48 protein-coding genes, 1 tRNA gene, 1 rRNA gene and 2 pseudogenes (1 of these 52 cut by a window edge) are annotated in these 53,717 nt (G+C 39.8%); 45 read left to right on the top strand and 7 right to left on the bottom strand.

The window, feature by feature from the left end; genetic code table 11:
- Positions 1 to 196, top strand: a 23S ribosomal RNA gene (locus QR40_RS24150); the annotation flags it as partial.
- A gap of 191 nt (positions 197 to 387) precedes the next feature.
- The gene (locus QR40_RS24145; RefSeq protein WP_044297121.1) at positions 388 to 978 is read left to right on the top strand and encodes a sugar O-acetyltransferase; all 591 of its coding nucleotides are present in this window, start codon (positions 388 to 390) and stop codon (positions 976 to 978) included.
- A 216-nt stretch (positions 979 to 1,194) separates the two neighbouring features.
- On the opposite strand, the gene QR40_RS24140 is transcribed toward QR40_RS24145, so the two are convergent.
- On the bottom strand, positions 1,195 to 1,731 hold the full coding sequence (locus tag QR40_RS24140; protein ID WP_027294793.1) for a PadR family transcriptional regulator: 537 nt from the start codon (positions 1,729 to 1,731) through the stop codon (positions 1,195 to 1,197).
- Between the two features lie 449 nt (positions 1,732 to 2,180).
- Here QR40_RS24140 and QR40_RS24135 point away from each other — a divergent pair, with 449 nt between their 5' ends.
- From QR40_RS24135 to QR40_RS24110, 6 genes are all read left to right on the top strand, one after another.
- Positions 2,181 to 4,178, top strand: a complete 1,998-nt coding sequence (locus QR40_RS24135) for an FAD-dependent oxidoreductase (RefSeq protein ID WP_044297120.1) — start codon at positions 2,181 to 2,183, stop codon at positions 4,176 to 4,178.
- A 151-nt stretch (positions 4,179 to 4,329) separates the two neighbouring features.
- Positions 4,330 to 4,854 carry a hypothetical protein gene (locus QR40_RS24130; protein WP_044297104.1) on the top strand — a complete coding sequence of 175 codons (525 nt, stop codon included), beginning with the start codon at positions 4,330 to 4,332 and terminating at the stop codon, positions 4,852 to 4,854.
- A 247-nt stretch (positions 4,855 to 5,101) separates the two neighbouring features.
- Complete coding sequence (locus QR40_RS24125; RefSeq protein ID WP_027294790.1) at positions 5,102 to 5,740, top strand: type I phosphoribosyltransferase; 639 nt, start codon at positions 5,102 to 5,104, stop codon at positions 5,738 to 5,740.
- A gap of 244 nt (positions 5,741 to 5,984) precedes the next feature.
- Positions 5,985 to 6,590: an imidazole glycerol phosphate synthase subunit HisH gene (gene hisH / locus QR40_RS24120; protein ID WP_027294789.1), complete on the top strand. Its 606-nt coding sequence runs from the start codon at positions 5,985 to 5,987 to the stop codon at positions 6,588 to 6,590.
- Between the two features lie 13 nt (positions 6,591 to 6,603).
- On the top strand, positions 6,604 to 7,365 hold the full coding sequence (hisF, locus tag QR40_RS24115) for an imidazole glycerol phosphate synthase subunit HisF (protein WP_044297103.1): 762 nt from the start codon (positions 6,604 to 6,606) through the stop codon (positions 7,363 to 7,365).
- Positions 7,366 to 7,377: 12 nt separating this feature from the next.
- Positions 7,378 to 8,052, top strand: a complete 675-nt coding sequence (locus tag QR40_RS24110) for a uracil-DNA glycosylase (RefSeq protein ID WP_027294787.1) — start codon at positions 7,378 to 7,380, stop codon at positions 8,050 to 8,052.
- Positions 8,053 to 8,211: 159 nt separating this feature from the next.
- Here the strand turns inward: QR40_RS24110 and QR40_RS24105 are convergent, their stop codons facing one another.
- A complete protein-coding gene (locus QR40_RS24105) occupies positions 8,212 to 12,468 on the bottom strand; it encodes a 2-hydroxyacyl-CoA dehydratase (RefSeq protein ID WP_242858582.1) in 4,257 nt (1,418 codons plus the stop codon).
- A 286-nt stretch (positions 12,469 to 12,754) separates the two neighbouring features.
- On the opposite strand from QR40_RS24105, the gene tgt reads away from it, so the two are divergent.
- From tgt to QR40_RS24085, 4 genes are all read left to right on the top strand, one after another.
- Positions 12,755 to 13,897 carry a tRNA guanosine(34) transglycosylase Tgt gene (gene tgt, locus QR40_RS24100; RefSeq protein ID WP_044297102.1) on the top strand — a complete coding sequence of 381 codons (1,143 nt, stop codon included), beginning with the start codon at positions 12,755 to 12,757 and terminating at the stop codon, positions 13,895 to 13,897.
- Between the two features lie 82 nt (positions 13,898 to 13,979).
- Positions 13,980 to 14,288, top strand: a complete 309-nt coding sequence (yajC, locus tag QR40_RS24095) for a preprotein translocase subunit YajC (protein WP_044289468.1) — start codon at positions 13,980 to 13,982, stop codon at positions 14,286 to 14,288.
- A 181-nt stretch (positions 14,289 to 14,469) separates the two neighbouring features.
- On the top strand, positions 14,470 to 15,903 hold the full coding sequence (locus tag QR40_RS24090; protein ID WP_027294783.1) for an extracellular solute-binding protein: 1,434 nt from the start codon (positions 14,470 to 14,472) through the stop codon (positions 15,901 to 15,903).
- Between the two features lie 12 nt (positions 15,904 to 15,915).
- Positions 15,916 to 18,897: an EAL domain-containing protein gene (locus QR40_RS24085; RefSeq protein ID WP_044297100.1), complete on the top strand. Its 2,982-nt coding sequence runs from the start codon at positions 15,916 to 15,918 to the stop codon at positions 18,895 to 18,897.
- 37 nt (positions 18,898 to 18,934) lie between these two features.
- Here the strand turns inward: QR40_RS24085 and QR40_RS33345 are convergent.
- Positions 18,935 to 19,102 (bottom strand): annotated as a pseudogene (locus QR40_RS33345) (DUF6783 domain-containing protein).
- Here QR40_RS33345 and leuB point away from each other — a divergent pair.
- The 14 genes and pseudogenes from leuB to QR40_RS24020 form a co-directional block, all read left to right on the top strand.
- Positions 19,025 to 20,233 (top strand): annotated as a pseudogene (leuB, locus tag QR40_RS24080) (3-isopropylmalate dehydrogenase); the annotation flags it as partial. The pseudogenes QR40_RS33345 and leuB sit on opposite strands and share 78 nt — an antisense overlap.
- 67 nt (positions 20,234 to 20,300) lie before the next feature.
- Positions 20,301 to 21,971 carry a dihydroxy-acid dehydratase gene (ilvD, locus tag QR40_RS24075; RefSeq protein WP_044297098.1) on the top strand — a complete coding sequence of 557 codons (1,671 nt, stop codon included), beginning with the start codon at positions 20,301 to 20,303 and terminating at the stop codon, positions 21,969 to 21,971.
- Positions 21,972 to 21,986: 15 nt separating this feature from the next.
- Positions 21,987 to 23,660 (top strand): biosynthetic-type acetolactate synthase large subunit, encoded by a 1,674-nt coding sequence (gene ilvB / locus QR40_RS24070; RefSeq protein WP_044297096.1) that lies wholly within the window; start codon positions 21,987 to 21,989, stop codon positions 23,658 to 23,660.
- A gap of 99 nt (positions 23,661 to 23,759) precedes the next feature.
- On the top strand, positions 23,760 to 24,842 hold the full coding sequence (gene serC / locus QR40_RS24065; protein WP_027294778.1) for a 3-phosphoserine/phosphohydroxythreonine transaminase: 1,083 nt from the start codon (positions 23,760 to 23,762) through the stop codon (positions 24,840 to 24,842).
- Between the two features lies 1 nt (position 24,843).
- Entirely contained in the window at positions 24,844 to 26,007 is a 1,164-nt protein-coding gene (locus QR40_RS24060) for a phosphoglycerate dehydrogenase (protein WP_027294777.1), read from the top strand.
- A gap of 88 nt (positions 26,008 to 26,095) precedes the next feature.
- The gene (locus tag QR40_RS31945; RefSeq protein ID WP_156042936.1) at positions 26,096 to 26,257 is read left to right on the top strand and encodes a hypothetical protein; all 162 of its coding nucleotides are present in this window, start codon (positions 26,096 to 26,098) and stop codon (positions 26,255 to 26,257) included.
- A complete protein-coding gene (locus tag QR40_RS24055) occupies positions 26,245 to 27,480 on the top strand; it encodes a DUF1015 domain-containing protein (RefSeq protein ID WP_027294776.1) in 1,236 nt (411 codons plus the stop codon). The genes QR40_RS31945 and QR40_RS24055 overlap by 13 nt, the downstream gene beginning before the upstream one ends.
- 82 nt (positions 27,481 to 27,562) lie before the next feature.
- The gene (glgB, locus tag QR40_RS24050; RefSeq protein ID WP_081999033.1) at positions 27,563 to 30,091 is read left to right on the top strand and encodes a 1,4-alpha-glucan branching protein GlgB; all 2,529 of its coding nucleotides are present in this window, start codon (positions 27,563 to 27,565) and stop codon (positions 30,089 to 30,091) included.
- Between the two features lie 36 nt (positions 30,092 to 30,127).
- Complete coding sequence (locus QR40_RS24045; RefSeq protein WP_242849116.1) at positions 30,128 to 31,009, top strand: mechanosensitive ion channel family protein; 882 nt, start codon at positions 30,128 to 30,130, stop codon at positions 31,007 to 31,009.
- Between the two features lie 110 nt (positions 31,010 to 31,119).
- A complete protein-coding gene (locus tag QR40_RS24040) occupies positions 31,120 to 31,437 on the top strand; it encodes a metal-sensing transcriptional repressor (protein WP_242849185.1) in 318 nt (105 codons plus the stop codon).
- Positions 31,438 to 31,482: 45 nt separating this feature from the next.
- Positions 31,483 to 32,226, top strand: a complete 744-nt coding sequence (locus QR40_RS24035; protein ID WP_044297095.1) for an SIR2 family NAD-dependent protein deacylase — start codon at positions 31,483 to 31,485, stop codon at positions 32,224 to 32,226.
- Positions 32,227 to 32,266: 40 nt separating this feature from the next.
- Positions 32,267 to 33,520 (top strand): LCP family protein, encoded by a 1,254-nt coding sequence (locus tag QR40_RS24030; RefSeq protein WP_044297094.1) that lies wholly within the window; start codon positions 32,267 to 32,269, stop codon positions 33,518 to 33,520.
- 225 nt (positions 33,521 to 33,745) lie between these two features.
- A complete protein-coding gene (locus QR40_RS24025; protein WP_044297093.1) occupies positions 33,746 to 35,023 on the top strand; it encodes a hypothetical protein in 1,278 nt (425 codons plus the stop codon).
- A 72-nt stretch (positions 35,024 to 35,095) separates the two neighbouring features.
- Positions 35,096 to 35,168 (top strand) — tRNA-Thr (locus tag QR40_RS24020).
- A 55-nt stretch (positions 35,169 to 35,223) separates the two neighbouring features.
- Here QR40_RS24020 and QR40_RS24015 read toward each other — a convergent pair.
- On the bottom strand, positions 35,224 to 35,625 hold the full coding sequence (locus QR40_RS24015; protein WP_044297092.1) for a hypothetical protein: 402 nt from the start codon (positions 35,623 to 35,625) through the stop codon (positions 35,224 to 35,226).
- Positions 35,626 to 36,078: 453 nt separating this feature from the next.
- On the opposite strand from QR40_RS24015, the gene QR40_RS24010 reads away from it, so the two are divergent.
- Both QR40_RS24010 and QR40_RS24005 read left to right on the top strand, forming a co-directional pair.
- Positions 36,079 to 36,687, top strand: a complete 609-nt coding sequence (locus QR40_RS24010; protein WP_044297091.1) for a hypothetical protein — start codon at positions 36,079 to 36,081, stop codon at positions 36,685 to 36,687.
- Positions 36,688 to 37,308: 621 nt separating this feature from the next.
- A complete protein-coding gene (locus tag QR40_RS24005) occupies positions 37,309 to 37,683 on the top strand; it encodes a hypothetical protein (RefSeq protein WP_044297089.1) in 375 nt (124 codons plus the stop codon).
- 590 nt (positions 37,684 to 38,273) lie between these two features.
- Here the strand turns inward: QR40_RS24005 and QR40_RS23995 are convergent.
- Positions 38,274 to 38,633, bottom strand: a complete 360-nt coding sequence (locus QR40_RS23995; protein WP_027294770.1) for a hypothetical protein — start codon at positions 38,631 to 38,633, stop codon at positions 38,274 to 38,276.
- A gap of 78 nt (positions 38,634 to 38,711) precedes the next feature.
- On the bottom strand, positions 38,712 to 39,206 hold the full coding sequence (locus QR40_RS23990) for an MGMT family protein (protein ID WP_044297088.1): 495 nt from the start codon (positions 39,204 to 39,206) through the stop codon (positions 38,712 to 38,714).
- 173 nt (positions 39,207 to 39,379) lie between these two features.
- Between QR40_RS23990 and QR40_RS23985 the strand changes: the two genes are divergently transcribed.
- The 7 genes from QR40_RS23985 to QR40_RS23955 all read left to right on the top strand — a co-directional run bounded on the left by QR40_RS23985 (position 39,380) and on the right by QR40_RS23955 (position 44,327).
- Positions 39,380 to 39,670, top strand: a complete 291-nt coding sequence (locus QR40_RS23985) for a phage holin family protein (RefSeq protein ID WP_027294768.1) — start codon at positions 39,380 to 39,382, stop codon at positions 39,668 to 39,670.
- 332 nt (positions 39,671 to 40,002) lie between these two features.
- On the top strand, positions 40,003 to 40,398 hold the full coding sequence (locus QR40_RS23980; RefSeq protein ID WP_200889768.1) for a hypothetical protein: 396 nt from the start codon (positions 40,003 to 40,005) through the stop codon (positions 40,396 to 40,398).
- A 22-nt stretch (positions 40,399 to 40,420) separates the two neighbouring features.
- Complete coding sequence (locus QR40_RS23975; protein WP_044297087.1) at positions 40,421 to 41,269, top strand: DUF5685 family protein; 849 nt, start codon at positions 40,421 to 40,423, stop codon at positions 41,267 to 41,269.
- Positions 41,253 to 41,906 (top strand): DnaJ domain-containing protein, encoded by a 654-nt coding sequence (locus tag QR40_RS23970; RefSeq protein ID WP_044297116.1) that lies wholly within the window; start codon positions 41,253 to 41,255, stop codon positions 41,904 to 41,906. Before QR40_RS23975 ends, QR40_RS23970 begins: the two co-directional genes overlap by 17 nt.
- A 182-nt stretch (positions 41,907 to 42,088) precedes the next feature.
- Positions 42,089 to 42,760 carry a response regulator transcription factor gene (locus QR40_RS23965; protein ID WP_044297086.1) on the top strand — a complete coding sequence of 224 codons (672 nt, stop codon included), beginning with the start codon at positions 42,089 to 42,091 and terminating at the stop codon, positions 42,758 to 42,760.
- Positions 42,761 to 43,774, top strand: a complete 1,014-nt coding sequence (locus QR40_RS23960) for a sensor histidine kinase (protein WP_044297085.1) — start codon at positions 42,761 to 42,763, stop codon at positions 43,772 to 43,774. It begins immediately after the preceding gene.
- A gap of 196 nt (positions 43,775 to 43,970) precedes the next feature.
- On the top strand, positions 43,971 to 44,327 hold the full coding sequence (locus QR40_RS23955) for a response regulator (protein WP_160295869.1): 357 nt from the start codon (positions 43,971 to 43,973) through the stop codon (positions 44,325 to 44,327).
- 13 nt (positions 44,328 to 44,340) lie between these two features.
- Here QR40_RS23955 and QR40_RS32705 read toward each other — a convergent pair whose 3' ends face one another.
- A complete protein-coding gene (locus QR40_RS32705; RefSeq protein WP_276325461.1) occupies positions 44,341 to 44,466 on the bottom strand; it encodes a hypothetical protein in 126 nt (41 codons plus the stop codon).
- A gap of 329 nt (positions 44,467 to 44,795) precedes the next feature.
- Here QR40_RS32705 and QR40_RS33850 point away from each other — a divergent pair, with 329 nt between their 5' ends.
- The 10 genes from QR40_RS33850 to QR40_RS23915 all read left to right on the top strand — a co-directional run.
- A complete protein-coding gene (locus tag QR40_RS33850; protein ID WP_081999034.1) occupies positions 44,796 to 45,056 on the top strand; it encodes an Ig-like domain-containing protein in 261 nt (86 codons plus the stop codon).
- A gap of 251 nt (positions 45,057 to 45,307) precedes the next feature.
- Positions 45,308 to 46,246, top strand: a complete 939-nt coding sequence (locus QR40_RS23950) for a leucine-rich repeat domain-containing protein (protein WP_044297083.1) — start codon at positions 45,308 to 45,310, stop codon at positions 46,244 to 46,246.
- Between the two features lie 515 nt (positions 46,247 to 46,761).
- Complete coding sequence (locus QR40_RS31940) at positions 46,762 to 46,899, top strand: hypothetical protein (RefSeq protein WP_160295868.1); 138 nt, start codon at positions 46,762 to 46,764, stop codon at positions 46,897 to 46,899.
- Positions 46,900 to 47,057: 158 nt separating this feature from the next.
- Positions 47,058 to 47,729: a helix-turn-helix domain-containing protein gene (locus QR40_RS30280; RefSeq protein ID WP_052431034.1), complete on the top strand. Its 672-nt coding sequence runs from the start codon at positions 47,058 to 47,060 to the stop codon at positions 47,727 to 47,729.
- A 510-nt stretch (positions 47,730 to 48,239) separates the two neighbouring features.
- Complete coding sequence (locus tag QR40_RS23940) at positions 48,240 to 49,007, top strand: ABC transporter ATP-binding protein (RefSeq protein WP_027294760.1); 768 nt, start codon at positions 48,240 to 48,242, stop codon at positions 49,005 to 49,007.
- A complete protein-coding gene (locus tag QR40_RS23935; protein WP_044297081.1) occupies positions 49,000 to 50,985 on the top strand; it encodes an ABC transporter permease in 1,986 nt (661 codons plus the stop codon). Before QR40_RS23940 ends, QR40_RS23935 begins: the two co-directional genes overlap by 8 nt.
- A 175-nt stretch (positions 50,986 to 51,160) precedes the next feature.
- Positions 51,161 to 51,754 carry a recombinase family protein gene (locus tag QR40_RS23930; protein ID WP_027294758.1) on the top strand — a complete coding sequence of 198 codons (594 nt, stop codon included), beginning with the start codon at positions 51,161 to 51,163 and terminating at the stop codon, positions 51,752 to 51,754.
- 176 nt (positions 51,755 to 51,930) lie between these two features.
- Positions 51,931 to 52,179: a hypothetical protein gene (locus QR40_RS23925; protein WP_027294757.1), complete on the top strand. Its 249-nt coding sequence runs from the start codon at positions 51,931 to 51,933 to the stop codon at positions 52,177 to 52,179.
- Positions 52,180 to 52,548: 369 nt separating this feature from the next.
- The gene (locus tag QR40_RS23920; protein WP_027294756.1) at positions 52,549 to 52,938 is read left to right on the top strand and encodes a GntR family transcriptional regulator; all 390 of its coding nucleotides are present in this window, start codon (positions 52,549 to 52,551) and stop codon (positions 52,936 to 52,938) included.
- Positions 52,916 to 53,717: the 5' portion of an ABC transporter ATP-binding protein gene (locus QR40_RS23915; RefSeq protein ID WP_027294755.1), read on the top strand. 101 nt of this gene lie beyond the right edge of the window; 802 of the gene's 903 nt are visible here — the first part of the coding sequence; it begins with the start codon at positions 52,916 to 52,918; its stop codon lies off the right edge, out of view. The genes QR40_RS23920 and QR40_RS23915 overlap by 23 nt, the downstream gene beginning before the upstream one ends.

The raw sequence follows: 53,717 nt of genomic DNA, 5'->3' as shown, positions 1-53,717 counted from the left end.
ACCAAGAGCATGGCCGGGTAGCCAAGTCGGGAAGGGATAAACGCTGAAGGCATCTAAGCGTGAAGCCCCCCTCAAGATGAGATATCCCCCGCATAAGCGGTAAGACCCCTTGAAGACGACGAGGTAGATAGGTTAGAGGTGGAAGTGCAGTAATGTATGGAGCTGACTAATACTAATAGGTCGAAGGCTTATCCATAAGGTTTAGGATAATGTCAATAAAGTTGATATGATCAACGAAGTTGGTAATGCAAGAACGGATGATAATTTGATGAATTTCTGTGTGTGATTTTGAAGGTATATGCATGTGAGGCAGCTAAAGATAGCTGCTTTTTTTGTATAAAATTTAATTATAAAGATGATGCAAAATCCAATATCAGGGAGAGTCCTATGACAGAACGAGAAAAAATGCTGGCAGGAATGCTTTATGATTGTGGAGATGAAGAATTAATTACACAATGGCATAAAGCAAAAAATTTAATTAGAGATTATAATCAACTTAATTCACAAGACATTATTGAAAAAGACAAGATTTTAAATGAATTATTAGGAGGCAGAGGTCGAAATCTATGGATTACGGCTCCATTTTATGTTGATTATGGCAATAATATTTATTTTGGAAACAATTGTGAAGTGAATATGAATTGTACTTTTCTGGATGATAATCGGATTATGATTGGAGATAATGCATTAATAGCTCCAAATGTACAGATTTATACCGCTTTTCACCCTATAAATGCAAAAGATCGGTTTGGAGATATAAAAGAAGAAGGATTTGAATTTTGCAAGACCATGACGGCTCCCGTAATTATTGGAAACAATGTCTGGATTGGAGGGGGCGCTATTATTCTTCCGGGAGTGGAAATTGGTGACAATGTAGTAATAGGAGCAGGCAGTGTGGTAACCAAATCCATCCGGGAAAATTCCGTGGCACTTGGAAGTCCCTGCAGAGTAGTTAGGGAAAATAAGAATCAAGAGTAATATAAAAGTTTTGGAATGAAATATATTTTTAAATATGATGTTTTACGTTCGGTGTAGAGTAAGCTATGGTTACAATTGTTACCTTAACTTACTTTACGCCTTTTTGTTTTTCAGCAGTGGCGGTACCACATATGCAATGCTCTTATATACTCTTCTTCCGCCATGCCTGTGTTCGCCCGTGGGCAGGGCACCACATGTGTAATGTTCTTCTATACTCTATACTTCTAATAATTCCAGTGATTCTGTTATCCAGTCCAATGTCATGTTTTCCCGCATAATTGCACTTCGCAAAATCAGATAATCTCCAAAAGCAGATGTTCCTGGTTTTGGAAGTTCCTGAAATTCAGCCATATTTTTTTCCAGGTTTTTTAGTTTTTCGAAATGTTTTGACTGTTCACTGAGAAACATGTCTTTCATTTCCGCTGTTGTGTAATTTTCACAGAAATAAATGCGAAGCCGGAATTTATCTTTTGGGGTAGGATCTAAGGGCTCATCTTTAGAGAGCCAGTTCATCAGATCGGCTTTTCCGGCTTCTGTTATGGTATAGCGCTTTTTTTCCTGAATTGTGCCGGTTATTTCCACTTCACATGAAATCAATCCTTCGTTACATAATTTGTTTAGTTCAGGATAAATCTGGCTGTGTTTTGCATACCAGAAGTTATTAAGAGTTTGATTAAAATATTTCATAATGTCATAGCCGGTGGATGGGGAGCGATTAATTATTCCCAGTAAAGCATATTTTAGTGTTCTCATTTAGAAAGACTCCTTATGAAGTTATATAGTAATTTTAATTATTAATATCATTTCAGGTATCAGATCAATACCATCATACCTTCTTGCTTATTTTATCATAGTTTTCTTTAAAAATATAGACATATGAAAAAAATATATAAATATAAACATGTAAATATTGACATAGTTTAAAAGGAGTTTTATAATGAAGCTAATTTAAATGAAAGGAGTGGAGCAAGATGTATGTTAAGGATAGTATTTTAAAGGTGGTAGAAACTATTCGAAGTGAGGTTAAAAGGGAGGGGAAATGCTGACAGCATTTGCTGCCAGATATTTAGCATAACCTAGGAAGAACACAAAGTATGTTATAAGATATTAAGCAAAACCCAGGAAGAACACAATGTATGTTATAAGATATTTAGCATAACCCAGGAAGAATACAAAGTATGTTTAAGAAATGGAGAATAAATATGAATCAGAAATATAAGAATTTATTTACACCGGTGAAAATCGGGAATGTACAGCTGAAAAACAGGTTTGCCATGGCGCCTATGGGACCGCTGGGATTGGGAGATTTTCAGGGAGGATTTAATCAGCGAGGTATTGATTATTATGTAGAACGTGCCAAAGGAGGAACGGGCCTGATCATTACCGGCGTAACCTTTGTGGATGAAGAGATTGAGCAGCATGGTGTTGGCAATACACCGTCGCCCACGTTTAATCCGATTCAGTTTATCCGTACTGCAAAAGAAATGACGGAGCGTATTCATGCTTACCAGGCAAAAGTGTTTTTACAGATGTCCGGTGGTTTTGGACGTGTTACGATACCTACAAATCTTGGAGAATTTCCTCCGGTTGCACCGTCTCCGATCCAGCATCGCTGGCTGGATAAGACTTGCAGGGAGATTACTGTCCAGGAAATACATACCTTAGTGAAGCAAATGGGAAAAGGTGCGTACAATGCAAAGCGTGCAGGATTTGACGGCGTTCAGATTCATGCGGTACATGAAGGGTATTTAATTGATCAGTTTGCCATCGCACTTTTTAATCATAGAGAAGATGAATATGGCGGCTCCCTGGAAAACAGGCTTCGATTTGCAAAGGAAATTGTGGAAGAGATCAAACGGACCTGTGGAGCGGATTTTCCGGTTACACTGCGCTATTCACCGAAAAGTTTTATAAAAGATTATCGGAATGGTGCATTGCCGGGAGAAGTATTTGAGGAAAAGGGACGTGATCTGGAAGAGGGAATAAAGGCGGCAAAAATGCTGGAAGGATACGGTTACGATGCCCTGGATGTAGATGTTGGTTCTTACGATTCCTGGTATTGGAGCCATCCGCCGATGTATCAGGAAAAAGGACTTTACAGACCATATGCAAAGCTTATGAAAGATACCGTACAGATCCCCATTATCTGTGCAGGAAGAATGGATAACCCGGATATGGCATCGGAAGCAGTTGAAGACGGAACCTGCGATATGGTATCTCTTGGCAGACCGCTGCTGGCAGACCCGGACTATGTACAGAAGCTGCGAAGTGGAATGGAGAAGAGAATCCGTCCCTGTATTTCCTGTCAGGAGGGATGTATGGGAAGAATCCAGCAATATTCTGCATTAAACTGTGCGGTGAATCCCCAGGCAGCGCGGGAACGTGTAAATGCTTTTACACCGGTATTTCGTCCGAAAAAAATCCTGATAGCCGGAGGCGGGGCAGCTGGCTGTGAAGCGGCCAGAGTATTGGCAATCCGCGGACATCAGGTGGCGCTGTATGAAAAAGGAAAAGCGTTAGGCGGCAATCTGCTGGCAGGTGGAGCACCTGATTTTAAAGAAGATGATATTGCATTGGCGAAATGGTATGCGGGAGAGCTTCAGGAATTAAACGTAGAGGTACATTTAGAGACGGAACTAACAAGAGATATGGTATTAGAAAAGAATGCGGACTGTGTTATTGTGGCAACCGGATCAAAGCCGAAGGTATTTTCACTTGGGGATGATGACCATACCTATACAGCATCTGAGGTACTACTGCAGGAAAAAGAAGTTGTGAATACCTGTGCAGTAATCGGAGGAGGCCTGGTTGGCTGCGAGACAGCCCTTCATCTTGCGAAACAGGGAAAGAAAGTGACTATACTGGAAGCCCTTGATAAGATCATGGAACTCAATGGTCCGATCTGTTCGGCAAATAAGGAGATGCTGGAAAAACTGCTGCCGTTTTACAATGTTGAAATTTGTACCGGGGCCAGGGCAAGCTCTTTTGCGGATGGAATTTTAACATATGAAACAAAAGAGGGTACAAAAACATTGACCTGTGACAGTGTGATTTTATCAGTAGGTTATCAGGAAGAAAATTCCTTATATAAAGAGTTAGAAGAACTTCTGCCTGAAATATACCTGCTTGGAGATGCGAAAAAAGTAAGTAATATTATGTATGCGGTTTGGGATGCATTTGAGGTTGCTAACCACATATAAGAAGTGTATAGGCCGGATAAATAAGGAATCCACAATTAACAGCTTCTGCATTAACAGCTATCTGCGGTTGTCTTTCTCGTAAAGATACGCTATAATTACAAACGTAGCAAATACGGGAGTAAAGATGATATAAATAGAAAGGATTTTTGGCATGTTAAAGACAATTTTAGATAAAGTAGAGGAAGCTGACCATATTTTAATAGGAATAGGAACTGATTTTAAGGGAGCTCATAAAAAAGAGGATGTAAAAAGGGCATATGATAAATTAAAAGAGCTGGTTGGAGGTAAGTCATATTTTGTAGTGACCTTGAATACGGATGATTTCATTTATGAATCTGATCTGGAGAAGGAGCGGATTGTGGCACCCTGCGGGAGTGATGCGGCAAATAATGTGGTCACCAATGAGAATTATGATGAATCGATCTATCTTCCCCAGTGGGAGGTGTATACAAAATGGCTTCAGAATACGCTGAACAGAAAGCTTTGCATTCTGGAATTAGGTGTAGGATTCCAGTATCCTTCTGTTATCCGCTGGCCCTTTGAAAAAACGGCATATTTTAACCAGAAATCCAGTTTCATACGGGTTCATGACAAATTAGCGCAGCTGACACCGGAGATCCGGGAGAGAAGTATTTCTGTCAGTCAGAATCCGGTTAGTTTATTGATTGAAGAATAAGATTATGTAAAATTTAGAATTCATATCTAATAAAAGGAAAACTGCACATTGTTGTGAAAATATATGTGATAAACATGAAATTATCTTTCTAATTAAGGATAAATATGGTAAAATATTTCTGGAACCTGTTTAGATAAGCATGGAAAAGTACTCATCAATCTGAAAGTCTTGATCAAAGCAATGATTAATTTCTAAACAGCTTTTTGTTGATGAACCGGATCATGTATTGAAATAAGGAGGATTGCGTATGGAAACACGTGCAGTAAAAATTAAGTCAAAAGCAAATTCAATGGTAGCGATTAAGGTCATCCAGGGACATTTTGCAACAAATCATTCTCATATCAATTATTATATTGACATGACCACTTTAAAGGCAAGACAGAGTGAAGCGGCTGCTGCGGCAGAACTTCTGGCGAGAAAGTATGAGATGACGACTTTTGTGGATACGATTGTCTGTATGGATGGCTGTGAAGTAATCGGGTCATACCTTGCCCAGCAGCTTAGCCAGGCAGGCATTATGTCTATGAACCAGCATAAGACCATTTATATCGTTACACCGGAACTGCATACAGGCGGTCAGTTGATTTTCCGGGATAACATGCAGATGATGATCCGCGGAAAGCATGTGGTTCTCTTACTATCCTCCATTACAACCGGTAAGAGCATTAGCAGAAGCCTGGAGTGCATCCGGTATTACGGCGGAGAGATTGCGGGAATTTCTGCAGTTTTCAGCGCGTACCATCCAAAAGATGTGGAGATTAACTCTATTTTTACGGAGAAGGACATTCCGGATTATCAGACCTATGATTTTTCTGCCTGTCCGATGTGTGCCAGAAAAGTTCCTGTGGATGCGATTGTAAACAGTTATGGATACTCGAAGATATAAAGGTGTATGGACTTGAGCCTGTCCCTTGCCAAAGGTGACTTTAACTGGGCAGGCGGAGTTACTGTATATAGGCTTGCCTGTGAACAGTAATTATTTTACCGCGATACAGTGCGAAATTCGTCGATTTGGAATTGTATCTTGAAAATAAATATGATAAACTGTAAAGGAATGCTGCAAAATAGAGGCGGCATTCCTTTTTCAATGGATTTTAGAATAATGATAACCCGGATAAGGAAGTGACAACATGATAGCGATTATTGATTATGATGCAGGTAATTTGAAAAGTGTAGAAAAGGCTTTGATGCACCTTGGAGAAAATCCGGTAGTATCAAGGGACAGAGAGGTAATTCTAAAGGCGGATAAGGTTATTCTGCCCGGTGTTGGCTCCTTTAAGGAGGCAATGGAGAGATTAAAGGAATATAAATTAGTTGACGTGATTCATGAAGTGGCAGATATGCAGAAACCTTTTCTTGGAATCTGCCTTGGTTTGCAGCTACTGTTTGAGAGCAGTGAAGAGAGCCCGGGCGTAGATGGTCTTGGCATATTGAAAGGCAGGATTGTGCGGATTCCGGATAATCATGATTTGAAAATTCCCCATATTGGCTGGAATTCTTTGAAATATCCCAATGAGGGAAAGCTTTTTGCGGGACTTGAAGAGGATGCGTATGTTTACTTTGTACACTCTTATTATCTGCAGGCAGAGGAACCGGAAACAGTGGCTGCTACTACCTGGTATGGAACGGATATCCATGCAGCTGTGGAAAAGGGAAATGTGTTTGCCTGTCAGTTCCATCCGGAGAAAAGCAGTGATACAGGACTTCAGATACTGAAAAATTTTGCAGGGTTATAGGAGGATATTTAAGATGTTTACAAAAAGAATTATTCCCTGTCTGGATGTACATAATGGACGTGTGGTAAAAGGTGTTAATTTTGTCAACCTGAAGGATGCAGGGGATCCGGTTCAGATTGCGGCGGCATATGATAAGGCCGGTGCTGACGAGGTCGTATTTCTGGATATAACGGCTTCTTCCGATGCAAGGGAGACTGTTGTGGACATGGTTCGGAAAGTGGCTGAAAATGTCTTTATTCCCTTCACAGTGGGTGGTGGAATCCGTTCGGTAGATGATTTTAAGGCTCTTCTTCGGGAAGGTGCCGATAAAATTTCAATCAACTCCTCTGCAATTGACAATCCCAGTCTGATCAGTGAAGCGGCAGACAAATTTGGCAGCCAGTGCGTTGTGGTGGCAATTGATGCCAGAAAGCGGGAAGATGGCTCAGGCTGGAATATTTATAAAAACGGCGGCAGAATTGATGTGGGAATGGATGCTGTTGAGTGGGCAATGAAAGCAGATAAAATGGGGGCGGGTGAAATCCTGCTGACCAGTATGGACTGTGACGGGACAAAAGCGGGATATGATTTAGAGCTTACCAGAACCATTGCAGAAAATGTTTCCATTCCGGTTATCGCATCGGGTGGAGCCGGAACCATGGAGCATTTTTACGATGCATTAACAGAAGGAAAGGCAGATGCAGTTCTGGCGGCATCGCTGTTTCACTATAAAGAACTCGAGATAAAAGAACTAAAGAAATACCTGGCAGGAAAAAATGTGCCGGTAAGATTGTAAGGAGGAGTGAGTATGCCACCAATCAGTAACGACTGGTTAGTACCTTTAAAACCGGAATTTAAGAAACCATATTATGCAAATCTTTATAAGAAAGTAATGGAAGAGTATCAGACAAGACTGATCTTCCCGGCAGCAGATGATATCTTCAATGCATTTGCATTTACGCCTTTAGAACAGGTGAAGGTCGTGATTTTAGGACAGGATCCCTACCATGGGGACGGTCAGGCACATGGGCTTTGTTTTTCCGTAAAGCCTGATGTGGAGATTCCGCCGTCGCTTGTGAATATCTATCAGGAACTGAGGGATGATGTGGGCTGTTATGTTCCAAATAACGGACATCTGACCAAATGGGCAAAGCAGGGTGTTCTGCTTTTGAATACGGTTTTAACCGTAAGAGCGCATCAGGCAAATTCTCACAGAGGAATCGGCTGGGAAGAGTTTACTGATGCGGCAATCCGCATATTAAATCAGCAGGACAGACCAATTGTATATATCCTTTGGGGACGTCCTGCCCAAATGAAAAAGGCTATGCTTAATAATCCGAAACATCTGATTCTGGAAGCGCCGCATCCAAGTCCGCTGTCTTCCTACAGAGGTTTTTTTGGCAGTAAGCCTTTTAGTAAGACCAATGCATTTCTTAAAAGTAATGGGATGGAAACAATTGACTGGCAGATTGAGAATATCTGATGGTTTGCTGTATCCAGGGATCGAAGCTTAAAACAAGAAATCCTTGATTTGGATTATAAAATTGCATTATGAAATTAGAAAAGAGAAAGAAATCCCACGACTAGCGGATTTCTTTCTCTTTTAACTTCTATTACATTTACTATAAATGGATTCCGAAACTTATGCATCCATTTCTTTTTTTAGATTTTTCTGAGCCGTGGAAAGCATCAGTTTAATACGGTTCAGCTGGTTAACCTCACTTGCTCCCGGATCATAATCAATTGCCACGATATTAGAAAGCGGGTATCTGTGCCGCAGTTCTTTGATAACGCCTTTCCCTACGACATGGTTTGGCAGGCATCCAAATGGCTGGGTACATACAATATTATTGGTACCGCTGTGTATCAGTTCCAGCATTTCTCCGGTCAGGAACCAACCTTCTCCGGTCTGGTTTCCAATAGAGACAATTGGATTAGCAAATTCAGCCAGATCCTCAATTTTTGCCGGTGCATGGAAGTGAACGCTTTTTTCAAGTTCTTTGGAAGCGGCACTTCTTATAAATTCAAGTGCCTTGATACCTGCGTTTGCAAACTGGGCGGAGGATTTCTTCATCCCTAAGTTTTCTGCTTTGAAATTGGTGTTATAGAAACAGTAGAGCAGGAAGTCCATCAGATCCGGCACAACTGCTTCCGCACCTTCCGCCTCTAAAAGTTCAACCAGATGGTTGTTGGCAGCGGGCAGGAATTTAACCAGAATCTCACCTACGACGCCGACTTTCGGCTTTCTGATATCCAGGATAGGCAGTGCATCAAAGTCTCTGATTAACTGGCGGCATAACTTTTTAAATTCCAGGAAAGACGGATGGCGCTGGGAGATAAACCGCATGCAGCGTTCTTCCCATTTCTGGTGCAGCGCATTGGCACTTCCTCTTACTTTTTCATAAGGACGCATACGGTAGAGGCATCGCATGAATAGGTCACCGAATACTACGGCATACAGTCCTTTGGTTATCAGGGAATAGTTGATTTTAAATCCAGGGTTTTTCTCAAGTCCGCTTAAGTTAATGGAAATAACCGGGATATTCGGGTAACCTGCTTTTTCAAGGGCACGGCGGATAAAACCAATGTAATTACTTGCCCTGCAGCCGCCGCCAGTCTGGGAAATCAGGACTGCTGTTTTATCCAGGTTGTATTTTCCGGAGTGTACGGCATCCATAATCTGTCCCACTACGATCAGTGATGGGAAGCAGGCATCGTTATTCACGTATTTCAGACCCATGTCAATTGAGGCCTTATCATCTGTATTTAATACCTCTAACCGATAGCCGGAAGTGTTGAAAGCGGCTTCCAGAAGACCAAAGTGAATCGGTGACATCTGGGGACAGAGGATCGTGTAATCTTTCTTCATCTGCTCGGTAAAAACAACGCGTTTCATATTAGCCGGCTGAATACAGCGGCATATTTTACGTTCTTCTCTTACGCGGATAGCAGAGAGAAGTGAGCGGACACGGATTCTGGCAGCTCCCAGATTGTTTACTTCATCGATTTTCAGGCAGGTGTAAATTTTACCTGAGTTGGCGAGAATGTCATTCACCGAATCGGTGGTAACGGCATCCAGCCCGCAGCCGAAGGAGTTTAACTGGATAAGATCCAGATTTTCCGTAGTCTTAACATAGTTCGCAGCAGCATAGAGCCTGCTGTGGTACATCCACTGATCCATAACAATTAAGGGACGTTCCGGCTGATTTAAGTGGGAAACACTGTCTTCGGTCAGAACGGCTACTCCATAGGAGTTGATCAGTTCGGGAATACCGTGATTAATTTCAGAATCGATGTGGTATGGCCGGCCGGCAAGGACAATTCCGTGTCTTCCGGTTTCCTTTAAATAGGCAATGGTTTCTTCCCCTTTGCGGTACATTTCAAGCCTTGTACGCTCCAATTCATCCCATCCTGCCTGTACAGCTGATTTGATCTCCGCTGCCGGAATACGCGGAAAGGTTTTGTATAACTGTGAGCAGATGGTTTCTACACTGGTAAATGCCAGGAACGGGTTGGAGAAGTTAATCTTTTCAGTCTTAATTTCTTCAATATTATTTTTGATATTCTCTGCATAAGAGGTTACAATCGGACAGTTGTAATGGTTGTTAGCTTCCGGGAATTCGTTCCGTTCATAAGGAATACATGGGTAAAAGATGAAGTTAATTCCCTGACGAATCAGCCAGGTCACATGACCATGAGCTAATTTTGCCGGATAACATTCCGATTCACTTGGTATGGATTCAATGCCAAGTTCATAAATCTTATGGGTGGAAGGAGGGGAGAGCACAACTTTGTATTTCAACTGGTTAAAAAATGTAAACCAGAACGGGTAATTATCATACATGTTCAGAACCCTTGGAATACCTACGGTGCCGCGGACTGCTTCGTCCTCTTCCAGCGGTGTATAGGAAAACATCAGTTTATTTTTAAAGTCAAACAGGTTTGGAATATTGTCTTTATTTTTCTCTTTTCCAAGACCGCGTTCACAGCGGTTGCCGCTTACAAACTGGCGTCCGCCGGTAAAACGGTTTACCGTCAGGCGGCAGTGGTTGGTACAGCCTTTGCATTTCGCCATAGTAGTAGTGAACTGCAGCTTATTGATCTTGTCGATAGAAAGCATGGTAGTTTCTTTATTTTCGTCATAACGTTCTCTGGCGATCAGAGCGGCACCAAATGCCCCCATGATACCGGCAATATCCGGTCGGATTGCTTCACAGTCTGCGATCTTTTCAAAGCTTCGCAGAACAGCATCGTTGTAGAAAGTACCACCCTGAACCACAATATGACGTCCCAGTTCTGAAGCATCTGAGACCTTAATAACTTTATATAATGCATTTTTAATAACAGAATAAGCAAGGCCGGCAGAGATATCGGAGACATCTGCACCTTCCTTTTGTGCCTGCTTTACCTTGGAGTTCATGAATACGGTACATCTGGTACCAAGGTCAATGGGATGCTTCGCAAAAAGAGCGGCTTTTGCAAAATCCTGTACGCTGTAATTCAGGGATTTGGCAAAGGTTTCTATAAAGGAGCCGCATCCGGAGGAGCAGGCTTCATTTAACTGCACGCTGTCAACGGTATGGTTCTTGATTTTAATACACTTCATATCCTGGCCGCCAATGTCCAGGATACAGTCAACTTCCGGGTCAAAGAAAGCTGCAGCATAATAGTGGGAAACCGTTTCCACCTCGCCTTCATCCAGCATGAGAGCGGCTTTTATCAGAGCTTCCCCATATCCCGTAGAACAGGAGTAGGCGATAACTGCAGAATCCGGCATCAGGGAATAGATTTCTTTGATTGCGGAAATCGTAGTGTTCAATGGACTACCGTTGTTGCTGCTGTAAAATGAATATAATAGAGAACCGTCTTCGCCTACGAGAGCAGCCTTTGTTGTTGTTGAGCCGGCATCGATGCCCAGGAAGCAGAGCCCTTCATAAGAACTCAGGTCATCTGTTACCACGTTATAGTTACTCTGTCTTACGTTAAACTTCGCATAATCTTCTTCCGATTCAAACAGTGGTTCCATTCGTGCCACTTCAAACTCCATCTTAATGGCAGAGGAGAGCTTCCCGGTCAATGCTTCCAATGAAGTTAAAACCTTTGGATCATGATTCAGTGCCGAACCAATCGCTGCAAACAAATGGGAATTGTTTGGCGTAATCGCATGTTCGTCATCCAGGTTTAAAGTACGGATAAATGCCTGCTTTAACTCGGAAAGGAAGTGAAGCGGTCCTCCCAGAAATGCTACGTGGCCGCGAATCGGTTTTCCGCAGGCGAGACCACTGATGGTCTGGTTTACAACAGCCTGGAAAATAGATGCGGATAAATCTTCTTTTGTTGCCCCTTCATTGATCAGAGGCTGGATATCTGATTTCGCAAAAACTCCGCAGCGGGCAGCAATCGTATAAAGAGAGCTGTAGTTTTTCGCGTACTCATTCAGTCCCGTAGCATCTGTCTGAAGGAGGGATGCCATCTGATCAATAAAAGAACCGGTACCTCCGGCACAAATACCGTTCATACGCTGTTCCACGCTGCCGCCTTCAAAGTATATAATCTTAGCGTCTTCGCCGCCAAGTTCAATGGCAACATCGGTCTGCGGTGCATAATCCTGAAGCGCTGTAGACACAGCGATTACTTCCTGGACAAATGGAACACCCAGGTGTTTGGCGAGGGTAAGTCCCCCGGAACCGGTAATCATAGGAGCCAGGGAAAGTTCCCCCAGCTGGTTAAAAGCTTTTTTTAATAAAGAAGACAAGGTCTCCTGAATATTGGCATAATGTCTTTCATAGTCTGAAAACAACAGATTCCGGTTGTGATCCAGAATTGCAATCTTAACAGTGGTAGAACCAATGTCAATTCCCAGACTATGTAAGGCAGTTTCATTTATATCGTTTTGCATTTATGTGCCTCCAATCTATGTGAGAGTTGCTGTGCAGCAGGCCAGAACAGCATGAATAGCCAAAGAGGCCGGCTGGTATACTACATCTTGTATGGCATTGAATACCACGCTACATTATACGACAAATCAAATTAAAATACAATCCTAAATTGCGGAAATGATTTCCTATTAAAAGATGATTAAAAGATGTCGGATTGCAAAACTTGTACTTTAAGGAAAGATATGTTAAAATACTCTGGAATGTTTTTTAACATAAACTAAAATAAACATAAAGCAGGTAATATCAATGTACAAACTTATAAAACAAGACGGTAAAGCAAAAAGAGGCGAGCTGCACACGGTACATGGAGTTATTCAGACTCCGGTATTCATGAATGTGGGGACTGCAGCGGCGATTAAGGGAGCTGTGGCAACAACGGACCTCCAGGAGATCGGTACGCAGGTAGAACTTTCCAATACCTATCATCTGCATGTACGTCCAGGCGACGATGTAGTCAGGAAAATGGGCGGACTGCATAAATTCATGGTATGGGACAAACCTATTTTGACCGATTCCGGCGGATTCCAGGTGTTCTCCCTGGCCGGACTTCGTAAGATAAAAGAAGAAGGCGTATATTTCAGTTCCCATATTGACGGCAGAAAGATATTTATGGGACCGGAAGAGAGCATGCAGATACAGTCGAATCTGGCATCTACCATTGCCATGGCATTTGATGAATGTCCATCCAGTGTGGCAAGCAGAGAATATGTACAGAATTCTGTTGACCGTACCACAAGATGGCTGGCAAGATGTAAGGAAGAGATGGCACGACTGAACAGCCTGGAAGATACCATTAATAAAGACCAATTATTATTTGCGATAAATCAGGGGGCGATTTACGAAGATATCCGTATTGAACATGCGAAAACGATTGCACAGATGGATCTGGACGGATATGCAATCGGCGGCCTGGCAGTAGGAGAAACACATGAGGAAATGTACCGGATACTGGACGCGGTGGTACCGCACCTTCCTTTGGAAAAGCCAACCTATCTCATGGGAGTGGGAACACCGGCAAATATTTTAGAAGCAGTAGACCGGGGGGTGGATTTCTTTGACTGTGTATACCCCAGCAGGAATGGACGCCATGGGCATGTCTATACCAATCAGGGCAAGCTGAATCTGTTTAATGCAAAATTCGAACTGGATGACAAGCCAATAGAAGAAGGCTGCCAGTGTCCGGCGTGCCGGCATTACAGCAGAGCATATATCCGCCATTTGTTAAAGGCGAAGGAAATGCTGGGAATGCGGCTGTGCGTACTTCATAATCTGTATTTCTACAATCACATGATGGAAGAAATCCGGGAAGCGATAGAACAGGGACGGTACGCAGAGTACAAAAAAGCCAAATTAGAGGGTTTTGAACAGGGAAACATTAAAATTCGCTAAATTATTAAAAAATACTTGATGATTTGGCAGAATTTGTGTATTATGTAATTTATGAGTGAAAAAGAAATGGAGGAAGTCACACATGAGTAATGTTTTGAGTGCCGGCGGAGCTGCAGGTGGAATGGGTCTTTTAATTCTCTACGTAGTAGTAATTGGTGCAGCAATGTACTTTTTTGCTATCAGACCGCAGAAGAAGGAGCAGAAGAGATTAAATGCAATGCTGTCTGATCTTGCTGTAGGAGATAGTATCGTAACTACCGGAGGATTTTACGGTGTTATAATTGATATTACAGATGAAGACGTGATTGTAGAATTTGGAAGCAATAAGAATTGCAGAATTCCAATGAGAAAAGCTGCAATTGCAGAAGTTGAAAAGCCAGAAGCTGAATAAGGTTTATTGAAGATACCGGGATGCCGGTATCTTTTTTGTTGTGAATTTTCTGGAATTGGGAGCAATAATATTATCCTTTCATCCAAATATAATGGTATCTCAGTTGGTAAAAATATGATATAATAGCCTCTATATGCATCCTTAAATAAAAAGAGATTATAATACGGAAAGAGTGAAAATTATGAAAAAGAAATTGTTGGCTTTTGGGATTGCAGCAGGGTTATTTGCAGTTGCATTAGGTGGGTGTAGTTCAAAAGGAAAAGTAAAGTTAGATCCAAAGAATCCGGTGAATATTGACATCTGGCATTATTACAGCGGAAACCAGCAGAATGCGCTGGACAATATGATTAAAGAATTTAACAGCACGGTTGGACTGGAAGAAGGAATTGTTGTAAGTGCTTTAAACTGCGGGAGCATACCGGAGTTATCGGAAAAAGTGCTGGATACTGCTAACAAGAAAGTCGGAACTTCCGATATGCCCAGTATTTTTCTGGGTTATACCAATACGGTGTATGAAATAGATAAAAAGGGTCTGGTTGCAAATTTAGATGATTATCTGAGTAAAGAAGAACTGGAACAGTATGACCCGGCTTATATTGAAGAAGGACGAATGGGAGAAAAGAATGAATTGAAAATTTTCCCAACGGCGAAGTCAACAGAGATGATGATGCTCAATAAGACAGACTGGGACAAGTTCGCTGCGGAAACAGGGGCAGATATAAATGAACTAGGGACATTAGAAGGATTGATTGACGTTTCGGAACAATATTATGACTGGTCCGGCGGAAAGGCATTCTTTGGCAGGGATGCAATGGCGAATTATCTACTCATTGGAGCAAAACAGCTTGGGACAGAAATTTTTAAAGTGGAAAATGGAAAAGTGGAGTTTCAGCTAGACAAAGAAGTGATGAAAAAGATCTGGGACGGCTACTATGTTCCTTACATAAAAGGTTATTTCGGAGCCTATGGCAAGTTCCGTTCCGATGATGCAAAAGTAGGGGATCTTCTGGCTTTTGTTGGCTCTACCACATCCGCTACTTATTTTCCGAAAGAAGTCTTTATCGATGACAGCAACAGCTATCCGGTTGAAGCAATGGCATTAAAAGCTCCGGTTTTTGAAGGCGGAGAAAACTATGCGGTACAGCAGGGAGCGGGCATGGCAGTTACCAAATCCACGCCGGAAAAAGAGTATGCTTCCGTAGAATTTATGAAATGGTTCACAGATACTGAGCAGAATATGGCTTTCTCCATTGAATCTGGATATCTTCCGGTTAAAAAAGAAGCAAAGACAAGTGAAAAGTTGAAATCAACCCTGGCAAATTATGAGGATGGGAAAATTGATTCCGTTATGAAAGAAACTCTGAATATTGCATTTGAGATGTCCGATACTTACAAATTTTATACAGCCAAAGCTTTTGAAGGAAGTGAAACAGCCAGGGATATTCTGGAATACAGTTTGTCGGATAAGGCAAAGGAAGACAAGCAGGCTATTGATGCATTGATAAAAAATGGTACGGGCAGGGATGAAGCAATTGCCAAATATAATACACAGGAAAATTTTGAAGCATGGCTGAGCCAGTTAACAGAGAAGTTGGAGACAACGCAGGCCAATTAATGGGGAAGTAAGATGAAAAGATCAAAAACATCATTATTGAAGAAAATTTTAATTCCAATTTTGATCGTCATGCTATTTCAGGCAGGATTGTTTTACTGCGTTGTTTTTGAAAGCGGAACGATGGACAAGCTGAAGAATAATTCTTTTCATATCTTTAGTGAAAAAGTGAATAACCGTAGAAATTCTCTCCAAAACGATATGATATCAAGGTGGGGGAATGTCAAAGGTACTTCGGAGGATATTACATCAGCGGTTCAGACAATTTTAAGCAAACAGGGGAAGACACCTCAGGATATTGTGATGAACAGTGAATGCAGCAAAGAAATTTTAAATAAAATTTCAGACTATCTGTTGGAAATGATGAGAAGGAATGTGGTAAGCGGTGCATTTGTTATTTTTAACGGAGATGGAAGCGATGACAAAAGTGGAATCTATTTCAGGGATTCCGACCCGACTACCACCACAGGAGATTATTCAGACCTGCTTGCACTTCGGGGGCCTTCCTATATCACCAATAAATATCGTATTGCTCTGGATCGTTTTTGGACTCCGGGCTTTCAGATGGATGAGAGTGATACGGATGATGCCTTTTATTACCGCCCGTTTGAGGCGGCAAAAGAACATCCGGAAATTGAAAGTAAAGATCTTGGATACTGGAGCAGCCCATTTTACCTGAATAAAAGTGAAGCAGGAGATTCCGTTCCAATTATTACCTATTCCGTACCCATTATACTGGGGGGAGAACCAATCGGTGTTATGGGTGTGGAAATGTCTCTGGATTACCTGAATACAGAACTGCCTTTTAAGGAATTGGACAACCAGAACTATGGAAGTTATATACTGGCCATGGGGCAAAGTGAAAGTGATGTCGAAGAGGTTCCTCTGACCTACCGCTTAATTACCCAGACCGGAATTATGTCAAAACAACTGTTCCCGGAAATCGGCGGGCAGCTGGAACTGGAAGATAACCTTACGAATAACTATTTTTACCCAATTAAATCAGACGGTAAGAAAACTTATGGATGCGTGCAGACGATAAAACTGTATAATACACATACGCCCTTTGAGAATGAACAATGGGTTTTAATTGGTGTTGTTTCTGATGATCATCTGCTTTCCTTTTTTTATAGTTTCCGTACCAGTATTATGGTGATGATCATACTTTCGCTGCTGATTGGTGTTGCAGCAAGTTTTGTAGTGTCGAAACTGGTAGCGAATCCCATTACGGCGCTCAGCAGAAAGTTGAAAACACTGAATCCGGATAAACCCATTCATCTGGAAAGACTGGAAGTATCAGAAATAGATGAACTGTCAGATACAATTGAAAATCTCAGTGTGGAAGTGGCGAATAATGCCAATAAACTTTCTACAATCCTGGCAATGACAGATATTAAAATGGGCGCCTGTGAATATAATCATGAGAAGCCCGAAAGAGTATTTTGCACCGAGCAGTTTTGTGAAATCCTGGGAATTGAAAAGGATGAAAATTATGTAGAATCAGGTAAGGTGAAAGCGGCTATTAGAAAATTGCTGCCTTATCTGGTCAGCAGGGATAAGAATGAAGGGGTATATATCCTGCATATAGATGAAGCAAAGTACCCTTACTGGCTGAGAGCCAAGGTAGTTACAAAAGAAGGCAGAACCCTTGTTGTCCTTACTGATATCAGTAAGGATATGGAAGAAAAGATAAAGATAGAGCATGAAAGGGATTATGATATCCTGACTAATCTCTTTAACCGCAGGGCATTCTGTGCCAGACTGGACCGGCTGTTTGAAGAACCCCAGAAGTTGAAACAGGGCGCGATGGTAATGCTGGATCTGGACAATCTGAAGTATGTAAATGATACTTACGGTCATGATTATGGTGACGAATACATCAGACTGGCGGCAGATGTATTAAAGAAATATCCGGATCCCCAGTCAGTTATTTCCAGACTGTCGGGAGATGAGTTTATGATCTTTGTTTATGGCTATCAGAATCAGGAAGAGATCCAGCAGAAATTTGCAGAAATGTTTGCAAAATTCAAGGACGCGAAGATTACGTTCCAGGATATGACTTCCATTCAGGTAAGGGCTTCCGCCGGTATTGCAGCATATCCTAAAGATGCGGTAAATTATCATGATCTGATCCGGTATGCGGATTTTGCAATGTATCTGGTCAAAAAGACCAACAAAGGGCAGATGGAAGCTTTTAACGTGGATATCTATAATAAAGAATCTTATCTGTTACAGTGTAAAGAAGAACTGAATAAGCTGATTGAAGAAGAACTGCTGGATTACATGTATCAGCCGATTGTCTCTACAACTACCGGAGCGGTATTTGCCTATGAAGCACTGATGCGGCCCCGGACAACAAATATCAAAACGCCGTTTGAGCTTTTAACATTGGCAAGGGCGCAGTCGAAACTGCATGAAATTGAACGGCTGACCTTTTCAAAAGCACTGGAAGGATTTGTTAAGCTAAAGGAATCTTCCGGAGACGGCAGGCTGTTCATAAATTCCATTGCCAACCAGTGTATGAGTGAAAAAGAAATCGCTGACATTGAATCTCAGTACGGAAAATATTTATCCAGGATTGTTTTAGAAATTACGGAGGAAGACAAACTGGATGCACCGCTTATGGAGCGGAAGAAGGAAGCATTAAAATCCTGGGGAGCACAGCTTGCAATTGACGATTTTGGAACCGGATATAACTCCGAAGGAGTTCTCTTAAGTATCCGTCCGGATTATATTAAGATAGACAAATCCCTTGTAGAGGGTATCTGCCAGGATAAAAATAAACAGATGCTGCTGCGCCACCTGGTTACTTATGCACAGGAACATCAGATTAAAACCATTGCGGAGGGGGTAGAAACGGCAGATGAAATGAAGGCTCTGATTCTGGAAAAGATTGATTACCTGCAGGGGTATTATCTGGCAAGACCTGGATTTATTCCACCCGAAATACCGGAAAAAGTACGCAGGCAGATCATAGATTTAGGAAAAAATCGGTAAAAATAGGGATTATAGTTGAAAAGTGCATAAAAATGCATTATGATATTGGATAAAGATTAGAGCGTGATTGAAAATTCATTCCTGCCATCTGCACGCCCCACTTTGCGGCATATTTGCCCGGAATTCAGGTTACGTAGCCCGCTACGCGCCCTTCATCCGGGACAAATCTCCCACAAACTGTGACGCACAGCTGCCAGAAAGCAATTTTAAAACACGCTCTAGGATAAAAAGAAACAGAAGGGAAGATATCACTATGAATTTTCAAATTGCATTGATTCCGGGAGATGGAATCGGACCTGAGATTGTGGGGGAAGCAAAAAAGGTACTGGACGCGGCAGGCAAAAAATATAATTTCGCGTTAAATTATACAGATGTACTATTAGGCGGAGCATCCATCGATGTCCATGGTATTCCGCTGACTGATGAAGCTGTACAGACAGCGAAGTCAAGTGACGCCGTATTAATGGGTTCCATTGGAGGAGATGCAGCTGTGTCTTCCTGGTACCAGTTACCGCCGGACAGAAGACCGGAAGCCGGACTTTTAAAAATCCGTAAAGAATTAAATCTGTTTGCCAATCTGCGCCCGGCATACCTCTATGAAGAGTTAAAGGCAGCATGCCCCCTTCGTGATGATATTATCGGAGAAGGCTTTGACATGATGATTATGCGGGAACTGACCGGAGGACTGTATTTCGGAGAGAGAAAGACAGTTGAAGAAAACGGCATTAGAAAAGCAATGGATACCCTTACATATGACGAAAATGAAATCCGCAGAATTGCCAAAAGGGGATTTGATATTGCCAGAAAGAGAAGAAAGAAAGTGACCAGCGTGGATAAGGCTAACGTGCTTGATTCTTCCAGGCTGTGGAGAGCAGTAGTGGAAGAAGTGGCTAAGGATTATCCGGACGTTGTTTTAGAGCACATGCTGGTAGATAACTGTGCAATGCAGCTGGTGAAAGATCCGGGACAGTTTGACGTGATTCTCACAGAAAATATGTTTGGTGATATCTTATCCGATGAAGCAAGCATGGTAACCGGTTCCATCGGAATGTTGTCTTCTGCAAGTTTAAATGAAACAAAATTCGGACTTTATGAACCAAGCCATGGTTCTGCACCGGATATTGCCGGTATGGACATTGCCAATCCAATCGCCACTATTTTATCAGCAGCGATGATGCTTCGTTATTCACTGGATCTGGATGAAGCGGCAGATGCCATTGAAGAAGCAGTCAGACAGGTATTAAAAGATGGATTCCGTACCGGAGACATTATGTCAGCGGGATGCACTAAGGTTGGATGCAGGCAGATGGGAGACTTGATTGCTGAAAGAATTTAGATAAATTAAAATTACGGATCCGGCAGTCAGCCGGATCTGATATAACAAACAGATAAGGAGATCAGACATGAAGAGTGATGCAGTAAAAAAAGGGATGCAGCAGGCACCCCACCGGTCATTATTTAATGCCCTGGGCATGACAAAAGAAGAGATGGACAGACCGCTGATTGGTATTGTCAGTTCTTTTAACGAAATTGTTCCGGGACATATGAATCTGGATAAAATTGTTGAAGCGGTAAAACTGGGTGTTGCAATGGCAGGCGGTACGCCAAGAGTATTCCCGGCAATCGCAGTATGCGACGGGATTGCAATGGGACATATTGGAATGAAATATTCCCTGGTAACCAGAGATTTAATAGCAGATTCAACAGAGGCTATGGCGATTGCCCATCAGTTTGACGCACTGGTATGCGTACCAAACTGTGACAAGAATGTACCAGGGCTTTTAATGGCCGCTGCGCGCGTCAACATACCCACAGTGTTTGTCAGTGGCGGACCAATGCTGGCTGGGCATGTACACGGACAGAAAACAAGCCTCTCCAGCATGTTTGAAGCAGTAGGTACTTACGCTGCCGGAAACATGACGGATGAAGAAATCGACGAATTTGAATGCAAGGCCTGCCCAACCTGCGGTTCCTGCTCCGGAATGTATACAGCTAACAGTATGAACTGTCTGACAGAAGTACTGGGCATGGGGCTTGGAGGAAATGGAACGATACCGGCAGTCTATTCCGATCGTATCCGTCTTGCAAAACACGCCGGAATGAAAGTAATGGAAATGTTAGAGAAAAATATCCGCCCACGGGATATCATGACAAAAGATGCATTTATGAATGCGCTGACGGTAGATATGGCACTGGGATGTTCCACCAACAGTATGCTGCATCTTCCGGCAATTGCCCATGAAGCGGGAGTGGAATTAAATTTAGATATAGCAAATGAAATCAGTGTAATTACACCAAATCTGTGCCATCTGGCACCAGCCGGACATACCTATATTGAAGAATTGAATGAAGCCGGAGGGGTTTATGCGGTTATGAATGAACTGGATAAGAAAAACCTCCTCCATACAGATCTCATTACCGTTACCGGCAAGACAGTAAAAGAAAATATTGAAAATTGTAAGAATCTCAATCCGGAAGTAATCCGTCCAATTGAAAATCCTTATAGTGAAACCGGTGGTATTGCAGTATTAAAAGGTAACCTGGCACCGGATTCCGGTGTTGTAAAACGTTCTGCAGTGGCTCCTGAAATGATGGTACATGAAGGACCGGCTAGAGTATTTGACTGTGAAGAAGATGCCATTGACGCAATTAAGAACGGTAAAATTAATGCAGGAGATGTGGTAGTCATCCGATATGAGGGACCAAAAGGGGGACCGGGTATGCGTGAAATGTTAAACCCGACTTCTGCAATCATGGGAATGGGCCTGGGTTCCAGCGTAGCACTGATAACAGACGGACGTTTCAGCGGTGCCTCCAGAGGAGCGGCAATAGGACATATATCACCGGAAGCGGCAGTAGGTGGACCGATTGCCCTGGTGGAAGAAGGAGATACGATCCGGATCAATATCCCGGAAAATAAACTGGACTTCGTAATTTCTGAGGAAGAACTGGAAGCAAGAAGGGCAAAATGGCAGCCGAGAACACCAAAGATTACTACAGGCTATCTGGCACGCTATGCAGCAATGGTTACTTCCGGCAACCGCGGCGCAATCCTGGAAATACCAAAGAAATAGAAAAGAGGTAAGCAGATGAGATTAACAGGTTCTGAAATCGTAATAGAATGTTTAAAAGAGCAGGGAGTAGATACCGTATTCGGATATCCGGGCGGTACCATCCTCAATATTTATGATGCATTATATAAGCATGACGGAGAAATCCGTCATGTCCTCACCTCACACGAGCAGGGAGCAGCCCACGCTGCAGACGGATATGCCCGTGCAACCGGAAAAGTCGGTGTCTGTATGGCAACTTCCGGACCGGGTGCTACGAATCTGGTAACCGGCATTGCGACAGCATATATGGATTCTGTTCCCCTGGTGGCAATTACGGCAAATGTTGCGGTACCCCTTCTTGGAAGGGACAGCTTCCAGGAAATTGACATTGCAGGTGTGACAATGCCGATTACCAAACATAATTTTATTGTAAAAGATGTAGAAAAACTGGCTGAGACCATCCGCCGTGCATTTATCATTGCAAAAGAAGGAAGGCCGGGACCGGTTCTGATTGATATTACCAAAGATGTTACGGCAAATGAAACAGAGTTTGAAATGGTAAGACCGGAACCCATTGAACGTAAAACAGACTATATCAAAGAAGACGATCTGGAGGCAGTAATCGCCTTAATTAATAAATGCAAAAAACCATTTGTATTCGTAGGCGGAGGAGCAGTAATTGCAGAAGCATCGGAAGAATTAAATGAATTTGTGGAGAAAGTGCATGCACCGGTTGCAGATACCCTGATGGGAAAAGGTGCATTTGACGGAACCAGCGAACTGTACTGCGGTATGCTGGGAATGCACGGGACAAAGACATCCAACTTTGGGGTTACCCAGTGCGACCTTCTCATTACCATCGGTGCAAGATTCAGCGACCGTGTTGTGGGGAAGGCTGAACGATTTGCAAGAAATGCAAAGATTGTACAAATCGATGTAGACCCGGCTGAAATAAATAAAAATATCATAGTAAATGAAAGCATTATCGGCGATGTAAAAGAAGTACTAAAGAGGTTGAATGCCAGAATTGAAGAACATCGTCATGACGAATGGCTGGCTCAGATTGCAGATCTGAAGCAGAGATTTCCATTAAAATATAATGAAGAAGGCTTAACCGGCCCTTATATTGTAGAAGAAATCTACCGTGTAACCAAAGGGGATGCGGTGATTACCACAGAAGTAGGACAGCATCAGATGTGGGCGGCACAGTATTACAAATACAAAGCGCCCCGCACGTTTATTACTTCAGGCGGGCTTGGAACCATGGGATATGGTCTGGGTGCCAGTCTTGGAGCAAAACTGGGATGCCCGGATAAAACGGTTATAAATATTGCAGGAGATGGCTGTTTCCGTATGAATATGAATGAAATTGCTACCGCAGCAAGATATAATATTCCGGTCGTTCAGGTTGTTATCAACAATCATGTTCTTGGAATGGTACGCCAGTGGCAGACATTGTTCTATGAGAAGCGTTATTCACATACCATATTAAATGACGCCGTTGATTTTGTAAAGCTGGCAGAAGCCATGGGAGCCGTTGGAATTCGTGTTACGAAAAAAGAGGAAGTAGCCCCCGCTCTTGAAAAGGCAATTGGCCTTGGAAAACCGGTTGTAATCGATTGTCAGATCGATTGTGATGATAAAGTATTCCCGATGGTACCGGCAGGTGCTGCGATAGAAGAGGCATTTGACCAGGATGATTTAAAATAACCTATTGACTATTTTTTAGCATAGCGATAAAATAGTGCTTATGAGTCCGATTTAGGATGGTAAAGTAAAAAAGTGTTTAATTATGAGGAGGAAACAAAAGTGAGCAGAGTGTACAATTTTTCAGCGGGTCCGGCAGTATTACCGGAAGAAGTACTTAAGGAAGCAGCAGCAGAGATGCTGGACTATAAGGGGTCCGGAATGTCCGTAATGGAAATGAGTCACCGATCTCAGGTTTTTGATGAAATTATCTGCGAAGCAGAACAGGATTTACGTGATCTGATGAAGATACCGGACAATTATAAGGTACTGTTTTTGCAGGGCGGTGCGTCACAGCAGTTTGCCATGATACCAATGAATCTTATGAAGAATAAAGTTGCAGATTACATTGTTACCGGCCAGTGGGCAAAGAAAGCTTACCAGGAAGCACAGAAGTACGGCAAAGCGAATAAAATTGCTACTTCTGAGGATAAAACATTTTCCTATATTCCTGACTGCTCTGATTTACCAATCAGTGAAGACGCAGATTATGTATATATCTGTGAAAATAACACAATTTACGGGACGAAGTTTAAGACCTTGCCAAATACAAAGGGTAAGACTCTGGTAGCAGATGTTTCTTCCTGTTTCTTATCAGAACCGGTAGATGTGACAAAATATGGAATTATTTATGGCGGCGTTCAGAAAAATATCGGTCCTGCAGGTATGGTAATCGTTATCATCCGGGAAGATCTGATTACGGAAGATACTCTTCCTGGAACACCAACCATGCTGCAGTATAAGACACATGCAGATGCAAAATCTCTGTACAATACACCAAACAGCTACTGCATTTATATGTGCGGCAAAGTCTTCAAATGGCTGAAGAAAATGGGCGGTTTGGATGCAATGAAATTACATAATGAAAAGAAAGCAGCAATCCTCTATGATTTCCTGGATAACAGCAGATTATTCAAAGGAACGGTAGTGAAAGAGGACCGTTCTCTTATGAACGTTCCATTTGTTACCGGAAATGACGAGTTAGATGCGAAGTTTGTAAAAGCAGCAAAAGCAGCAGGATTTGAGAACCTGAAAGGTCACAGATCCGTGGGTGGTATGAGAGCCAGCATCTATAATGCAATGCCAATAGAAGGTGTTGAAAAATTAGTGGAATTTATGAAGAAATTCGAAGAGGAGAACCTGTAATATGTTGAAATATAATTGTTTAAATCCCATCGCTGAAGCGGGGACCTGCCTGTTTACAGAGAACTATGAAAAAGTGGATAATTATCAGGATGCAGATGCTATATTGGTAAGAAGTGCGGCAATGCATGATATGGAATTTCCGGAAACCATTGAAGCGATTGCAAGAGCCGGAGCCGGAGTAAATAATATCCCCCTTGACAAATGCGCAGATCAGGGTATTGTAGTATTTAATACACCGGGAGCAAATGCAAATGGTGTTAAGGAACTGGTAATTGCCGGTATGTTATTAGCTGCTCGTGACATTGTAGGCGGTGTAAACTGGGTTCAGTCTGAAAGACAGAACGAGTTAATTGCAAAAGCGACGGAAAAGGAAAAGAAAAACTTTGCCGGATCGGAAATACAGGGAAAAAAACTGGGTATTATCGGTCTTGGAGCAATTGGTGTAGCTGTTGCAAATGCAGCAACACATCTTGGAATGGAAGTTTACGGATATGATCCGTACATTTCGGTAGATGCAGCATGGAACCTCTCCAGAAGCATTAAGCATATCCAGCAGGTGGATGATATTTACAAAGAATGTGATTATATTACCATTCATGTTCCGCTGATGGATGCCACAAAGAAGATGATCAATCAGGATGCAATTGCATTAATGAAAGATGGCGTTGTAATTTTGAACTTTGCCAGAGATCTGCTGGTAGATGAAGATGCTATGGTAACTTCTCTGCGTACAGGTAAGGTAAAGAAATATGTAACGGATTTCCCAAATCCGACTACAGCAGGAGAAAAGGGATGCCTGGTAATTCCTCACCTTGGTGCATCCACTGAAGAATCAGAAGAAAATTGTGCAATCATGGCAGTCAAACAGTTAAAGGATTATCTGGAAAACGGTAACATCAAAAACGCCGTAAATTATCCAAACTGTAATATGGGTGAATGTTCCCATGTATGCCGTATTGCAATTAATCACAGAAATACCAAGAATATGATCGGACAGTTTGCATCCGTTCTTGGTTCCGCAGATCTGAACATTGCCAATATGACGAATACAAGTAAGGGTGATTATGCATATTCGTTATTTGATTTAGATACCCATCTTCCGGAGGCCGTAAGGGATACTCTGAAGAATATCGAAGGCGTGCTGAAGGTTCGAGTGATTAAATAATGATTAACATAATTGTCGCAAAATGTGAGGTTTTGCGGCAATTTTTGTATCAGTAAAATAGTGATAAATCTGAGACAGGAGGTATTTTATGTTGTATCAGGTGAAAAAGGTTTTAAAGCCTGTGAGGGCAGCGAAAACAGTTGCCAGAGCGGTGAGAAAAAACCGCAGGGAATATGGGATATTGTGGGATAAATTACAGAAAGAATTACAGAAAATAATGAAAGGCAGGAAAAATTTATGGCAGAAGTAAAGGCATTTCGGGCAATCCGGCCAAGAGAAGACCTGGCATCGAAAATTGCGGCACTTCCGTATGATGTTTATAACAGGAAGGAAGCAAAAGAGGAAGTTGAAAAGGAGCCCTATAGTTTTCTGAAAATTGACCGTGCAGAAACACAGTTTCCGGATGAGGTGGATACCTATGATCCGTGTGTATATCAGAAAGCCCATGATATTTTGTGGCAGATGAAAGAGGACGGGGAATTTGTTCAGGATGAGTCATGCTGTTATTATCTCTATGAGCTGGTCATGGATGGCAGGTCACAGACAGGTATTGTTGCCTGCGCTTCCATCGATGATTATATGAGCGGGGTGATTAAAAAGCATGAGAATACCAGAGCAGATAAAGAACAGGACCGTATCCGCCATGTAGACAGCTGTGATGCCCAGACGGGGCCGATCTTCCTGGCTTACCGTAAAAATGAGGTGTTGAAAAAGCTGGTCTTACAGGGGAAAACAGAAGAACCTGTTTTCGATTTTGAATCACCGGATGGGATTATCCACAGAGGATGGAAAATAGGGGATGCAAAACTGATCCGGGAGATTGAGGAAGCATTTGGAAAGGTTGGGCATATATACATAGCGGACGGGCATCACCGTGCAGCATCAGCTGTAAAAGTTGGTTTAAAGCGCAGAGAAGCTTATCCGGACTATGACGGTTCAGAAGAATTCAATTATTTCCTATCGGTTTTATTTTCAGAAGAAGAACTTATGATTCTGGATTACAACCGGGTTGTAATGGATTTAAATGGAATGACCGTAGAAGAGTTCAGGAAAAAGGCGGCAGAGAAATTTGACATCCAAAAATCTGAAGTACCGGTAAAGCCGGAAGCAAAGGGCATTTTAGGTATGTATTTAACAGATGGATGGTACCGCCTGCAGGTGAAACCGGAATACCGCACGGAAGATCCGGTAAAAGGCCTGGATGTATCTGTTCTGCAGGATGAGCTATTACATCCGGTGCTTGGAATCGGAGATCCCAAAACGGATAAAAGAATTGATTTTGTTGGCGGAATCCGCGGGCTTGCAGAGCTGGAAATGAGAGTGAAAGAGTGTGGCGGTGTGGCATTTTCCATGTATCCTACATCCATTGGGGAACTGTTTGCAGTGGCAGATGCCGGGCTCCTGATGCCTCCAAAATCTACCTGGTTTGAACCCAAACTCAGAAGCGGATTGTTTATCCACAGCCTTACGTAAAACCGCGGGTACAGTTTTAGTTCCATTCATAAGATAAATGTGGTAAAATAGCCATATAGAAATGGGACAAGGAGGGTATGCTATGAATGAAAAATTATACGAATTAATGGATTGGGCAGCAATTGAGGCAATTGTTTATTCAGAAGAGGACAATCCCCATTCATTATTGGGAGCACATCTTACAGAAGAAGGCGTATTAATACAGGCATTTATTCCACAGGCAGTTCAGGTTGCCGTGAGCATAGATGGGGTGAAAAAAGAGTACGGGATGGAACTGGAAGATGAGGCGGGGTACTTTGCAGTCTTGATACCAAGAAAGAGCATTCCTGATTATACGTTTAAAATTACCTATGATACCGGAGAAACGGCAGAGATAAAAGATCCGTATGCGTTTGCACCGCAGATTACGGAAAAGGAAACGAAAAAGTTCAATGCAGGAATCTGCTATGATATTTATGAAAAGCTGGGAGCCCATCCCATGACACTTGGAGGGACTGAAGGCGTGTACTTTGCAGTATGGGCACCTAATGCAGCCAGAGTCAGTGTCGTAGGCGATTTCAACTCATGGGATGGCAGGCGTTTTCCTATGAGAAGATTGTGGGACAGCGGAATTTTCGAACTTTTTATCCCAGGTGTAAAAGCAGGGGACATCTATAAATACGAAGTAAAAGCAAAAGGCGGGCTTACTTATTTGAAAGCCGATCCTTATGCCAATGCTGCGGAGCTAAGGCCAAACAATGCATCTGTAGTGGCTGATCTTCGTGGTTTTAAATGGACAGACGATGCCTGGCTTGCGAAAAGAAAGAAAACAGATACCAAAAAAGAACCCATGGCTGTTTATGAAATGCATTTGGGTTCCTGGAGACGCCCTGAGGAAGAAGGAAGGGATTTCTTTAACTACAGGGAACTGGCACCTCAGATCGCAGAATATATCAAAGAAATGGGATATACCCATATTGAACTGATGCCGATTATGGAACATCCTTTTGATGGTTCCTGGGGCTATCAGGTAACCGGCTATTATGCACCAACCAGCCGTTATGGAACACCCGAAGATTTTATGTTCTTCATGGATTATATGCATCAACAGGGAATTGGTGTAATTCTGGACTGGGTTCCGGCACATTTTCCAAGAGATACTTTTGGACTTTGTACTTTCGATGGAACGTGCCTATATGAACATCTGGATCCAAGACAGGGATCACATCCTCACTGGGGCACGCTGATTTACAACTACGGGCGCCCGGAAGTAAGGAATTTCCTGATTGCAAATGCGATGTTCTGGGCAGAAAAATATCACGTTGACGGAATCCGCATGGATGCGGTAGCCTCCATGCTCTATCTGGATTATGGCAAAAACGATGGCGAATGGGTTGCCAATATGTATGGCGGCAATGAGAATCTGGAAGCTGTAGAATTTTTCAAACAGCTCAATGGGGCTTTTAAGAAAAAAGAAGGCGGAGCGATTCTCATCGCGGAAGAATCAACGGCATGGCCGAAGATTACTTCTCCGCTGGAAGATGACGGACTGGGATTTGATTATAAATGGAATATGGGCTGGATGAATGATTTTATCCACTACATGTCCCTTGATCCGCTGTTTCGGGGCGGACATCATGGGGAATTGACTTTCAGTATGGTATATGCTTACAGCGAAGACTTTGTTTTAACACTTTCCCATGATGAAGTGGTCCATGGCAAAGCTTCTATGATCGGCAAAATGCCGGGGGAACCAGAAAGCCAGTTCGCCAATCTGAGGGCCGCTTACGGATATATGATGGCACATCCCGGTAAAAAACTTTTATTTATGGGCCAGGAATTTGCACAGTATTCTGAATGGTCGGAGGAAAAAGAGCTGGAGTGGGACATGCTGGATGTCAAACAGCATAAACAGATGCAGGATTATGTAAAAGCATTAAATGCATTTTATGCGAAGAACCCGGCACTTTATCAGCTGGATTATGATCCGAAAGGGTTTGAATGGATTAATAATATATCTGCAAATGAAAACATGCTGGTATTTACCAGAAATACACGCAAGAAGGATGAAATGCTGTTAATCGTTTGTAATTTTTCACCGCTTGTTTATGAAAATCATAAAATCGGGGTTCCTTACCCTGGTAAGTACAAAGAGATATTTAACAGTGACAGAAAAGAATTCGGCGGTACCGGAATGGTGAATCCACGTGTGAAGCCTTCTAAAAAAGAGGAATGCGATGACCGTCCAAATTCCATTTCCATAAAAGTTCCTCCAATGGGGGTTTCAATTTTCTCTTACACCAGAGCGGTGGAGAAAAAGGCTGAACAAAAGCCTGTAAAAACCAAGGCAAAGAAAAGTAATTTAAAGGAAGAACTTCAGAAGAAAATCGAAGAAGCAGAAAGTCAGAGCGCAGTACAGGCCGTGGAACCGGCAGTGTCTGTTAAGTCTGAGATATTGAAGCCGGTTGAAGTGAAAATAGAAAAATTAGAGCCGGTGGAGACAAAAAAGTTATCAAAAGCAGCAAAGAAAACTGTTGTAAAGAAAACGGCTGTAAAGAAAACTGCTGTAAAGAAAACGGCTGGCACTGCCAGAGCAAAAAAGAAACAGGGTGCAGATAAAGATCAGAAATAATAGATCAGAATTAAAAGAGATGAAAGGGTAATTAAAATGGAAGACACAATTGCGGATCAGGTAGAGAAGGCGAATGCTGTTGTAAAATATTTTGAGCAGAAACTTCCGGGTATCGCCGACTTTGGAATAAAAATCTTAATTGCCCTGCTTGTATTTTTTATTGGAAGTAAGATGATAAAGTGGATGTTAAAGCTTCTGAAAAAACCATTCCTGCGTGCAGGTTTGGAGGAAGGTTCCGTACATTTCCTTAATTCACTGGTAAAGGCAATTCTCTATATATTGTTAGTATCGGGAATTGCAACTTATCTGGGAGTAAAAGAGGCTTCCATAGCGGCATTATTAGGTTCTATGGGTGTGGGTATTGTCCTGGCACTTAAGGAATCGCTGGGTAATCTGGCAGGAGGATTTATTCTCCTGCTGATGAAGCCGTTCAGTATAGGTGATTATATCAAAGAAGATGTGAATGACAATGAAGGTACGGTCAGTAAGATAGATTTATTCTATACCACCTTACTGACACCGGACAACCGGACAATCAGCATACCGAATGGTTCATTATCCAATACAAGCCTGACGAATTTATCAAGGCAAAGCAAAAGGCAGCTGAGACTGGTGATCGGCATATCTTATAAAGCTGATATCAGAAAGGCGAAAGAGATACTGGAGGAAATCCTGAATAACGATATTGCAATATTAAAGGAAGAACCGATAGAGATCTTTGTGGATAATCTGGCTGCCAGCAGCGTGGAATTAGGTTTTCGCTCCTGGGTTAAACCGGAGGATTACTGGCCGGCAAGATGGAGAATCATGGAGCGTGTAAAATATGCGTTTGACCAGGAAGATATTAACATTCCCTATAACCAATTAGACGTTACAATAAAAAATGCAGAGGTACAAAACGAGATAAACAGGAGGTAACTGTAATGGCAGTATCAAGAGAAACGGATGAAGAAAGGAATAGCGAAGCACAGGAACATCTGTCCGGAGCCCATACACATGTAAGGGAGGATGGGACTGTGTATGAACATATGCATATGCATGTTCATGAAAATGAATCCGTTCCCCATTCTCATGGCCATGTACATTCCCATGAGAGTACAAAAGCGGTTATTAACCGTTTATCACGGGCAATCGGGCATCTGGAATCCATTAAGAGGATGGTAGAAAGCGGAAGGGACTGCAGTGAAGTCCTCATCCAGTTATCAGCGGTAAAAGCAGCAATTAACAATACAGGAAAGGTCATTCTGCACGACCACATTCAGCATTGCCTGATTGATGCAGTTGAGTCGGGCGATACACAGGCGATTGAAGAATTGAATAAAGCTATAGACCGTTTTATAAAATAAAATATCTTGCAATGTGCAGATTGCTTTTAGGAAAGGGATGAGTTTATGAAGATAGACTATTTAATCAAAGCAATACAGCAATCTGAATATCTGGTGGCCCTTGGCGGCTTGAATATGATGCGAGAGGTAGGGATTTCTCATTATCACGACAAAGATGAGGCCTATCGAATTGAAAGAAAGTATGGGTACTCTCCGGAAGAATTATTTTCTGCCCGTTGCTTTGCAACCAATCCGGAAAAATTTTATAATTACTATAAAGATGACATTCTGGCCACAAATGAAGAAGAACCAGGACCTGCATACTATGCACTGGCAAAACTGGAGGCTATGGGACGATTAAAATATATTATCACAAGAGAAATATATAACCTTCCACAGCGGGCAGGATGCAAAAAAGTCATTAACCTTCATGGAAACATCTATGAAAATAATCATTGCCCGCGATGTTTAAAGCAATTTACACTGGATTATATTAAAAAAGCAGAGGGTGTTCCTTTTTGCGATGAATGTAATATTCCGCTTCATCCGGGGGTCCGTCTGGTAGGAGAAATGGTGGATAACCATGTAATGAGTAAGGCAGCTGAAGAAGTGGCAAAAGCAGATGTACTGCTGGTACTTGGATTACATCTGAAAACAGAATTATGCAGAGAGTGCATACAATATTTTCAGGGTCAAAGGTTAATTTTAATAAATTCCCAGGAACATTATGCTGACAATGTAGCAGATATGGTGTATCATGACAATGTGCAGACATTCTTTCCAAATGTAGTGGATATGATTCAACTGTGACAGAAAATAAAATACGGGATTATAAAGGAGCATTAATCCAATGGACAAAGAAAAAGTGGATAAAGAAGATCCAGGTTATAAGAAACGCAAGAAAAGAAAGATTCTGATTATCGTAGGAGTAATTCTACTTTTGATTGCAGCGGCAGTGGCAATTGCATATTCTTATGTACAAAGTAAGTTGGGGAAAATACAGTCCAGCGAGATGAATATGGATGAAGTAGTTGTAAATGAAGAACTGGAAACGAATAAAGTTATAAAAGGATATACGAATATAGCACTCTTTGGGCTGGATACCAGAGATGAAGATCTCTCCAGGGCAAACAGTGATGCAATTATAATTGCCAGTATTAATAACGACACAAAAGAAGTAAAACTGGTATCTATTTACCGTGATACGTACTTATACATTGGTGGAGATTTATACAGAAAAGCAAATGCTGCTTATGCAAATGGCGGAGCGGAAAGGGCTGTATCTACCTTAAATGAAAACTTTGATTTGAAAATTCAGGATTATATATCCGTTGATTTTAATGCATTGGCAGAGATCGTGGATTTATTGGGCGGTATAGAGCTGACAGTAGATGAAGCGGAGAGCGTGCATCTGAATAATTATTGTGTGGAAACTTCAGAAGTAACAGGCAAGAGCTACGAAAAACTTCCGGGTGCAGGTACTTATAATATGAATGGTGTTCAGGCAACTTCCTATTCCAGAATCCGTTATACCGCAGGAAATGATTTCAAGAGAACAGAACGGCAGCGGGAAGTAATTGAGAAAATCGTTGAAAAGGTGAAAAAGGCTGATGTAGGGACATTGAATAAAATCATGGATGGAGTATTTCCAATGATTCGCACCAGCATGTCCCAGTCTGAGATGATATCTATGGGAATGGGAATGCTGTCCTATAATATATCAGAAACAATTGGATTCCCATACGATCATAAGACAGGCGGTAAGGGTGGATCAGGAGATGATGAAATTCCTCAGACACTGGAAAGTAATGTAGTAAAACTTCACGAATTTCTGTTTGGTACAAAGGATTATAATCCTTCAGCCAGAGTCAAAGATCTGAGTGAAAAGATTCAGAAACTCACCGGAGTAGGCCCAAAAGAAGAATCTACAGAGAAAACTACAGAGAAATCATCTGAAAATTCATCAGAAACATCATCCGGAGATACAACGGAAGATTCCAGTGAAAAGACTACAAAAGAATCGGTTAGTAAAGGTTCGGGAAAATCATCGATAAAAGGGACCACTGCTGAGACAGAGTCAGAATCAGAGTCAGAAACAGAATAAGAAACAGAATAAGAACGGTTTTTATATTAAATCTGACCCATAAATATACAATAGCCTCTACGTAATAAACTATTTAAATGCAGATTACTGTACCCACGGTAAGCTGCATTTTTATTTGGTGTTTGTAACGATATCATTGCGGTCAGAGCCAAAATGCGTTATACTCATGGTAAAAGATACCAGTTCAGTTTACCTCGCTGTTAAGCTGGGATAGGGAGAGATGAGATGAAAGATAATCTATGGAATGCATTGGTTCATCCAGACAGGATAGAAAAACTTCACATACCGGATTCAGTCGCGGATGCTAATTTAAAGGCTTGGAGATATAGAAGACGCTATGAGTATATAATGCTTTTTAGTTCTTATGTTGTGTTTGAGATACTTACATATATATTTCGTGAGACACCAAGTAAATCAACAAAATGGTTAGTAATAATACTCCTTCCTTCTATAATAGTCTGTATTTGTGATGCGGCTTATAACTGTTATAGCGGATTTCCCGATAAATCAGATGTAGGAACAAGAAATCTGATCGGATTAGTATTCTGCTATTTTATAGGCATAATGGTTTTTTGGCTGCTGTTATATACTTTGAAAATATTTGAAGGACCAAATGGAACCAGGCTAAGCTTTTTAGCCGGTATAACTGCAGGTACGGCAGCAGCGTTGTTTGTATATGCTGATATGGCAATCATTTATCACCAGTATTTAAAGAGGATCAGGATAGGTGTAACCGACAAACAGATCCTTGTAACCAAGGTGATTTTCAGTATTTGTACAGGTGTTTTAGTGGTTCTCTTTTTAGCACTTTTTTTGTATCCTCTCCTGTCAGTAGAACTGGAGGACCATACTTATCAGACTGAGGTTGATCAAATTAACCGGGGAATAGAAAGTTATAATAATTTGAATAAGTTTAAGATTAAGGGATCTGAAAATATCCAATATGATAATGGAAAAATTGAGACTTTGGAAGGCACAGTTTGGAGCAGCAGCACATCAGATGGAACTAAGAGCGTTTCCAGCCTCTGGGACAATGAAGTATATACAAAAGACCATCCACAGATTGTATCTGATATATATAACGATGAGAAAGAAGAAATGAAGATTTATATTCAGGGGCAGGGCTGGGTGGAATTTTCTGACTTGCCGGAAGATAATGAACTATTAAAAGATGGGATGGAATTGTATCTCAAAAATGGTTTGCTTGATTTGCAAGGGAGAGACATAAAAAATATATCAGTGAAAATGGATGGGGATTATATGGTATATACAGTTTTGTACAAAGATAATGCAGTAACATTAAATTTTGGAGATGTGGAAATAGAGCCCCAAAAAGATGTTTATTGGATAAATAAGTCCAATATTCTGGAGAAGTGGATACTGTCCCAGAAGGTATCCGGTGGTTCCGAAGAAGGGAATTCAATAGAAAACAGAGAGTACCGGCTGTTGGATTATAATTCCAGTGAAATAGAAAAAGAGATAGAAGAATTTTTGAAGAAATAGTAAAAAAAGCTTGCAAAATTCCAAGAATTTGTATATAATAATTTAGGTCGGTGGTTGAAATTTCAACCACATGCTTCTGTGGCTCAGCTGGTAGAGCGCCGCATTCGTAATGCGTAGGTCGCCGGTTCAAATCCGGCCAGGAGCTTTGAGAAACCCTTGAATTTCAAGGGTTTTTTGTTGTTTTAAAATAAAATATGCAATTATACAGCAATCCATTGAGTGAATACAAAATTATTATCGAAATCTTTCCCACGTAATCCAATCCACTGACTACCTATTTCCAAAGCAGTTTGCTTCTGTTGTGATTTAAGTTGTTTTGCGGCTGCCATAACCAATGGTGGAACGATACAAGGAGCCATATCTTTCAAGAACAGTTTGGACAATTCTTCGAGAGTCATCCGTTCTCCTCTGATATTTCTTCCATCTTTAACAGCACGTTCAAAATCCACAACAAATTCGTTTAAAGTAGTTTCTATTTGCCTCTTTGTCATCCCGGGAGCAGGAGTGAATGTATCTTTTTCTAAGATTTGTTTGCCATTAACATCCCGGCCATTACTTACAGTTACTCGGTATGAGTTCCCTCTTTTTTCGATGCTTCCCATTGTATCATCTCCTTATTTTTGGGTATAAAAAATACACCCTGGCAAATTTCAAGGATGTATGATACAGCAGACGCTCAAGCAAGAAAAGTATTGTCATAGCAAAATATACATGCTATAATAAAATAATAAATTAGCCATAGCTAACCCAAAGCAGTTCAGACTTTGCAATATTGTAATAATTCTTCAAAGATAAGGGAGGTGATGAGATATTAAAAGAAAGTATATTGCAATTGGATTGATGATAATCGGTATTGTAATTATTTTGTTTTCGTACACTATAGCGGAAAATCTTGTATATTTGTTGATGCAAAGGAATGGGGGAACAATGGATACCAATAATTATATGTTAGCAATGTTAAATTATGCAGAAAATTGTAGAATTATTGGATTGATTTTGGCTCTTCCATCAGCATTTTACATGTTAAGAGGATTTCTGGAAAAGGGGGATATTTCATGAGAACTTTAAAAAAAATTATTATGTTGGTATTTTGTATATTTATGATAATTAATTCAAAAAATGTTGCTTTAGCATCCGATAATATTGACGAACAACCAGATACTATTATTGAGACCAAAAAAATATATAACACCATTCCGTTAGATGATGTTTCGGAAGAAAATGAAATAAACTCTTTGTTCAAAAAAGGCAGTCGTCCGAAAAAATGGGTTGTTTATGATGTTAAAATTAAAAATGCAGAATGGACAGATACATCTCAAAAGCTCGTTGTTGTAAAAGCTGTTAATGGATCATCTGTTACTGCTAGCGCAACAGCAACTAAGTCAGGAACATGGAACGCTAATGTAAGTGTTTCTAAGGGAACAGTAAGTGCTGCAATAGGCTACAGTGCAACTCAGTCCTTTTCTATCTCTGGTTCTGCTACTGGAAATATTCCAAAAGGCTATAAACTTGCCACAGCAAGAGCCTATCCTATTTATGAAGTACGTTCTTTTAAAGTAAAACTGGTACATAGTCTTCTTCCATCAACTATTTACAAAAAAGGGAGTGGAACAGCAAAGAAGCCAATCGGCATTGACATCAGATTTGAATATAAGAAAAAATAACATTCATCTGAACGCTTTAGGTAAGTTGGAATATACTACAATAGCCCTGGGGATCATCCCAGGGCTAAAGATTACTTATATACGGGTATAGCCCAGATATGGAGTCTGGGCTTAGGTATGTAAAATATTATTCCTTCCTTATACAGTGCGTTTAAATTCAAGCTTGCATATGGGTAACAAATGGGTAACAAAGTTATAAAAAGTTACAGAAAACAGTAAAGATAAAAAGATATATTATCTCCATAATCCAGTAATAATAAGGGATATTACTAAATACAGAAAAATGTAAAAAGTAATTTTTGTGATTCGTAATGCGTAGGTCGCCGGTTCAAATCCGGCCAGGAGCTTTGAAAAACCCTTGAATTTCAAGGATTTTTTGTTGTTTTAAGAATAAATATTGGAATTAATGAGCTCTTGGGATTATATCCCTGCATTTACCTGAGTTTAGAACAAAAAAACAGGACTGAAAATTAAACTGAATATTATATCACAAATTTAAATATGTTTTATTAAAAAGTACCGAAAAGTCGATTATGTGTCATGAATAGAAGACTAACCTTGATTAAAACAAATATTTTTAGTATAATAAAGCAGAAGAATTAATAAAGAAAGGTGCATGACATGAAAGATGAACCGACTCTAAAAGAAAATGCAAATCCATATCAAGTATTACCTAGCCTGATATCGTATTTCTATGAACGGTCTAAACAGGTCTGTATGATTTTATATTTGAGCCATGTGAGAAATGCATGTGATAATATGACGATTACCAAACAGGCTATCTGTCATATTATGTGCATTAAGGATAATTTACTTGAAATTGTAAGTTTCGATAATGATATTTATAAGGAAATATTAAAACTTACTGATTGTATAGATAACATATCGAATAGTTTATTATCAGCTAAATATAAGAATATTGCTTATCATTTGAAGGAAGCAAAAAAACTGAAAGACAATTTGATTAATAAAATGTTTGCTATGGATATTATTTAAAATACAAACTCTGTTATATATCAATAAAGGGCTACGATGTTATAATGAAAGGATCCCTGTTGGGAGGATATAATCTCATTTACAATTATTATAGATGCTTCAGACAATTCTCTAAACGGATACTTTCTTACAACCCAATATTTTTATTTTTCCTTTTGCTGTAAAGCCTTTCACGGTATGTTTAAACTCATTACATACGCTGCATTCTGATGCATAATAGGTATATAAGAAGTATTCTTTTTGTAAATTAGTTCTATATTTATTATTGAAACAGTTTCTGCATATCTCTGAATTAATGAGCTGCTTTTTCAATTTCCATGGATTTATCATATCTCTCATTCTCCTTAGCACTATTTTTAATATTCATTGCCATAGTGTATTGATAGTTATACCAATAACAAATTACAAGAATAATACACTTTACCAGCATTTCTATTGCAGAATATTATAACTTATTTTTTATCTGTAAAGTTCTATGATGTATTAAAGAGTACGTTTGATGTAATGAAATTTTCTATAATAAAATACCCCTGGGGATTGCGTCCAGGGGCTAATACTGCAGGCAAACAAGAGATTTAGTTACATGCATTTTATTTGATTTCAATAAAATAGTGAATATCTACATTTTGCACAGTAATTGTCATAAAAGGATTGCCAAAGTTTTTTCTAACTTCTTTTGCAACATTTATGAATGATTCTCTAAAAATGTCACTATCTTTAACTTCTGAAGGATTTCTTGTTGTAGATACAATATATGCCGTTTCGCCTAGATTACACCCTCTTACTGTTCCACACACCAGGCTATTCACGTTTATGAGACTGGTTACAAATACGCCGGAGCTGAAATATTCTTTATTTGCACTTTCTTCCCATAAATGAGCAACAAATTCATTTGTATAATATTTAGTGTTAAGGCCATAAAATGTTACAATATACTTTTCTGTTATCATGATGCAACCAATTTAGAATTTCTTATTATATAGTATGACGGAGATATGTATTTAATACGCAGTAATCATAATATCGGATCAAACAGTCAGAATATCAGTTAAATGAAAAAGTGAGTTTTCATAGTTCTTAACATAATATTTTATGTTGGTTCTTCCTTTTTCAATAATGGTATGGCCCTCTTCTTCCAGTTTTTCTTTTTGTGCTTCCACCCCGCCCGGGTATTTTGCATTTAATTCCCCGTTTGCTTTTAGAGTCCTCCAATATGGGGTTTTATCATCTTTTCTCTGGTAACTGGCCCATGCTGCAATGGACACAAAGATTCCTGCGGTGATTGGCTCGGTGAAATCGGCTCCATTTGCTTTTGCAAAGTATGCCCGTATTTCACCAATCGTTAGAACTTTCCCGTAGGGGACAGCTTTCATCACATTGTCGTATGCGACAGGCGGAGCGAAATACATTCTGTTACCGCCATATTTTTCTATACTCTTCTGGTCAGTGATTGTCTGAAATTTGGGCATATCCTTCGCATCATTTAACATTGCATTAAAATCTTTTTTGTCTTCGTTTGGCATATCTACCACCTCCTGCTACAAGTATAATCTATTTTGCAACACCATGCAATGAGACGGTTTTAAATTATATATGGTATATTTTCATCAGCAGCGTAAATATGGAAAAGTGAATGCGGCACATGAGGAACAGTAGAAGCATATAAATAAATCATCATAGAGAGAGGGAGAGCAGTATGGATATTATGGATTATATAAAGCCGGGTCTGATTGTAGTTGCAATAATATTGTATTTTATTGGTATATGGCTGAAGCAGAGTACTTTGCTTCCGGATAAATTCATACCACTGGTGGTTGGTTTCATTGGAATCGTTATTTGCGGCATCTGGGTGGTTGCTACATCCACCTTTATAACAGGACAGGATATAGCTTTGGGCTTATTCACCGCAATTGTACAGGGTATATTGGTTGCAGGTTTGAGCACATATGTCAATCAGATTATCAAACAGATTAATAAACAGGAATAGCGGTCTTTATTTTGTTCCTGTATGAGTAAAATAAATATAAAATCCCCGGCACTGTGCCGGAGATGTAAATAACAATCAATTTTTTGGGAGTACCCCGCAGTTCTTGGGGAAGTCTGCGGAGCGCGAGTTGTGAAACGTACTAGATTTTTACCAATACGTAAAAATTCTACCATATTCTGCAAATTGTGACAAGAAAAATATTTTGCTAAATTCTTACATAAATCGACAAAGAAAACTGTTTACAAAAATTTTATGAATCCTTTATTGATTTAAATTTTCATACAACCTATAATACTATTAATGATGGAAATAATATTTAGGAGGATTTGGAAGTGAAGGAAAAGTTTCAGAGGTTTATGATGGGGCGGTATGGAGCTGATGAATTATCGAGATTTATGATAATTGTTGCTTTTGTCCTGGTGGTTTTATCAATTTTTATAAGAAGCGGATTGTTTTCCTGGGTTCCGTTGATTTTACTGGTTTTGATTTATGTGCGTATGTTTTCGAAGAATGTTCAGAGACGCTATGCGGAAAATCAGAAGTTTATGGAGTTAAAAGACAGGGTGACAGGATTATTTCACGGACAGAAAAAGCGTCTGGAACAGAGTAAAGATTTCCATATTTACAAATGTCCAAAGTGCAGACAGAAAATTCGTATCCCCCGGGGAAAAGGAAAAATTTCAATTACCTGCCCTAAATGCGGGGATCAGTTTGTAAAGAAGAGTTGATAGAAAAGCAGAGGATAGAGCGATGTTCGGATATGTGACGATTAATCAGGATGAAATTAAAATAAAGGATTATAAGACCTACCGGGCATACTATTGCGGACTGTGTAAGCGGTTAGGAAAGCAGTATGGAGTCAGGGGGAAGGTGCTGCTGACTTTTGACATGACTTTTCTGGGTCTTCTGTTATCAAGCCTTTATGAATCTCAGGGTGAGCTTAAAATGCAAAGGTGTGCGTTACATCCTACAAAAAAAGAATTGATAGCAGAAAATGAAATGCTGGATTATGCGGCGGATATGAATGTACTTCTTGCTTACCATAATTTTATGGATGACTGGTTTGATGACCATAATGCAGCCAAACTGACTCTTGCTAAAATGATACATAAGAAGTATAAAGAAACGGCAGAAAGATATCCCAGACAGCGCAGGGCAATACAAAGATATATGAAAAAGATGCGCGAGTGCGAGGTACGAAAAGAAAAAGATCTGGATGTGGCAGCGGGGCTTACCGGAACCGTATTAAAAGAGTTGTTTATGTATAAAAAAGATGAGTGGAAGGAACCTTTGGGTCAGATGGGCTTTTACCTGGGGAAATTCATCTATCTTATGGATGCTTATGAAGATGTGGAAAAGGACAAAAAGGCAGGAAATTATAACCCTTTGATACCAATGATGACTGATGCTGATTATGCCGGTAAATGTAAAGACATTATGATGTTGATGATGGCAGAATGCTCCAGAGCATTTGAGAGGTTGCCAATTTTAGAAAATGTTGATATACTAAGAAATATATTGTATTCCGGAGTTTGGGTGAAATACGAAAAAGTAACGAAGGAAAGAGCAGGAAATAAGAATGATAATGGATCCATATAAGGTGTTGGGAATTCCGTCTTCAGCATCTGATGATGAGGTAAAAAAAGCATACAGGAAATTGAGCAGGAGATATCATCCCGATGCAAACCTGAATAATCCCAACAAGGATCAGGCCGAAGAGAAATTTAAAGAGGTGCAGCAGGCTTACGACCAGATTATGAAGGAACGTACCGGCGGATATACTGGCGGATATAGCGGACAGAGCAGTCAGGGCTATGGACAGGGGCAGGGATTTGGCGGCTATGGCGGCGGTTTTGGTCAGCGCCAGTATGAAAGCGGCGAGCCAATTGAATATCAGGCAGCGGCAAATTATATTAATGCCGGCCATTTCCAGGAAGCTCTGAATGTTTTAAATAATATTTCACAGCGTAATGCCAAATGGTATTACCTGAGTGCACTTGCCAATGCTGGTATCGGCAATAATCTCAATGCAAAGGATTTTGCATCGAGAGCCGCTGCTTTGGAACCGAATAATTTCCAGTATCAACAGCTTAAGAGACAGTTGGAGTCCGGTGGGCAATGGTATCAGACCATGGGCAGCGGATATGGCGGAATGCCCCAGAATTTTGATACAAGCTGTTGTACACAGCTTTGCTGTATGAATATGTTGTGCGGCTGTTGCTGCAGACCATGCTGATATAGAAAGAGAAGGTGGGAATCCTTCTTTTTTTGTGCCATTAACAGGTCGGTAAATGATCAGGGAGAGTGGCTGGTCTGCTTGACAGATGAGAGGTTAAATACTATGATGGAGGTACAGTATATTAAAAAGTGGGAAAGATTATACTGATAACAAGCGCATGATAGTGAAAGGATGACAGAATGTATAAAATATTGATTGTGGAAGATGATATGGTAATCGCTTCGTCTGTAAAGGATTATTTGCGGACATGGGGGATGGAAACCAGTGTTGTCACAGATTTTGAGAAAGTCATGGAAAATTTTATTGCATTTGATCCGCAGCTGGTATTGATGGATATTACACTGCCGTTTTTCAATGGATATCACTGGTGTCAGGAAATCAGGAAGATCTCTAAGGTTCCGATTGTTTTTCTTTCTTCTATGAGTGATAACATGAATATTGTAATGGCGATAAATATGGGTGGAGATGACTTTATAACCAAGCCATTTGATTTAACGGTACTTGCGGCGAAAGTTCAGGCAATGCTTCGAAGAACATATGCATTTCAGGGTCAGACTAATGTATTAGAACATAATGGTGCTATACTAAATTTGAGTGATACCACTTTATTATATCAGGAACAAAAAACAGATCTGACAAAAAATGATTTTAAAATCCTTCAGATCTTAATGGAGAATGCAGGGAAGGTGGTATCCCGTGAAGCTATTATGGAGCGTCTATGGGAAAGTGACAGCTTTATTGATGATAATACGCTGACTGTTAATATCACCAGGCTGCGTAAAAAGTTAGAAGATATAGGCCTTGCCGGATTTATTGTAACAAAAAAGGGAATAGGATATATGGTGGTCTGAATGGAAAAAATCAAGGAATATAAGATAATCGGCAGATTTATAATAGACCATCTGATGCAGATATTGGCAATCTTCATATTTTCCTTCATCTTCCTGCTGATTTTTTATTTATATGGCATTCCGGCTAAGATCTATAGTTATGCATTTTTACTGTGCTTTGCTGTTGGAGCTGTTATGTGTACGATTAGTTATTGGAAATATCGTAGCAAGCATTTAGCACTTTATGGGCTTTTTGGCAGGATTACCGTAGAATGTAATGATTTTCCAAATGCAGGAAATTTACTGGAGAAAGATTACCAGGAAATATTATTAAAACTTTTTCGTTACAGTGCTCAGGAAAAAGAACAGGAAGAGCGCAGCAAAAAAGATATGATGGATTATTACACATTGTGGGCACATCAGATCAAAACTCCGATTACCGCAATGCGCCTTCTGATTCAAGTAGAGGACAATGCCAGAAATCAGGGGCTTTTACAGCAGCTGCTTAAAATTGAGCGGTATGTTGATATGGTATTGCAATATCTGCGTATGGAGAATATGTCGGCAGATTTAAAGCTTCAGGAATATAAAGTACTGGATTTGGTTCGAAAAGCGGTAAAGCAGGATAGTTCTGTGTTCATTTACCGTAAGATTCCTTTCGAATTAAAAGAAATGGATAATACAGTGATAACTGATGAAAAATGGATGGTTTTTGTGATCGAACAGATTTTATCTAACTCACTTAAATATACCAATGAAGGAAAAATATCGGTTTACATGGATCCAGATGAACGTGAGACCTTAATTATCGAAGATACCGGTATCGGGATTCAGGAAGAGGATCTTCCCCGTATATTTGAAAATGGATTTACCGGATATAATGGACGAATGGGAAAGAAGTCTACCGGAATTGGGTTATATCTTTGCAAGAAGATATTAGATAGGCTTGGACATTCCATAAAAGTTTCTTCAAAGGTTGGACAGGGCACCCGGATTGCAATTGATCTGTACAGAGAACATCTGGAAACGGAATAAATAGATAGTAATATATGATTTAAATTAAGGAGCGGCTCCAGTGGGAGCCGCTGTTTTTGGTTTCATTTTCAGGATCATACTTGATGGTGTAGTTTTGATGTCATTGATAAAATATACTAAAGGCACATTGAAGTATGAAAAGTACTTGAAAAGCGCTGAAAATGAAGTGAAAGTGAGTAGAGAGGAGTGTTGCAGAATGAATATAATGGTGGTTGACAGTAATCAACAGCATCTGGATGATCTTGTAGCTAAAATACAGCTGGTGTTTACAAATGATACAGTAGTTTCTTTTACAGATCCTTTGCTGGCAGTTAAATACGCACATAACAGTCGTGTAGATCAATTATTTACAGAGGTTTTAATGCGTAGAATAGATGGATTTATGCTGGTATCCAGGGTGCGTAAATGTAATCCGCAGGCCAATGTCATTTTTGTAACGGAAAACGACCGATATATTCGGGAAGCAACCGCCATTTGTGCAGATGGTTATCTTATCAAACCTATTTCTATAAAAAAACTTGAGGGATGCATGGAGTGGCAGCCCTATACATAATTAGTTGTAAAATTCATTCACTGCTGCAAAAAAAAGCATGAAATCCTGCTGCCGGAGCTACATTGCCCATTGCTATGGTATCTTCCGGTATATGTGTCATCATATCAGCCATAATATGATTACTGGCTAGAATTAGCATTGTGGTGGCTTCATAGGGGATAAATTATGATGTGGCAGCCAATGAAATGGTGATTTCAGAGTAGTCGATAGGACAATAACAATTGATGTGCATCAGGCGCTCAACAATTCAGTTTAAGGATGTTGAAATATGGTATAAAGGCGTCGGTATATCTTTTAATAAATGTAATTGCAGAGTAAAAAATCATGTATTTCAATGCTCATATTAGTGGATTGTAAAAAAAGAGAATGAGGAATAAAACTAAATCTGCTCAGAAAAACTGGAGTTTTTCCGGTTATACATGTAACATGTACAGTAAAAGACAACAGTGAAGTTAAGCTACCTGCAATATAAATGTTAAGGAGAGAAAGGCTACCAAGGTAAAACTAAGCCGTAAGAGACTAACACTGAAAGTTGGCAGGAAATTCGCACTGAAAGCAACGGTATATCCAAAGAACACAACAGATACGAAAAAATGGACAATAAACAAAAAAGGAATTGTTAAGGTTTCCAGCAAGGGTGTAGTCACTGGGCTTAAGAAGGGGAGAAGTAGAATCACGCTTAAGACAAGCAGTGGAAAAAGCGCATATTGTAATGTGAAAGTAGAATAAGATTTAAGGATAGAGGCGTACTTTGGTATGTCTCTATTTTTTTGAAAGCATTTATCTACGATGTGTAATGAATAATATTACCAACTAGACGAGGATGGCTACCAGTTAGTCAATAGGGGGGTGAAAAATTGATGAAAATATGATATATATTTAAATATAATACTGTGAACTTTTTGTGAAAATATAGGAAGAAGGGAGAAGAGTGCTTCTAAATAAAATCTAAACAAGATCTTAATTATGAGGAGAAGAATATGTATAGAAAAAAACAAATATTTTTGACATCATTAGTTATTTTAATGTGTGTATTGATGCCGTTGAATGTAATGGCTGCAAAAAGTAAAATTATTCCTAATGACGAAACTGGAATACCAGATAGAGTTTTGTATCAAACTATATTACGTGAAGTTGGAAAAAGCAAAAATTTTACAGAAAAAGATGCAGAAAAAATAAAGCGATTAGACGCCAGTAAAGATAAAATAAAAAACAAAATAAAAACATTAAAAGGAATAGGAAAGCTTAAAAATCTAACTAAATTAGATGTTTCGTCTAATAATATAAAATCCTTATCGGGTATAGAAAATTTATTCAATTTAACTAGTTTATATGCTGATCATAATCAAATTACAAATATTAACCCAATAAAAAACTTATTTAATATAAGATATGTTTCGTTGAATTATAATAAAATATCAAGTTTAAAAAGTATTGAAAAATTAACACAACTAGAATCACTTGATGTTCAGATTAATAAAATAAAAAAAATACCAGACCTAAATCGATATACAAGTCTTTCAGAAATCGGACTAAAGTATAATAAAATAAGTGAAGAAGAACTTAATAAAAAAATACCACGGCATTGGAGAAGAAATAGTATTTGGTATAAGAGTACCGTTAAACTTCAGAATTTAGTAAAAACTATAACGCTTGTTAAACCTACATCTTTTAGTGTTATCAATAAAAACACAAAAAAAATATCAGGTATTGCAAATAAAAATTCAACAATATCCCTTAGAGATCCAAAGGGTAAAAAGATTGTTTCCGTTAAAACGGATAGAAAAGGCAAGTTTACATTTAGAAATCTAAACCTGAAAAAATGGGCAGGAATGACATTATCTTTACAGTCATTTGTTGTCGATCAACTTTATGGGGAAAAGAACATATTGAAAGAAGTTAAATTTACAGTCCGCTAACAGTAGTAAAGAGCATAACATTTGTTAATCCTTCATCCTATAAAAAGATTAATAAAAATACTAAGATAATATCAGGCATTACAAATAAGAATTCAAAAATAGTGTTAAGAGATCCTAGTGGGAATAAAATTGCAGCAGTTAAATCAGATAGGAGAGGTAAATTTACATTTAAAAACTTAAATCTTATTCAATGGGCAAATAAACGATTGACATTAGAGGCATATGTAGTGGACTCGTTTTATAATGACGATAACGAATCTTATACATTGAAAGAAGTTAATTTTATTGTCCAAAATTAATAACCAAATCATTTTAAATTAAACACCACAATAACAAGCCTGTAACCGCTTAAACGCAGTTATGGGCTTATTTAATTTAAGGCAAACGTGGATAGCTTTTACAGCTCACCCGAGGGCGGATAGTCCAGAACCGGGCAGTTAGCAGAATCCCCGGAGCATGACGGCATCCAGTCAGGAGGGCATTTGGCAAACGGTTTAAATAGGAGGAAAACAGGAATGACAAAAAAGGAAATGATAAAGCGGAAACAGAGAAAAGAGTTATGGGGTTTTGCAGAGCTTACCGATGCAACCGAGCTTATGGTCCAAATGGTGAAAGCCGCAGGGGTGACGGAGCAGCTGAAATCTGTTGCGTGAAATGTAGATCAACAATGATCGATTGAACATTTGTTAAATTCTACTGTTAGTTTACTTTATTTTTGCGCAATTCTACTGTATGTTTCTTGTGTGAATGCTTTTTTTCTTGTAAAATAAACATATAAATATACGAAGGAGTTTAGTATGAAAAATAAAAAATGGGACAGTTAATATCAGAGTTACGAAAATCGAATCAAATGACACAAAAAGATTTGGCGGCAAAACTTCACGTCAGCGATAAGGCAGTATCGAAATGGGAATGTGGGCTAAGTTTCCCTGACATTTCATTGCTATTGCCTCTTTCAGACATTCTTGGAATCACAATAGCGGAATTGCTAAATGGCGAAAAAAATAATTCGGAAGAGGCAAATATGAAAGCAAGTATCCACAATGCTTTGGAATATGGAGTAAAGACAGCAATGGGCAAAATTAAAATGACCCAAAATATCTGGGCTGCTGTTTTTTCCTTTTTTCTTCTATTGGCTATCATTGTAGTATCCCTTGTAAATTTAATGGTTTCCAATACATTTACATGGTCTCTCATACCAATTAGTGTGAGCATTTTTGCATGGCTTGTATTTTTTCCTGCGATAAAGTTTGGGATGAAGGGAATCATCGGTTCGCTCATCAATATAAGCATTTTTCTTGTACCATTTTTGTATGTGCTTGATTATGCGATAAATAGTTTAACGGAGTACCATGTACCGATTTTTTCCATGGGTATTAGTATAGCACCCATTCTGATAGTGTTTTTTTGGGTTGCATTTTTCCTCTTCAAAAAATTGAGGGCAAGAAAGTTGCTTACAGTGCTGTTTTGTTGTTGCTTTTAAGCCCAGTAACCTTTATGGTGAACCTTTTTCTTGATGTAACACAGGGGCAAGGGCAAATATGGTCGAGTACACTCTCTATTATAAATGCTCTAATTCCGTTAGCGGCCGCCGTCATACTCTTTATCCTATACTATGTTATTTATTGGAAAAAGAGCAAAGTATAATCAATTTCCCCATAACTCGTTCTTGAAATAGAACCATACCTATGACAGATAGAGTTTATAATATTATAAAGGAAAAAAAGAAATACTACTTTATTAATAAAAAAACTTCACACCATTTTTACACCATTTGACCATGGAGATATAAGGTTTTATAAGGATTTATATGAAAGCTAAAATGCTGAAACCCCTCTAATATGGGCATATATGTAGATATCAGGAGTTATATATTACTTTACAACCTTACAGAAATGTAAGCTATCGAATAGAAAATGTAAGCTAATATTATGGCAGTCCATTTCTTTTTTTATTACAATAAGATCAGAAAAAGTTAGAGAGGAAGAAGACTATGGCACTTTTAGAAGTAAAAAATTTAAAAAAAATATATACCACCCGTTTTGGAGGGAATCAGGTACAGGCATTAACCGATGTGAATTTCTCTGTTGAGGAAGGCGAGTATGTCGCTATTATGGGGGAGTCCGGATCCGGTAAAACCACGTTATTGAATATACTTGCATCTTTGGACAAACCAACCAGCGGAGATGTTTTGTTAAATGGAAATAGTATGTTGTCGGTAAAAGACAAAGGTCTTGCGGCATTTCGCAGAGAGAACCTGGGTTTTGTTTTTCAGGATTTCAATTTGCTGGATACTTTTTCATTAGAAGATAATATTTATCTGCCGCTGGTTTTATCCGGTAAAAATTATAAAGAGATGCGTCAGAGACTGGAACCTCTGGCAGAGAAACTGCACATTCAGGATATTTTGAAGAAATATCCATATGAAGTTTCCGGAGGTCAGAAACAGAGAGCAGCGGCGGCAAGAGCTTTGATTACAAATCCCCAGATTGTATTGGCAGATGAGCCTACCGGTGCGCTGGATTCAAAATCATCGGATCAGATGTTAAAGTTGTTTTCCCGTATTAATAAGGAAGGGCAGACAATTCTAATGGTAACCCACAGTACCAGGGCTGCAAGCCATGCGCAGCGCGTATTGTTTATAAAAGACGGTGAGGTATTCCATCAGTTATACAGAGGATCTATGAATAATGATGCCATGTTCCAGAAAATAACGGAGACCTTGACGGTATTAGCGTCAGGAGGTGAAGAGAATGCGTAATTCTTTTTACCCTAAAATGGCAGTAACGAACATTCGTAAAAATGCCGGAATGTATGTGCCTTATATGCTGACCTGCATATGTACGATTATCATGTATCTGGTTATGAGTGCTATTTCGGGCAATCCGGGAATCGATGAGATGCGTGGGAGTGAATCGTTAAGAATGGTATTGCAATTTGGGCAGTCAATCATAGCAATTTTTTCAGTGATTTTTCTGTTCTATACGAATAGCTTCTTAATGAAGCGCCGGAAAAAAGAACTGGGGCTATACAGTATCCTGGGCCTGGAAAAGCGCCATATAGGCAGAATATTGCTCTATGAATGTATTTTTACCTCTGCCGTATCCCTTGGGATTGGATTATTGGGGGGAATTTTAATTAGTAAACTGATGTTCCTGATCCTGCTTAAGCTGATTCAGACAAATGTAGATTTTGAATTTATCATGAGTAGGGATGCGATTTGCAGTACGCTGATTCTTTTTGGGATTATATTTGCCTGTACGCTGCTTTCAAATCTTTTTATGACTGGAAAAAGTAAACCGATTGAGCTTCTCTACGGAGGGAATAAGGGGGAAAAAGAGCCCAAGGCAAGATGGATCACAGCTCTTATTGGATTAATATGTACGGCTGTCGGCTATTTTATGGCAATTACCGTGAAATCTCCGATTGATGCATTGATTCAGTTTTTCATTGCAGTTTTGCTTGTCATTGTAGGCACCTACCTCTTGTTTATTACCGGAAGCATAGCGCTTCTTAAAATACTGAAGAAAAACAAGGCGTTTTATTACCGGCAAAAGCATTTCACATCTGTTTCCGGTATGATCTACCGCATGAAGCAGAATGCAGTAGGACTTGCAAATATCTGTATTCTCAGTACAGGGGTTCTGCTCAGTATCGCAACAACGATTTCTCTAAATATCGGAATTGAAGAATTGATTCATAATATGTATCCGGAGCAATATTCTATGACTTCCTACCATGCAACAGAAGAGGAAGTGGAGCAGATGAAGAATATTGTATATCAAGAAGCTGAAAAAAATAATATCAAGGTAAAGGATTATTTTCAATACCGCTATAATTCACTGGGAGTTTCTCAGATAGATAATGAATTACAGTTAGTGGGAGTGGATCAGGGAAATCTCAGCGCCTGTATGTTAATGACCGTTGACAATTATAATGAGGTAATGGGTACGGATAAGAAACTGGCAGAAGATGAGGTGCTGATCATTGACTTTAAGAAAAGCTTTGCCTATCCAACCTTAAGAATAGGGAGCAGTGAATATAAAGTATCTGAAGAAATCAAAGATAATGATATGATAGCAAACCTTACAATTAATATGCTGGATGGGTATGGAGTCGTTTTTGCAAATCAGGAGATTATCAATAATATTTGTATAGCCGCAGGTACAGACATAAATTCGGGAAGTGAGGAACCGGATACTTTTATTGGATTTAATGCAGACGGAGACCAGAAAACACTGGATCATTATACTAATGTACTTCATAAGAAATTGAGGACAATGCTGGAAGCCAGTGAAGATCTTTTTATTAACCTCAGCGACAGAGACAGTGGAGCAGCTATGCTCAGGGCATCAATTAGCAGTTTCTTATTTATTGGCGTATTTATAGGAGTCTTATTCCTGATGGCAACTGTTTTGATTATTTATTATAAGCAGATTTCTGAAGGATATGAAGATAAAGAACGATTTTCTATTATGCAGAAGGTGGGGATGAGTAAAGGAGAAGTAAAAAAGAGTATAAGGAGTCAGATTCTCACGGTCTTTTTCCTCCCATTGGTAGTTGCGATCCTGCATGTAGCAGCAGCATTTAACATGATGAGCAAACTTTTATTTATGTTTGGTTTATTCAATACGGATCTATTTGTAATATGCACAATCGGTACCATTATCATTTTTGCCATCATATATAGTTTTGTATTTACAATGACGGCTAAGACATATTATAAAATAGTTGGCTGATATTTAAAAAGTAACATCTATAAAAACAGTACTTTTTCTTTATTTCTAACGAAATAGAGGCAGAAAGTACTGTTTTTTCTTGTAATAATGGTAATTACCATAAATTGGTAATAATTTTCTGCTCATTTTCCGTTATCATAATTTCATACGAAAGAAGAAAGGATATGATGAGATTATGAAAACATACGGTTATATCAGAGTGTCATCCAAGGACCAGAACGAGGATAGGCAGCTGCTTGCACTACAGGCACTGCCTGTTTTAATGGAGAATATCTATATGGATAAGCTCAGTGGAAAGGATTTTAACCGGCCCGCATATAAAAAGCTGGTACGAAGGATGAAAGAGGGGGATTTGCTGGTGATTAAGAGCATTGACCGGCTGGGGAGAAATTATGAAGAAATTATTTATCAGTGGAGAGTATTGACAAAAGAGAAAAAAATAGATATCTATGTGCTGGATATGCCATTGCTGGATACCAGGCAGGGTAAGGATCTGATGGGTACTTTTATTGCTGATTTAGTGCTGCAGCTATTAAGCTTTGTAGCGGAAAATGAAAGACAGAATATAAGAACCAGGCAGGCGGAGGGGATTGCAGCAGCGCGTTTGAAAGGGGTTCGCTTTGGAAGGCCGCGGAAACCGATTCATCCGGATTTCCCGAAATGGAGAAAGGTTTGGCTGAATGGAGAAATATCCAGCCGCAAGGCGGCAAAGAAAATGGGAATTTCCCATCAGACATTTCTTAATTGGTTAAAAATGGAAAATAATTAAATTTTTATCAAAAATTGTAGACTTTTTTTGCCAGTTAAAGTAGACTTTTTTTGACATACTATGTATAATACTAAATGTAGGGTTAAATGCTATTATTTACCACTTTCTAATCTGTCAAAAAAAGTCTACTTTTCTAGACGGATGTTATCATATTGTTCGGAAAGGAAGCACAAATTATGGAGAACTTTAATAAGTCTGTACTGGATATTTTAGCGCAGGAGCTTGACTGTTATGTTTCAGACTTGCGCCAGGTAAATACAAAATACAATAAGACAAAGATATGTGCAGCCATCAAAGGTATCCCGGCATTGCAATTCCCGGCAAGTGAATGGAATGTAACCATAAACTATATGTTAGAAGAAGATGCAGACTATCAGAATTCCGAAGAAGCCAGAGATTATTTGTTAAAAAGCTTAGGAGCGTAGGTGCACATAAATATAATATATACATTCATACATATCAGGGAGTAAAAGAGCTTTTGTATTGAGTATGTGGGCGGTAAGAGTCAGTATGGAAAAAATTCAAAGAAATGGTACGAATTGTGCAGCAATCCGGGTAGTTTTCACGCATAGGTGAGAATAGCCCGGCTTTTTTTGTGCGGAATCTTAAAGATTCCCATTTGATAAAGTAAGATTTCTGAACTACCGAATGTAAAGTGCGGTCTTCAGGCTAAGTAGAATTGATGTTTTAAATCTTTAGATTTTCCTAAGAAATATAGCGTTGACAAAAACAATGTATGTGTACTAATATAGATAGTACAGATAATATGGCAGTATTTCAGAAAGGAGAGTCTCATGATTATTGTTGACTACAAAGACAGGCGGCCCATTTATGAGCAAATTGTGGAAAAGTTTCAAATGCTGATTGTGAAGGGTGTAATGGAGCCTGACAGTCAGATGCCTTCTGTACGCAAGCTGGCAATGGATTTATCAATCAACCCCAATACAATCCAGAAAGCTTATACGCAACTGGAGCAGCAGGGATTTATCTACCCTGTAAAAGGAAAGGGGAATTTTGTCACAGGAGACAGAAATCTGCTGATACAAAAGAAGAAAGTTGTTTTTGATGATTTTCAGACGGTTGTATCACAGGGAAAGGAATTAGGAATCACGAGGGATGAATTTTACATTAAAGTTGATGAGGTGTATGGGGAGGTAAAGTATGATAGAAGTAATGTCCATTAGTAAGTCATTTGGCGACATTAAAGCAATTACGGATATCAGCACTACGATTCGGGAGGGTTCCGTATTTGGCTTGGTTGGAACCAACGGAGCCGGAAAAAGTACCTTCATGAGAATTCTGAGTGGGATATTAAAGGCAGACAAAGGATCTGTCAAGATTGATAATATGGAAGTTTTTGAAAATATTCAGGCAAAAAAGTTAATTTGCTTTATCCCCGACACACCGTATTATTTTAACAATGCTACGGTAAAGGAAATGATGGAGTATTATAAAATTATCTATCCGGAGTTCAGTGAATTTCGATTTATAGAACTGATAGAAAAATTTGGACTGGATATGAAACGCAAAATCAATACATTTTCAAAAGGTATGAAAAAACAGGTATCTGTATTGCTTGGAATTTGCACTAACACGAAATATCTGCTGTGTGATGAAACGTTTGACGGGCTTGACCCGGTTATGAGACAGGCGGTAAAGAGTATCTTTGCAAGTGAAATTTTAAACAGGGAGTTTACGCCGATTATTGCGTCCCATAACTTAAGAGAGTTGGAAGATATCTGCGACCACGTGGGTCTGCTGCATGAAGGCGGTATCCTGTTGTCAAGAGATCTGGAAGATATGAGATTTGAAATCCATAAGCTGCAGTATGTAATTCAGAACCCTACGGCGGAAGAGGAAATTCTAAAAGAGCTGGATGTAATGCAGTATGAAAAGAGAGGTTCTCTTGTATCCCTCACCGTACGCGGTAAGAAGGAAGCAATTCTGGCATTGGTTGGAAGCA

This window comes from Robinsoniella peoriensis (assembly GCF_000797495.1).
In the GTDB taxonomy this organism is placed as follows: domain Bacteria; phylum Bacillota; class Clostridia; order Lachnospirales; family Lachnospiraceae; genus Robinsoniella; species Robinsoniella peoriensis.
The sequence above is the reverse complement of the archived record's forward strand: the minus strand, read 5'-3'. Positions and strand labels throughout refer to the sequence as shown.

Excerpts from the sequence above, each read along its gene's own strand:
- QR40_RS24145 (WP_044297121.1), top strand. The coding sequence starts at position 388 with ATGACAGAACGAGAAAAAATGCTGGCAGGAATGCTTTATGATTGTGGA.
- QR40_RS24140 (WP_027294793.1), bottom strand. The coding sequence starts at position 1,731 with ATGAGAACACTAAAATATGCTTTACTGGGAATAATTAATCGCTCCCCA.
- QR40_RS24135 (WP_044297120.1), top strand. The coding sequence starts at position 2,181 with ATGAATCAGAAATATAAGAATTTATTTACACCGGTGAAAATCGGGAAT.
- QR40_RS24130 (WP_044297104.1), top strand. The coding sequence starts at position 4,330 with ATGTTAAAGACAATTTTAGATAAAGTAGAGGAAGCTGACCATATTTTA.
- QR40_RS24125 (WP_027294790.1), top strand. The coding sequence starts at position 5,102 with ATGGAAACACGTGCAGTAAAAATTAAGTCAAAAGCAAATTCAATGGTA.
- hisH (WP_027294789.1), top strand. The coding sequence starts at position 5,985 with ATGATAGCGATTATTGATTATGATGCAGGTAATTTGAAAAGTGTAGAA.
- hisF (WP_044297103.1), top strand. The coding sequence starts at position 6,604 with ATGTTTACAAAAAGAATTATTCCCTGTCTGGATGTACATAATGGACGT.
- QR40_RS24110 (WP_027294787.1), top strand. The coding sequence starts at position 7,378 with ATGCCACCAATCAGTAACGACTGGTTAGTACCTTTAAAACCGGAATTT.
- QR40_RS24105 (WP_242858582.1), bottom strand. The coding sequence starts at position 12,468 with ATGCAAAACGATATAAATGAAACTGCCTTACATAGTCTGGGAATTGAC.
- tgt (WP_044297102.1), top strand. The coding sequence starts at position 12,755 with ATGTACAAACTTATAAAACAAGACGGTAAAGCAAAAAGAGGCGAGCTG.
- yajC (WP_044289468.1), top strand. The coding sequence starts at position 13,980 with ATGAGTAATGTTTTGAGTGCCGGCGGAGCTGCAGGTGGAATGGGTCTT.
- QR40_RS24090 (WP_027294783.1), top strand. The coding sequence starts at position 14,470 with ATGAAAAAGAAATTGTTGGCTTTTGGGATTGCAGCAGGGTTATTTGCA.
- QR40_RS24085 (WP_044297100.1), top strand. The coding sequence starts at position 15,916 with ATGAAAAGATCAAAAACATCATTATTGAAGAAAATTTTAATTCCAATT.
- ilvD (WP_044297098.1), top strand. The coding sequence starts at position 20,301 with ATGAAGAGTGATGCAGTAAAAAAAGGGATGCAGCAGGCACCCCACCGG.
- ilvB (WP_044297096.1), top strand. The coding sequence starts at position 21,987 with ATGAGATTAACAGGTTCTGAAATCGTAATAGAATGTTTAAAAGAGCAG.
- QR40_RS24060 (WP_027294777.1), top strand. The coding sequence starts at position 24,844 with ATGTTGAAATATAATTGTTTAAATCCCATCGCTGAAGCGGGGACCTGC.
- QR40_RS31945 (WP_156042936.1), top strand. The coding sequence starts at position 26,096 with ATGTTGTATCAGGTGAAAAAGGTTTTAAAGCCTGTGAGGGCAGCGAAA.
- QR40_RS24055 (WP_027294776.1), top strand. The coding sequence starts at position 26,245 with ATGGCAGAAGTAAAGGCATTTCGGGCAATCCGGCCAAGAGAAGACCTG.
- glgB (WP_081999033.1), top strand. The coding sequence starts at position 27,563 with ATGAATGAAAAATTATACGAATTAATGGATTGGGCAGCAATTGAGGCA.
- QR40_RS24045 (WP_242849116.1), top strand. The coding sequence starts at position 30,128 with ATGGAAGACACAATTGCGGATCAGGTAGAGAAGGCGAATGCTGTTGTA.
- QR40_RS24040 (WP_242849185.1), top strand. The coding sequence starts at position 31,120 with ATGCATATGCATGTTCATGAAAATGAATCCGTTCCCCATTCTCATGGC.
- QR40_RS24035 (WP_044297095.1), top strand. The coding sequence starts at position 31,483 with ATGAAGATAGACTATTTAATCAAAGCAATACAGCAATCTGAATATCTG.
- QR40_RS24030 (WP_044297094.1), top strand. The coding sequence starts at position 32,267 with ATGGACAAAGAAAAAGTGGATAAAGAAGATCCAGGTTATAAGAAACGC.
- QR40_RS24025 (WP_044297093.1), top strand. The coding sequence starts at position 33,746 with ATGAAAGATAATCTATGGAATGCATTGGTTCATCCAGACAGGATAGAA.
- QR40_RS24015 (WP_044297092.1), bottom strand. The coding sequence starts at position 35,625 with ATGGGAAGCATCGAAAAAAGAGGGAACTCATACCGAGTAACTGTAAGT.
- QR40_RS24010 (WP_044297091.1), top strand. The coding sequence starts at position 36,079 with ATGAGAACTTTAAAAAAAATTATTATGTTGGTATTTTGTATATTTATG.
- QR40_RS24005 (WP_044297089.1), top strand. The coding sequence starts at position 37,309 with ATGAAAGATGAACCGACTCTAAAAGAAAATGCAAATCCATATCAAGTA.
- QR40_RS23995 (WP_027294770.1), bottom strand. The coding sequence starts at position 38,633 with ATGATAACAGAAAAGTATATTGTAACATTTTATGGCCTTAACACTAAA.
- QR40_RS23990 (WP_044297088.1), bottom strand. The coding sequence starts at position 39,206 with ATGCCAAACGAAGACAAAAAAGATTTTAATGCAATGTTAAATGATGCG.
- QR40_RS23985 (WP_027294768.1), top strand. The coding sequence starts at position 39,380 with ATGGATATTATGGATTATATAAAGCCGGGTCTGATTGTAGTTGCAATA.
- QR40_RS23975 (WP_044297087.1), top strand. The coding sequence starts at position 40,421 with ATGTTCGGATATGTGACGATTAATCAGGATGAAATTAAAATAAAGGAT.
- QR40_RS23965 (WP_044297086.1), top strand. The coding sequence starts at position 42,089 with ATGTATAAAATATTGATTGTGGAAGATGATATGGTAATCGCTTCGTCT.
- QR40_RS23960 (WP_044297085.1), top strand. The coding sequence starts at position 42,761 with ATGGAAAAAATCAAGGAATATAAGATAATCGGCAGATTTATAATAGAC.
- QR40_RS23955 (WP_160295869.1), top strand. The coding sequence starts at position 43,971 with ATGAATATAATGGTGGTTGACAGTAATCAACAGCATCTGGATGATCTT.
- QR40_RS32705 (WP_276325461.1), bottom strand. The coding sequence starts at position 44,466 with ATGCTAATTCTAGCCAGTAATCATATTATGGCTGATATGATGACACAT.
- QR40_RS23950 (WP_044297083.1), top strand. The coding sequence starts at position 45,308 with ATGTATAGAAAAAAACAAATATTTTTGACATCATTAGTTATTTTAATG.
- QR40_RS31940 (WP_160295868.1), top strand. The coding sequence starts at position 46,762 with ATGACAAAAAAGGAAATGATAAAGCGGAAACAGAGAAAAGAGTTATGG.
- QR40_RS30280 (WP_052431034.1), top strand. The coding sequence starts at position 47,058 with ATGGGACAGTTAATATCAGAGTTACGAAAATCGAATCAAATGACACAA.
- QR40_RS23940 (WP_027294760.1), top strand. The coding sequence starts at position 48,240 with ATGGCACTTTTAGAAGTAAAAAATTTAAAAAAAATATATACCACCCGT.
- QR40_RS23935 (WP_044297081.1), top strand. The coding sequence starts at position 49,000 with ATGCGTAATTCTTTTTACCCTAAAATGGCAGTAACGAACATTCGTAAA.
- QR40_RS23930 (WP_027294758.1), top strand. The coding sequence starts at position 51,161 with ATGAAAACATACGGTTATATCAGAGTGTCATCCAAGGACCAGAACGAG.
- QR40_RS23925 (WP_027294757.1), top strand. The coding sequence starts at position 51,931 with ATGGAGAACTTTAATAAGTCTGTACTGGATATTTTAGCGCAGGAGCTT.
- QR40_RS23920 (WP_027294756.1), top strand. The coding sequence starts at position 52,549 with ATGATTATTGTTGACTACAAAGACAGGCGGCCCATTTATGAGCAAATT.